Genomic DNA, 57,380 nt, shown 5'->3' with positions numbered 1-57,380 from the left:
CCGCGCGGTATACGATGACTACCTGGCGCAGAAAAAAGCCGGCGGGGCGCTGTCGTACCGCTATGAATTCCACGAGTTTCACGATAAGCAGTAGGCAGGCGGCAAAGGCTACCTGAAAACAGGAAAACAGGAAAACAGTTTTCAGGTAGCCTTTTATTTGGCCGGATATTCAAGAAGATGATGTTTCCGCCGGCACCAGCTTATCCCGATTCCGATACGCCGGATCGACCGCGGCGGTGAACAGCACGTCGGTAGAAGAATTGATCAGCGTGCCGCACGGGTCTTGCACCACGCTGATAATCAGCCCGATGGTTACCATCTGCATCGCCACATCGTTATCGATATTAAACAGGCTGCACGCCATCGGCACCAGCGGCAGGGCGCCGCCCGGAATCCCGGAAGCCCCGCACGCGCCGATTACGGCAATCAGCACCAGCAAAAAAGCTGTGATGAAATCCACGTGGATGCCCAACGTGTGCACCGCCGCCAGTGTGAGGATGGTGATGGTGATGGATGCGCCCTCCATATTCATGGTGGCGCCCAAAGGGATGGTAACGGCATAGGTTTCCTCGTTCAAACCCAGCTTTTTGCACAAATTGAGGTTGACCGGAATATTGGCCACCGAGCTGCGGATCACAAAGGCAATCAGCCCGCTCTCCTTCAGGCAAATCCACACCAGCGGATAAGGATTCTTGCGGGTGGCGGCAAACACAATCAGCGGGTTCAGCACCAGCACCATAAACGCCATCGCGCCCACGATCGCTAGCAGCACATGCAGATACGCCGCCAGATTGTCCAAGCCCGTGCTGATGAAAGTATGCAGCGTTAAACCGAAAATGCCCACCGGCGCCAGGCGGATAATCCAATACATCACCTTGTTTACCGCATCGGAAATGTTTTTCAGGAAATTCCGGGTCGGCTCGTCAGACAAGCGCAAAGCCAAGCCCAGCACCACCGCCCAAGCCAAAATGCCGATGTAGTTGGCTTCCGCCAGCGCCTGCGCCGGATTGCTTACCACCTTGAGCAGCAGGTTTTGCAGCACCTCGCCGAAGTCGTTCGGAATCGGCTTATCCGCCGCATTCACCCCGCTCAGCGGCACATAAGACGGAAACATAAAGCTCACCGCCACCGCCAGCAGCGCCGCCGCAGCCATCCCCACCACATACAGCACAATCACCGGCCGGATATTGGAATTCATCCCTTTGCGGTGCTGCGCAATCGCCGACACCACCAGCGTAAACACCAGCAGCGGCGCAATCGCCTTGAGCGCACCCACAAACAGCGAGCCTAGAAAATTGCCTGCCGCCGCCACCGGGCCGCCACCGCCGGTAAAGCGCACCAGCAAGCCCAGTGCAATCGCGCCGGCAAAGGCAAAGGTAATCTGCGAAGCCAAGCCCCATTTTGGCAGCAGGCGGTTGAATCTATTCGGCATCTTTCTCTCCTTCAATATCGGTTTGGTGGTTTGCCCACATTCCCGGCTTATGATAGAAGAAGAAAAAAGCCTCCAGAAATACTTTTTATTAATGTCGATATAATCAAAAATTCTATTCGGCGCGCGGCCTGCCCACAATATTGTGCTCAAACGCCTTCAGCCGCTTGTAAATCGACATCAGCTCCACAATCGTCGGCCACGAGCGCACCAAAAACTGAAACGCCTCCAACACCTGCCCGAATGCCCGCACAATCTGCTGCATCACCCCCAGCGCCACCGTGCCCGCCACCAGCGCCGGCCCCATCGCCAGATAAGGCAGCACCACCGAAAACTGCAAATAAGAATAACGCGCCACATCAAAATAAAGATAATGCCAATACAGGCGGAAATAATTGCGCCGCACATTCTGAAACAGCGCAGCCAGCATAAATTCATCCGCCCGCGCCGCATCGTCTTCACCCAACACCAATTCCTTGCGGTAGGCCGCCTCCACCTTCTGATTATCAAACTCCAGCCCCGGCAGCTTGCAGCCCACCGCCACCAGCGCCACCGTGCCCAGCAGCGACGCCAAAATCGCCACATACACCAGTGAATGGTCCACATGCCCCACCAACGGCAACTCCGTAATCGGCTCGCTCAGCTTCCACAAAATCGGCAAAAACGCCACCAGCGTCAGCACCGCCCGCAGCCCGCTCTCGCCCAGCGACTCCATAATTGTGGCAAAACGCATCGTATCCTCCTGAATACGCTGCGAAGCCCCCTCGATATCCCGTAACAGCGGCCAATGGCGCATATAATGCTCCGTCATCGCCGTGCGCCAGCGGAACACATAATGCTTGTTGATGAAACTGCCCACCACCACCACCAAAATATACACGCCCGCAATCCGCGCAAAAGTAAACACCTGCCGGTTAAACTCCTCCAAGCTCACCGAGCCCGGCTTTTCCAACATCTTCTGCACCGAATCGTAAAACGTGCCAAACCAATCGTTAATCTGCACATTCAGCTGCACCCGATACCAAGTGGCCGCCAAAATCAGCAGCGTGCCCGCCACCGACCAACGCAGCCAGCGGCGGCTGATAAAGAAACTGCGGAACATCGCCCGCCTCCCTGTAAACCTGTAAACCTGTAAACAAGAAAAGCCGCGATTATATCGCCGTTTGCATGCCCATGAAGCAGATTTGGCAGCTCCGCAACCCGGCTTCAGCCGCGCCCCAATAATAGTGGATTCAATTTAAACTGCTACGGCGTTGGCTCGCCTTGCCGTACTATCTGTACTGTCTGCGGCTCGCCGCCTTGTCCCGATTTAAATTGAATCCACTATATCCTCCTATGCAGCCATCCCGATTTTCAGGTAGCCTTCCGCCCGCCACCCCAACTCCCGGAAACTTCCCACCATGCCCCAAACCATCCGCACCCGCCAAGATTTCCTCGCCTTCCTCGCCGAGTTTGCCGCACCCGAACACAGCCAATCCCTCCCCAACGCCGCCCTGCCCGACTTCCTCCAAGCCAATGCACGGATAACAGACATGGAAGCCTACTACCGCAACACCAATCAAACCCAGCCCTTCAGCGAAACCAGCCTCAGCTGGCAAGCCCTCGCCGACATCCTGCAAGCCGCCGCCGTATATGAATAAACCCTGACCCAAGCCAAGCCTGCCGCCCCAAAATTTGGTATGATTCACCCGTCGGCCAAGGCTACCTGAAAACCGGTTTGCAAAGCCAACCTTCATTTTTCAGGTAACCTCAAGCCGCCGGTTTTGAGAACAGTAAATATTGGAGAAAATCATGTTCAGAGAAATGAAACACAAAAACCAGCAACTATCGCAAGAAGAAGCCGTTGCCATATTGCAGCGCGGCAAATCAGGCGTACTCGCCCTGCACGGCGACAACGGCTACCCCTACGCCGTGCCCATCAGCTACGTGTACCACAACGGCAAAATCATCCTGCACGGCGCGCCCGAAGGCCACAAACACGAGCTCCTCGCCCGCGATAACCACGTCTCCTTCTGCGTGGTCGACCTCAACGACATCATCTCCCCCGAATTCACCACCTATTTCCGCAGCGCCATCGTGTTCGGCACCGTGCGCACCGTTACCGACCCCGCCGAAAAACAAGAAGCCCTCGAAGCCGTGGGCCACAAATACTCCCCCGGCCAGCCCGGCCTGCTCAGCTATATCGGCAAACATTTCGACTATGTGAAAGTGATAAACCTCGAAATCGACCACCTCACCGCCAAAGAATCCATCGAGCTGGTAAACGCCAAACAAGCGCAGCAATAACCGCAACCCACCGAGCCGGGCCGCCCAGCCGCCCCGCTCGGCCAAACCATGCCGAAACCATCCCCAGCAATTAAGGAAAATCATGCCACAATCCCCCTTTCCCCAGCTTGCCGACGGCCTACTCGTCTCCCCGCAGATCAGCCGCCAAGACATCCTAGCCGCCGCAGCCGCCGGCATCCAAACCATCATCTGCAACCGCCCCGACGGCGAAGAGCCCGGCCAGCCCAGCTTCGAGCAAATCCGCCATTGGGCGGCCGAAGCCGGCATCCGCCATGTAATCCACCAGCCCATGCTCATGCCGCAAATCGACACCGCCGCCGCACGAACCTTCGCCGAGCACCTAGCCAGCCATCCCGCCCCCGCGCTCGCCTACTGCCGCAGCGGCACCCGCAGCAGCCTGCTCTGGGCAATGGGCCAAGCCGCACGCGGCGCCACCCCGCAGCAGCTCGTGCAAACCGCCGCAGCCGCCGGCATAGACCTCACCGCCGCCCTGCCGCGCCTGCTCGAAGCCCAACCCTAAACACCGCTTGGCGCAATACCAATTTTTCAGGTAGCCTCATCCGCCGCCCAAAGGCTACCTGAAAAACGGAACAAGTTTCCGCCAAGCCACCCCGCCCACACCAAAGAAAGGAGCCGACATGCCCTACTGGTATTGGTTTATCGCCGCAGCCGCCCTGCTGATTGCCGAAATGTTCAGCGGCACGTTTTACCTGCTGGTTGTGGCCATCGCGCTGGCCGGCGCCGGCGTGGCCGCCTGGCTGTTTGGCGCGGGCGGCGGCGCGGCGCTGCTGGTGGCCGTGATTTTGTCTGCCGCCGGCATCGCCGCCGTGTACCGCTGGCGGCGCAACCACCGCACGGCTGCCGCAGAAGATGTAGACTTAGACATCGGCAACACCGTGCTGCTGCACCAGCCGCAATCCGGCAAGCTCTGGCTCGTGCAATACCGCGGCACCTATTGGCAGGCCGAAGCCGATTTCGCCGCCCAGGCCGGCCAAGCCGCCCGCATTGCCGGAAAATCCGGCAACATCCTGATTTTGCAACCCTTGGAGGAAAACTGATGGACTTTCTCACCCTGCCCCTTATCCTGTTTGCCGTAGTTGTCGTGTTCGGCTTCAAAGCCATCACCATCGTGCCGCAGCAGGAAGCCTATGTGGTCGAACGACTCGGCCGCTTCCACGCCGTGCTCAAGCCCGGCCTCAACTTCCTCATCCCTTTCCTCGACCGCGTGGCCTACAAACACCTGCTCAAAGAAATCCCGCTGGACGTGCCCAGCCAAGTGTGCATCACGCGCGACAACACCCAGCTCACCGTAGACGGCATCATCTATTTTCAGGTAACCGACGCCAAGCTCGCCTCCTACGGCTCCAGCAACTACATCACCGCCATCACCCAGCTGGCGCAAACCACCCTGCGCTCCGTGATCGGCCGCATGGAGCTGGATAAAACCTTCGAAGAGCGCGACGACATCAACCGCACCGTAGTCGCCTCGCTGGATGAAGCCGCCGTATCCTGGGGCGTGAAAGTGTTGCGCTACGAAATCAAAGACCTCGTGCCGCCGCAGGAAATCCTGCGCGCCATGCAGGCGCAAATCACCGCCGAGCGCGAAAAACGCGCCCGCATCGCCCAATCCGAAGGCTTGAAAATCGAGCAGATCAACCTGGCATCGGGCGAGCGCGAAGCCGAAATCAAAAAATCCGAAGGCGAAGCCCAAGCCGCCGTTAACGCCTCGCAGGGCGAAAAAGTGGCCCACATCAACCGTGCCCAAGGTGAAGCCGAAGCGCTGAAACTGGTGGCGCAAGCCAGCGCCGACGCCATCCGCATGGTGGCCGAAGCCATCCAGCAGCCCGGCGGCAGCGAGGCCGTAAACCTGAAAGTGGCCGAGCAATATGTGGACGCCTTCGCCAAACTGGCCAAAGAAAGCAACACCCTGATTATGCCCGCCAACGTGGCCGACATCGGCAGCCTCGTTTCTGCCGGCATGAGCATTGTGAAAAGCCAGCAGGGCAAAGGGGCAGCTTCCTAAACCACTATTTTGCAAACAAGATAAAGGCTACCTGAAAATTTTCTCCATGCTGCGTTTTCAGGTAGCCTTAATTTATGCCGCCGCTATTTTAGCTTCGCAGAAACTCGCGTCGCTCGTTTTCAGGTAGCCTCATCTGTTTAAACCCGAAATCTTTGCAAACCATGGCCCAACCATCCGTAGGGGCGGATTTTATATCCGCCCCTGGCCGTAACCAAAACAAACGGCGGATATGAAATCCGCCGCTACGAGAAAATTCGATAAGCAGTTTGGGATAGCCATGGCGTAACCCAAACTAATCTTGCTCAGGCTACCTGAAAACCTTCGGCACTCCCCCAATCAGCGTTTCCGCCAAGCCCAAATTTTTCAGGTAGCCTCTCTCCATTAAAACTGTTTCTCCAATTCCAAAAACACCTGCTTGCTCTCCCGCCCTGCCCACACATGGCTGCTGCGGATGCGCTGCCAGGAAAAATTCAGCTTCGGCGTCAGCCCCAAGATGCGCCAGTTGCGGTGCCACACGGCGGCGGAATATTGCGTTTCGCGGTCGCGCCGCCGCTCGGGGATAAAGCCGCGCACCGGGTCGATATTGATGGTGCTGCCGCGGAAACGCCGCTCGCCCAGCGCCACATTCAGCCGCGAGGACAAGCCGCCCAGCGCGTCCCAATCGTGAATCCAGCCCGCGTTAATGCCGTAGCGGCGGTAGGCCGCGTCGTTCGGGCGCGTGCCAGGCCGGCCGTTGCGCTCGGGCAAATCTCCTTTGTCGGGCAGCATTTGGTTGAAATTCAGGCCGGCATACAGCGTGTTGCGCTGCGTGGCACGCCAAGCCAGCGATACGCTCTCGCCCAGATACCAGCCGTTGTAAACCTCCGCTTTTTCCTGCATACGGTAGCGCTGGCGGTAGGCATCCAGCGCGGTATGGAGCTGCCAGCGCGGCGTGAGCAGGCGGCTGTATTCCGTGCGCACGCCGCCAGCGTGCGCCCACATATGCATTTTCAGCGTGTGGTTGTTTTGCCGTTTGCGGCCTTCCCAATTATCCGTTCCGCTGAGCTGGAACTGGTAAAACGGCAACACCAGCAGCCGCTGCCGTGCATCTTGCCACAGCCAGCCCGCGCCCAAACGCCCATAAGCGTTGTCATAAGCCGATTTGTTGCTCCAATAATAATTGCTGCCGCTCACATCCAGCTGCACGCGCAGATTGTGATGCCCGCCCAGCGCCTGGTTTTTCGCCAAGCCCAAGCTATAAGCCACGCCCGCCGCGTTTTTCGGCTGCTCGCGGCTGCAACCGAAAGGGCTGCAATGCGGCGGCGGCGCATTGTTCACATTATCATCAAACGCCGGCGAAAGCCCGCCGCCCCACTGCCATTGCTGCTGCTTGCTGATATAGCTCAGATATTGCTGCACATTATTCTGCACCGCCTGCGGCACTTCCGGCTCGCGCTGCACCGCTTCAAACAGCCGCGCCGATTCGCGCCATTGCTTATCTTCCGTGAGCATCGCCGCCAAATCCAGGCGGATGCGCACATCCTGCGGCTGCTCCGCCGCCAGCTCGCGGTAGGTTTGCACCGCCTGCGCGTAGTTTCCCTGATATTTCGCCAGCATGCCCTGCGCGCGCCGCAGCAACACCGTGTCCGGATTGGGCGTTTGCGCATACAGCGCAGTCAGATCCGCCAGCAGTTCCGGCTGCGGGCGGCTGTTCAACACCTGCACCAGCATATTCGCCAAAAGCTGCGGCTGTTGCAGCAAATCCTGCTGCGTAACCACCCTCGGCTGCCGCTGCGCCGCCTCCGCCGCAGGCGGCTTTTCCCCGCCCTGCTCCAGCTGCCGCAGCCATTGCTGCTGCCCGGATTGTAAAAAACGGCTTTGATCTTGTTCAGGTGTGTCAGCACGGCTATGTTGCGCCGCGCATACCGCCGCCAAAGCCGCCATTGCAATGATTTTTCTCTGCATATCTCAACTAATTATTTGAAAACGTATTATTTGGCATTCCCGCAGCCCCTGCCGGGCGGCAAAGCCTTCCCCGCACAAAGTGATTCCCTTATTTGCGGAAATGATATATATTACCATTACTTTTCAACAAAAACAGGTTTAACTTAACCATGAAACGCTTGATTTTATCTTTGTCTGCGGCCGCCGTGTTGGCCGGATGTGCCGGCAACGGCGGCGTTGCCATCCCCGACGGTACCGCCCCTGTTCCACCCTTGACGCCAATAGATCAAAACAAAATCTCGGGAGCTTCCCCTAGCGCAGATATACCAACTACATTCCAAACAGGTAACGGCGAGTTGCGGCGTGTGCGATTTGCTGGTTCATACTCAGATCAATTCATTTATCAAGCACCAGATGGTAAAAGTTATGCATTTGACCGTTTTACCAATCCCCCAGATTTTTCTGCCCCTTCTATCCCTGACAAAACACAGCCAACCAAAATTACTCCCCAAGCAACTGCGAATGGTAGTAAATTATTAGTTTGTTGTGAAAATACCAATTCTAGCCTTCCTGCTGGTTATGTGCTTAGTATGCGTTACGGCGTATGGATTGGTTCTGATGGACAAATAGATATGTTCGCAGGGGGCATACCAGCACCAGTAGAAGATATGCAAAAACGTAGTGGTTCAACTGTTCCTACAGGTAAGGCAACTTATGAAGTATGGGCTTTCCGAGTTAAAGAGGGAAACGTTGTAACTTCTTCTTATAATACTAGCCGAGATAATGGTGTCCGTTCATTGCTCACAGTAAATTTCAATACTGGGAAAGTTGGTGGCACTATCAAAGGTAATACGGATTTTGGTGCAGATATAAATTTTGATGACGTTCGTGTCAATGGTAATACTTTTAGCGGTAATGCTACTTCCAATGGCATCAATGGCCAAGTGGATGGTGGCTTTTATGGTAAAAGTGATTGGTATGATCCTGCTGGTACTGAAATTGGTGGGAAAATTACCTTTGGCAATAGACCTGATCTTAATAGCGTGTTTGGAGGAACTACTAGGGATGACCGACGTGACCAAGACACCACTTCAACTGATCTAAATCCCATTAATCCATAACCTAAAGTAGTCAAATCTAGTCATTTGGTATGAAGCAAACATGAAAACACATATTCATCATAAACCGAGCATTTTGTTCTTGGCATTATGCGGCATTTTCTCCGCCCCCGCTTGGGCAGCAAGCGAAACCGGCAGCGCCGGCGGCGATACCGTGTCCGGCCAGCTGGAAACCATCCAAATCCGCGGCCGGCGGCATGCCCCGCGCCAGCTCGGGCGCGAGCGCGTCCGCCGCGAACAGTTGGATAAGGAAATGGTGCAGGACATCCGCGATATGGTGCGCTACGACCCCGGCATCAGCGTGGCCGAAGGCGGCCGCGCCGGCTCCAACGGCTTCAGCATCCGCGGCGTGGATAAAGACCGCGTGGCGATTGTGGTGGACGGCCTCGACCAAGGCGAAAGCCGCTCCTCTTCTGCTTTCCAAGATTTATTTGGTGCATACGGCAACTTCAACGCCAACCGCAACGCCGCGGAAATGGAGCACATGAGCGAAGTGACCATCAGCAAAGGCGCCGATTCGATTACCGCCGGCAGCGGCGCCTTGGGCGGCGCGGTGATTTACCGCACCAAATCGCCGCGCGATTATGTGGACGAGGAAAAACCCTACTATGTCGGCATGAAAACCGGCTATTTGAGCCGCTCCGAACAATGGCTGGCCAGCATTACCGCCGCTGGTCGTTTGGGTGGGTTCGATGCCCTAGTGGTGGGTACGGTACGTAATGGACATGAAACTAAAAATCATCGTCCAGGTAAGGATTTAAATCTGAGATTTAATGATGATCATAGCTATGGGAACACTTCCTATAGCGGTGTAACTCGTGGTGTACCCGATCCACAAAATACTGAAGATCATGCTGAACTTTTTCGTCTTGGCTACCACTTCAATAGCAATAATTATTTAAGTGGGATTTACGAAGCTACTCGCCAAGACAGAGAAACCGATGAATTATCAAACCTCTTTGACACTTGGGGGACTCCTAAAACCAGTTATCGATATCGCCATGATGTTGCCTACCGTAGGAGAGTAGGTTTAGAGTATGAAAATTTGCTGGAATGGGGGCCGTGGAATAAACTGACTATCAATCTAGACCGCCAAAAAATCAGCATGACTACTATGTCATGGGATATTCCAAATGCTGACTATATTCGCCGATATGGGTTTATTGCCCAAAACTATTTTATTCGCCGTAGTCTGAATTATGAGACAAACCAATTTAAAATTGCCGCAGACAAGCATTTTGATTTAAGTTCAAATACTACTTGGGATATCGCATATGGTATAGGTGGTTCACGTAAGCGCAATACAAACAGTAACACACAATATTGGAGTTTCGTTTTTTATCCAGATCGATTAGCTTCCAATAATGATCATAAAGAATTCCTAGTCAGCACCCAATCCACTAGCTACAACGTGTATTGGAACAATACTCTGCGCTTCAGCGAACGCTTCAAGCTGAATTTGGGCGTGCGCTACGACCGCACCAAAATGCACACGCTCGACACCGACAGCTTCAACCCCGACGTGAGAGGCCAGCTCGAAGCCAAAGGTCTTTGGAACCAGCAGGCACGTTTCAGCTCGCCCAGCTATGTGGCCGCGCTGGATTGGAACATTTCCCCGGCTGTTACCCTGCAAGGCAAATACAGCACCGGCTTCCGTGCCCCCACTACTGATGAAATGTGGTTCTATTTCCCAAATACTCAATTCTATGTTGACCCGAATCCAACCTTGAAAGCTGAACGAGCTAAGAATTTTGAATTGGGCATCGACTTACATGGCAACTGGGGTAATGTTCGTTTATCAGGTTACCGCACACGTTACCGTGATTTTATTGATTTTGTTAACAGGGGCTACAAAGAAGTTCAACTTTGGAATTACCGAACAAAATCATTATCTTCACCTGAGTACGCCAATGTTTATCAAAACGTAAACCGCTCCCGCGCCGACATCAAAGGCTTGGAGCTGAAAGCCCGCTGGAATCTCGACAGCATCGGGCTGCCCGCAGGCAGCTACACCACCCTGGCCGCCAACTATACCAAAGGCGAGGCCGACGGCCACATCCCGATTAATGCCATCCATCCTTTCAACGGTGTTATCGGTATTGGTTACCAGCATCCAGATAATCGTTGGGGGCTTGATATGAACGTCAGCTACTTTGCCCGCAAAAATCCTAGCGATACTGTTGCCTCCTATGAAAATACCAATCGACCTTTTCCATTTGCTAGGCATAGTCGTAATGTCTGGTTAGTAGATTTAACTGGTAATTATCAATTCAGAAAACATCTAACCATTCGTGGTGGTATTTTTAATTTATTTAATAAACATTATTATTCTTGGGAAACTCTGCGCAGTATTCGCGAATTCGGTACTGTTAATCGTGTCAATAATTGTCCGGATTCAAATGGCAATCCCCAACACGACGGCTGTTCCCATGCTGGCATCGAACGCTTCAGCGCCCCCGGCCGCAACTTCAGCCTCATTATCGAAGCCAAGTTCTAGCCCGGGTTTGATTGCAAGCACATTTTCAGGTAGCCTGCCGCCCCACCGCAGGCTACCTGAAAGCATAAACTTCAACAAAGTTAAAACGATGTTTCGGCGAAGCCACGGCTGAGCTTCTGCGAAGCTAACATTTCCGCCAAACCGAAGCCTCTCATTTTTCAGGCAGCCTACCCGCCAGGCCGCCAACAACAGCAGCACAAACGTTCACACAAAAGGAACCCGATCATGTCCCAAACCCCGTTCAACCAATACCTCAAAGAAAACAGCCGCGCCACCCACGACAGCGTGGACGAGCTCGTGATGTCCGTCAAACCCTTCGACACCGCCGAAAACTACACCCGCTTCCTCCAGCTGCAAGCCGTGTTCCACAAAATCGTGGACGACATTTATAAAAACCCGCAGCTCAACGAGAAAATCCCCGGCCTCGCCCAGCTCGCCCGCTACGACGACGTATTGCTCGACCTGCAAGACCTCGGCGCCGCCGAAAAAGCCGTATCCCTGCCCATCCCGCAGCCGCAGGGTGCCGAAGCCATCGGCTGGCTCTACTGCGCCGAAGGCTCCAACGTGGGCGCCGCCTTCCTGTTTAAAGACGCGCAAAACAAGCTCGGCTACACCGCCGAACACGGCGCCCGCCACCTCGGCCCCCACGCCGACGGCCGCGGCAAACACTGGCGCAACTTCGCCGCCCGCCTCAACGAACTCGGCCTCACCCCCGCCGAACAAGAGCAAGCCCTGCAAGGCTCCCTTACCGCCTTCGCCTTCTACAAACAACTGCTGCGCGAAATCTTCGAGCTGCCCACCGCCGCATAAGTTTGCCCGCCCGCCAAGCCCGGCATAATCAAAGGCTACCTGAAAATATCGCTGCGCAAAAACCGCATGGCATTTTCAGGTAGCCTTTATTCGTGCCCGGCCTGCCAATTCTGCAAGGTTTGAACAATGCCCCGCCACACCGTAGGGGCGAATATAAAATCCGCTCCTGCGAAGGATATGGCGAATCAAATTGGCTTTCGATACGAGGCAGCGAGCCGCAGACAGTACAAGAGTACGGCAAGGCGAGCTAACGCCGTAGCGAAAGTTAAGTTGGTTCGCTATAGCAAACCATTGGGCATGCACCACCCAAGCAGCCCACAAAATTTTTCAGGTAGCCTCCGCACGCAACAGAGGCTACCTGAAATTTATGCCATTCCTACAAACTGCTTCTAAGCCTTAGGCCTCCGGCGCTTTGGCCACAGACACGGTGGCGGGGCGCAGCACGCGGTCGTGCAGGGTATAGCCTTTCTGCATCACGCTGACGATGGTGTTGGGCTCCTGCTCGCTTTCCACGGTTTGGAAGGCTTGGTGGCGGTGCGGATCGAGCTTTTCGCCGGGCTGGGGCAGGATTTCTTTGATTTGTGCCTGCTCGAAGGCGCGTTTTAGCTCGGTGAGGGTCATTTCCACGCCCATTTTGAGGGCGTCGAAGTTGCCGCTTTGGTCTTGCAGCGCCATTTCGAGGTAGTCTTTCACTTTGAGCAGCTCTTCGGCAAATTTCTTGGCAGCGAATTTGTGGGCAGACTGGATTTCTTCCTGATGGCGGCGTTGCAGGTTTTGCAGCTCGGCTTGGTGGTATTTGTTGATGTCGGCCAGCTCGGCTTCGAGCTCGGCGATGCGCTGTTTGAGCTGCTCGGGGGTGTCTTCGGGCTGAACTTGGGCATCGACCTGCTCGGGGGTTTCCACAGCGGCTTCGTGTTGCGGCTGTTCGGTTTCGGGGTGTTGGTGGTGATTGTGGTGGGACATGGTTTTCCTCGGCAATAGATATACGGTTGCCCTGCCAAATGGGGCGCGAATGGCGGTTTTCAAGCCGGCGAGCTTATTTTACGGCATTCGGCGGGGTGTTGTCAGAACGGGCGCGGACTTTGCCGTGGGGCTGCCCTGGTAAATCTGTTTAATCGCTCTGTTAAATTAAGGTCATGGCGGGGGTGGGCATATTTCCTTATAATCCGCAAATATTTTAAGCCGTATCGGTTTTCAGGTAGCCTCATGTTTAAGCAGTTTATCCGATTCCTTATTTTGCCTGCCCTGCTCGGCACCAGCCTGGCGGCGCAGGCCATTGATGCCGACAGCCTGCTGCCGGCGGAGCAGGCTTTCCGCCCCACCGTGATTGCGGAAGAGCAAAGCATTTCCATGCAGTTCGCCATCGCCGATGGCTATTACCTCTACCAAGAGAAAATCAGCGCCACCACCGAGCCTGAAGGCCTGCTGGGCGCGGCCGAATTTTCCCCGGGCAAGGAAAAGGAAGACGAGTTTTTCGGCAAGCAAACCGTGTTCTACCGCCAAGCCGTGGTGAAGTTGCCCTATCAAACCGCGCCCGCCGCGCCCTACCGCCTCACGCTGAGCTACCAAGGCTGCGCCGATGCGGGCGTGTGCTATCCGCCGGTAACGCAAACGATTGAAATCAAAGGCCCGGGCATCTACGGCGGCAACGCTTCCGCCCCGGCCGGTAGCGGCAGCCGCTTTACCGCGCCGCAGGATGCCGCGCCCGCCGCCAGCCCGATTCCGCAGCCGCGCAAAAGCCCGTTTTCCCTTTCGCGCGACACTTTGGGGGCAAACCTGCTGGCTTTTTTTAGCTTCGGCATTGGCTTGAGTTTCACCGCCTGCATGTATCCGCTGCTGCCCATCGTGTCGGGCATCATTGTGGGCGACCGGGCCAATGCCGGAAAACGGCGCGGATTGGCTTTATCGGCCATTTATGTGCAGGGCTTGGCGCTCACTTATGCCGCAGTGGGCGTGCTGGCCGGGCTCACAGGCTCGCTGCTCACCGTGTGGCTGCAACAGCCTTGGGTGGTGCTGGCTGCCGCCGGGCTGATTGTGGTGCTGGCGCTGGGTATGTTTGACGTGTTCGCCATCCAGCTGCCCTCATTCATTCAAAGCTATTTCCAGCAGCAGAGCAGCAAACTTTCCGGCGGCAAAATGGCTTCCGTGTTTGTGATGGGCATGCTGTCGGCGCTGATTGTCGGCCCCTGCGTGGCGCCGCCCTTGGCCGTGGCGCTGGGCTATATCGGCCAAACCGGCGATGCCGCGTTGGGCGGCTTGGCCTTATACAGCATGGCGCTGGGTACCGGCCTGCCGCTGATGCTGGTGGGCACGTTCGGCGGGCACATCCTGCCCAAGGCCGGCGCTTGGATGAACAGCATCAAGCATGCCTTCGGCATCATCCTTTTGGCCGTGGCCGTGTATCTGGCCGCGCCCTTCCTGCCCTATGGCTTCACCGTGGCGCTGTATGCCCTGCTGCTGGTGATTCCCGGCGGCCTCCTGCTGGGCAAACACCTGCGCTCCCGCCAGCTCAAGCCGCTGGCCATGGGCTTGGGCAGCGTGTTGCTGGCCGGCGGCGTGTTCTTTGCCGTGCAGAGTGTGCGCATGCAGCCCACTGCCCTGCATCAGGCGCTCAACCTCCTGCTGCCACAGGAAAAAGCGCACCAAGTATTCACTGCCCCGCAGCAGCTCAACCAAGCCATGCGCCAAGCCCTGGCCGATGGCAAACCCGTGCTGCTCGATTTCTATGCTGACTGGTGCGCCAGCTGCAAAGAAATGGAACACAAAACCTTCAACCAGCCCGAAGTGCAGGCCGCCATCCCCGGCAACCGCATCTTCCAAATCGACCTCACCGCCAACACCCCCGAGCAGCGCGCCCTGCTGAAAGAATACGGCCTGCCTGGCCCGCCCGGCATCTTCGTGATCCACCCCGACGGCCGCCGCAGCAGCCCGCTCATCGGCTACACCGCCCCGCAAGACTTTATCGAGTGGTATCGGCAGCAGGTGTCGTAAACCCGTTTTCCTGCACAAAAGGCTACCTGAAAAAAAATCAGCTCGATATTTTTACAGGTAGCCTTTACCCACCCCAGCCGCTAAAATCCAGCCTGTTTATTTACACAGCCATAATTAAAGAAACCACCATGCAATTCCAGCTCCACCCCGCCGCTCTGCCCGATAACGCCCCCGCCCGCCTCTACCTCAGCACCGGTACCCCGTCGACCCCCGCCGCCGCCCTCTACGCCGGCCTGACTGACAGCGAACCCTTTGCCGCCGCCCGCATTCCCGCCAACGGCAGCTTCACCGACATCGCCGTGCTCCGACTCGGCAACACCGAGCGCGACACCCTCGCCAAAGCCTTCCGCCACGCCACCGCCTGGGCGCAGAAACAGCCCTCCCTCGCCCTCGACTTGAGCGCCTTCCCCGCCGCCGAGCTGCCCGCCGCCCTCACCGCGCTCACCACCGCGCTGGGCGAAGCCGCCTACCGTTTCGACCGCTTCAAAAAAACCGCCAAACCCGCCGCCCTGCAACAAGCCGACTTCTACGCCCCCGCCGCCGACGAAGCCGCCCGCACCGCCCTCGAGCAAGCCCAAGCCCTGCTGCACGGCATCAACCTGTGCAAAGACCTCGGCAACACCGCCGGCAACATCTGCACCCCCGCCTACCTCGCCGACACCGCCCGCGCCGAAGCCCAGGCCGCCGGCGCCGCCGCCAAAATCCTCGGCGCCGACTACATCCGCGAGCACATGGGCTCCTTCTGGTCCGTGGCTAAAGGCAGCGCCCAAGAGCCCCGCCTCATCGAGCTTTCCTACTTCGGCGCGCCAGATAAAAACGCCGCCCCCGTCGTCCTCGTCGGCAAAGGCGTCACCTTCGACAGCGGCGGCATCTCCCTCAAGCCCGGCGCCGAAATGGACGAAATGAAGTTCGACATGTGCGGCGGCGCCAGCGTAATCGGCACCTTCATTGCCGCCGCCCGCGCCAAACTCCCGCTCAACCTCATCGCCATCGTGCCCGCCTGCGAAAACATGCCCGACGCCGCCGCCAACAAACCCGGCGACATCGTTACCGCCATGGACGGCACCACCATCGAAATCCTCAACACCGACGCCGAAGGCCGCCTCATCCTGTGCGACGCCCTCACCTACGCCGCCCAATTCAAGCCCGCCGCCCTCATCGACGTGGCCACCCTCACCGGCGCCTGCGTGATCGCCCTGGGGCACGTGGCCAGCGGCCTCGTAGCCAACAACCAAGCCCTCGCCGACAGCCTGCTCGCCGCCGCCCGACAAAGCGGCGACAAAACCTGGCAGCTCCCCCTGTTTGAAGAATACGGCGAACAGCTCCAATCCAACTTCGCCGACCTGCAAAACATCGGCGGCCGCCCCGCCGGCACCCTCACCGCCGCCGCCTTCCTCGCCCACTTCGCCAAAGAGCAAACCTGGGCCCACCTCGACATCGCCGGCACCGCCTGGAAATCCGGCAAAGAAAAAGGCGCCACCGGCCGCCCCGTGCCCCTCCTGTGGCAATACCTCTGCAACCTTGCCCGCGCATAAGGCAGCGCAGCGGCCACAAAGTTTTCAGGTAGCCTCTTGCCAAAAGCAGGCTACCTGAGAACATACCAACCAAACACCACCCCATTCATTCACACCCGCCCTGTTTTATTCCCCGATTTTCAGGTAGCCTACCCCCATTCCGGCTACCTGAAAAACAGCCTCAGCAAAATTAAACTTTTCCAAACAAGGAATCCCCCATGAAAAAACACCTCCTCCCCGCACTCGCCATCCTCGAGCGCAACCAATCCCAGGGTAGCCGGAGCAACGAGGTCATCATCGAGCACCGCACCGGCCGCGACCCCGTGTATGTGTGCAGCATCTCCCCCTTCCGCAAAACCTACGAAGCCACCAGCCACAACGAAGGTCTCGCCCGCGCCCAAGTGCGCCGCGCCTGCAACGCCGAACAAAACGCCATCTTCTGCGCCGACACCAACATCCGCTGCCAGCGCTACGACTAAACCCACCCCCGCACCCAAGGCTACCTGAAAAACAAAACACCCTTTATCCCAACCCGCTTTTCAGGTAGCCTCCAATTTTTCAGGTAGCCCATCCACCGCCCGCCCAACCGCCATGAAACTCAAAACCTTCCTCAAACAAGCCGCCTCCGTCCTCCGCCGCCTCGACCCAATCCTCCCCCGAGCAGCAAGAGCCCGATTGGCAAGCCCTCGCCTACCGCTGGCAGAAACACGGCAACGGCGGCCTGCTCACCGCCCTCCCGCGCCCCACACCTTCCCCCTCTCCCGCCTCGCCGCCATCAGCCCGCAAACCCAACGCCTCGTGCGCAACACCGAACAATTCCTCGCCGGCCGCCCCGCCAACAACGCCCTCCTCACCGGCGCCCGAGGCACCGGCAAATCCTCCCTTATCAAAGCCCTGCTGCACGAATATGCCGAGCGCGGCCTGCGCCTCATCGAAGTCGACAAACACGACCTCGCCGGCCTGCCCGCCCTGCTCCAGCTGCTCGCCCCCCGCAGCGAAAAATACATCGTCTTCTGCGACGACCTCTCCTTCGAAGATGGCGAAGACAGCTACAAAGCCCTCAAAACCGCCCTCGATGGCGGCCTCTCCCGCCGTGCCGAAAACGTCCTCGTGTATGCCACCTCCAACCGCCGCCACCTCATGCCCGAACACATGGCCGACAACCTCGGCCGCACCGGCACACACGGCGAAGTCCACCCACAAGAAGCCGTAGAAGAAAAAGTTTCCCTCTCCGACCGCTTCGGCCTCTGGCTCAGCTTCTACCCCTTCAGCCAAGAAGACTACCTCGCCGCCGCCGAAAGCTGGCTCGCCGACGCAGGCCTCCCCCTCGACGACACCGCCCGCCGCGCCGCCCTCAACTGGGCGCAAATGCGCGGCAGCCGCTCCGGCCGCACCGCCTACCAATTCGCCAGCGACTGGGCCGGCCGCCTCCCGCACGAAAGAATCGTCGATTAGCACCACCGGCCAAGCAAAGGCTACCTGAAAGCGTGAGCTTCAACGAAGTGGATCGATGTCTTGCGAAGCAAGGCTGAGTTTCAGCAAAGCTAAAGCGCAAGCTTCAACGCGGTGGACCGCCGTCTTGGCAAAACCAGGGCCGAGTTTCTGCACAGCAAAAATTCCAGCTTCGCAGAAACCCGCTTTGCCCGTTTTAACTGCGTTGAAGCTTGCGCTTTCAGGTAGCCCCTCCCCACCGCTACACATTGCCAGGAAACCCGACACATTATTGATATATCAGACGCTTTCCCAACCCATCCCGCCATGACCGCCCGCCCGCTTACCACCCCGCCGCTCGCCCCGCAAACACGGCGCACCCTACTCCGGCTCGGCATTGCCGACACCGCCGCCCTGCGCCGCACCGGCCCCGCCGCAGCCTTCCTGCTGCTCAAAGCCGCCGGGCTCACCATCACCGAATCCACCCTGTGGCAACTCGTCTTGCTGGCCAAAGGGCGTACCGACCATTTAAACGATGCCGAAAAAGCCCAATGGCGCAGCCGCCTGCGCGCCCACCGCCCCGTGGCCGTGTTCCCGCCGCAAGAGGAAATGGCGTATTGGATGCGGCAGTCGTTGCACCAGGCCGAACAGGCCGCAGCCGCCGGCGAAGTGCCCGTGGGCGCCGTGGTGGTGCGCCAGGGCGAAATCATCGGCAGCGGCGCCAACGCCTGCATCGGCGGGCACAGCGTGTGCCACCACGCCGAAATCCTCGCCCTCACCGAAGCCGGCCGAAAGCTCGGCAACTACCGCCTCGACGGCTGCGACCTCTACGTTACCCTCGAGCCGTGCGGCATGTGCGCCGGCGCCATCATGCAATCGCGCATCGCCCGGCTGGTTTACGCCGCCGCCGAGCCCAAAAGCGGCGCCGCCGGCAGCGTGCTCGACCTGTTTGCTCACAAAGCGCTCAACCCGCACACCGCCGTGCTGGGCGGCATCCTGGCCGACGAAAGCACGCGGCTGTTGCAGCAGTTTTTCAGCGAACGGCGCTCGGACAGGCAGGCTACCTGAAAAACCAAAACGCAGCCGGGCAAGCATCCTGCCCGGCATTTTTCAGGTAGCCCCTTGCCCGACATAAGCGCAACAGCTTACCCAACAGCACAAGCTGCAACGCAGTAAAACCCTTTCACCACACGCCGCCCCGCGATATAGTGGATTAAATTTAAAACGGGACAAGGCGGCGAGCCGCAGACAGTACAGATAGTACGGCAAGGCGAGCCAACGCTGTAGCGTTTTAAATTTAATTCACTATACAATCCGCGCCCGTCTGTTTCCATCACAAAGGAAAACCATGAAACACCAAACCAACAAAGGCAAAATCCGCGACAACGCGCTCAAGGCGCTGGTGCGCTCCAACCTGTTCCGGCACAAGGTGGAACGCAAGAAAAAAGGCAAAGGTAGCTATCACAGGCAAACGGCCAAAAAATGGCGGGACGGTTTTGAAAACCGTCCCGTTTTATTTGGGCTGGCTGAAGGCTATTTTCCCTAGGCTGTTTTGTTCCATTTTTACGATAGTTTGCCTGATAATTTTCGTTACTGCTTGCCTTAAATCCGATTTTTCCTTATACTGAAAACGCAACTCATTAGCTCGTTCGCAGCTTTATTTAAGTTCCGTTCTGGAACGATAATTCCCATACCCCATTATTTAATTTTTAACCGATTGCAAAACCCACCAGCGTTGTAGGTTTTACTCGGATACTGGTGCTGGCTTTGCTCATAATGATTGGAGCTTGTAATGCACACCATAGTATTGGTTTATTACCGCTGCTTCAGCAAAAAATGCTACCGTGTTCGACCACATGTATCTCAACTAAGCCTGCCTGCCAAATTGCTGAGCAGTTTAAATCCAAATCAGCTGAAGATTTACCTTTGTGGCTATGTAGGCTGCTGTCTCGATGATTTTCTTAGCTATCAAATTGTACCTATGGCTACTTATCCATTAGTTTGGGGGAAAAATTATGATAACTAAATTACGTATTACTATCCGCTTGCTGCCTGAAAAGCCTACTGAATATCGTGTTTGCACTGTAAGCAACCGCAATATACTGGCTAAATTGAGTAAGGCAGAAGTATCGCTTTATGTGGCAGGTTGCCTTCGTTTGATGCCTGAACAAGTAATCAAATGGGAGAAAGCTCCTGAGGAATTTTATCAAGCAGGCAAACTGCTAGAATTAATGTTTGCAGACGGTTTTGTACGCTATGACTCAGGAAATGATCCAATTCTTTTAAAACAATTTAAAAATGATAGTTATGATGGCAGTATTTATGATAGTAGTATTAGCTTTAAATTAGAAGATCTGCAAAAATATGATAGCCGCAGCAAACCAGAAATTAAAGGATTATCTATAGGAGCCCCTAGGACAAGTATCCCTATCGAAGAGCGAGTTTATTTCTGCCCAGTGCTGATTAGCTTGGATACAAAACAAGAATTTCAACCTAAACTAAAAATAGAATATGATATAGATTCATTTGATTTTTCTTAAACAGAATATAGCCTTATTGAAGAGAATAAAATATGCAAAATTTAAAAAAAATTGCCATTGAAGCCCATTCAGCCAGCTTTAAAAATAAATCTGCCCTTGAAAAAGAACAATTGTGTGGTTGTTTCTATTGCCAGCGTATTTATTCATCCAGCGAGTTGAAAGATGAAGATTTTATTCCTGAGGATGACGGTGTTTGTACTGCTTGGTGCCCGTATTGCGGTATTGATAGTGTAATCGGGGAATCACAGGGATACGAGATTACACCCGAGTTACTCGCTGAAATGAGAAGGATATGGTTTGATTCGTAATTGGGCTGAACAGCCGCCTTAATAATCTCCATTCCGTGTTCAAACGGCTACCTGAAAATCAAGCCGGCTGTTTTTCAGGTAGCCTCTTGCTTGCACTACGCATTGCCGCCGGACAATGCCGCATAACCGATGGCAAACACCAGCAACACCAGCATCAGCCAAGTCAGGGGCGAGGCATTCAGCCCGCCATAGCGCAGCCCGATTGCCTTGCAGGCCCGATAACGCAGGAAATACGGCAGAAAGGCGTAGGCAAGCATCGCTCCCGCTGCCAGCCAAAATAGGATTTGCCCTGCCGGCGACGGCACAGCATCCAGCACGTCCGTCATCCAAACAAATAGGGCAAGCAGCGCGGGTATGCCGAGGACGTATGCCCATATCCGCCTTGCCTGCCGCCAATCAACCGGCAGCTTGATGATTTGGTAGTTCGTGCCGGAAAGCAGGGTGGAATCCGCCGACAAAATCCGCGCGCTATACAGCGGAATCAGCAGTATCCACAACGCCACAATCCAAGCGGTGGTGATGTAGCTGCCGTCCGGTTCATAATCGCATTCGCCAACAAATGTGGTGCCGAAGCCGTTGAGTGTGAACATGTTTTTTCTTTCTTTGTCTTGTTGTGAAACCATCTGAAAAAGGCTACCTGAAAACCGATTTTGCGTTTTCAGGTAGCCTCCATCATCTATTGCCGCTTCTCCTGCTGCCACGCCCGATACGAGCGGACGGCGAAAATCAGGCACACAATCCACGTCGCGCCCAGCAGCCCCCACACGCCTGTTACGCCGAATTCGTTAAACAGCCAGTCAATGGCACGGCCTTTGCGGCGGGCATTTTCGGTATCGACCACATCCACCGTGCCGCCGCGCGTGATATACCAGCCCAGCGCGGGTAATACGATGAGTGCAAACAGGTTTTGCAGCAGTTTCTTTAAATGGGCGTTCATGTTCTTTTCTTATTCGATGCCTTTTTTTGCCAGATAGCTTTCGTAGTCGCCCATGTAGTATTCAAAGCCGCCTTTGCCGTCGAGTTCGATAATCTGCGTGGCGAGCGAGGAGACGAATTGGCGGTCGTGCGATACGAAAATCAGCGTGCCTGTGTATTTTTCCAAGGCCATGTTCAGCGATTCGATGCTTTCCATGTCCATGTGGTTGGTGGGTTCGTCCATAATCAGCACGTTGGGGCGCAGCAGCAGCAGTTTGCCGTAGAGCATACGGCCTTTTTCGCCGCCGGAGAGCACTTTGACTTTTTTGACGACATCGTTGCTGCCGAACAGCAGGCGGCCGAGTGTGCCGCGAATCACTTGTTCGTCGTCGCCTTCCTGCCCCCACTGGCGCATCCATTCGGTCAAATCCATGTCGCAGTCGAAGTCGTTTTCGTGGTCTTGCGGGTAATAGCCGATGGTGGCTTTTTCCGCCCATTTGATGCTACCTGAATCGGGTTTGAGTCTACCTGAAAGTTTTTCGTCAAACGCGCCGGCCAAGAGTTTCAGCAGGGTGGATTTGCCCGCGCCGTTGGGGCCGATAATCGCCAGCCGCTGCCCCGCTTCCAAAATATAGGACAGTTTTTCAAACAGGGTTTTGTCGAAGGCTTTGGCCAGATTCTCCACTTCCACGGCCTGGCGGTGCAGCTTGTTTTTCTCGTCGGTTTCAAAGCGGATATACGGGTTTTGGCGGGTGGAGGGCTTCACTTCCACCATTTCGGCCTTGATTTTGTCGGCCTGTTTCAGGCGCGATGTGGCTTGGCGGGCTTTGGATTTGTTGGCAGAGAAACGCGCCACAAACTCTTGCAGTTCCTGCAATTTTTCTTTGGCTTTGGCATTGTCTTTCAGCGCGCGCTCGCGGGATTGGGCGGAGGCGAGCATATAGTCGTCATAATTGCCGGGATACACGGTGATGGTGTTGTAGTCCAAATCCGCCATGTGGGTGCAGACTTCGTTCAAAAAGTGGCGGTCGTGGCTGATGATAATCATGGTGCTGTCGTATTGGTTGAGCACGCCTTCCAGCCAGCGGATGGTGTTGATGTCCAAGTTATTGGTGGGCTCGTCCAAGAGCAGCACGTCGGGTTTGGAAAACAGGGCTTGTGCCAGCAGCACGCGCAGCTTGAAGCCGGGGGCGACTTCGGCCATCACGGCGTTGTGCAGGCTCTCGTCTATGCCCACGCCGCTCAACAGTTCGGCGGCGCGCGCTTCGGCGGTGTAGCCGTCGTATTCGGCGAACTTGGCTTCCAGCTCGGCGGCGTGCATGTAGTCTTCTTCGCTGGCTTCTGGGTTGGCGTAAATCGCGTCGCGCTCGGTCATCGCCGCCCACATTTCGGTGTGCCCCATCATCACCACGTCCAGCACGCGCATATCTTCATAAGCAAACTGGTCTTGGCGCAGCTTGCCCAGCCGCACGCCGTTTTCAATCGCCACTTCGCCGCTGGTCTGCTCCAAATCGCCGCCCAGAATTTTCATAAACGTGGATTTGCCCGATCCGTTCGCGCCGATAAGGCCGTAGCGGTTGCCTTCGCCGAATTTGACGGATACGTTTTCAAACAGCGGTTTTGCGCCGAACTGCATGGTGATGCCGGAAGTGTAAATCATGGGTGTGTGCCTCTGCGGAAAATGGAATAGAAAAAGCGGGCGATTTTAACACAATCAATATTTTCTGTACTAAAAACAGCCATCCGGTGCATCTTGCGGCTGAAGACATTTTTTCTTCATGCCAGGCAGTAAGCCGCAAACAGTATGGGCAATACGGCAAGGCGAGATAACGCAGCAGGAAGAAAGAATTGCTTTGGCCAAGCTTGCAAAATTTTCAGGTAGCCTTTACCCTAGCGCACCTACCGATTTTTCATTTTTTAGCAAACAACATGAAACCCTTCCGCACACTCATTCTCGCCGCCGCGCTCGGCTGCGCCGCCTTCGCCGCCCAAGCCGAAACCCGCGTGCTGCTCGAAACCAGCCAAGGCAACATCGAGCTCGCCCTGAACGAAGAGCAAGCCCCCAAAACCGTGGAAAACTTTCTGGCCTATGCCCGCAGCGGCTTTTATAACGGCACCATTTTCCACCGCGTGATTCCCGGTTTCATGATCCAAGGCGGCGGCCTCACCGCCCAAATGGCCGAAAAAGCCCCCATTCGCCCCGCGCTCGTAAACGAAGCCGCCAACGGGCTGAAAAATAACCGCTACACCATTGCCATGGCGCGCACCGCCCAGCCCCATTCCGCCACCAGCCAATTTTTCATCAACGTGAAAAACAACGAATTCCTCAACCACACCGCCGCCACCCCCACCGGCAGCAACGGTATGTATCAAGATGTGCCGCGCACGCCCGTCGTCATCCGCCAAGTGCGCATCCTTTCCCAGTAGTTTTCCCAACCACATCAGGAGTATCGCAGCATGAAACAAGTCCTCGCCCTCGCCATCCTCGCCGCCGCCTTCGGCAGCGCCCAGGCCGACACCTACAAAATCGACAGCCACCACGCCAACGCCCGCTTCGCCATTGACCACTTCAACACCAGCACCAACACCGGCGGCTTCTACAACCTCAACGGCACCGTAGAATACAACCCCCAAGCCAAACGCGGCAGCGTGAGTATCGACATCCCCGTGGCCAACCTGCGCAGCGGCAACGAAGACTTCGACAAACACCTCGCCTCTGCCGACCTCTTCAATGCCACCCAATATCCCAACATGCGCTTCGAATCCACCCGCTTCAACTTCCGCGGCAGCAAGCTCGCTAGCGTAGACGGCCGCCTCACCCTGCTCGGCCAAACCCACCCCGTGCGCCTCAACGCCGACCGCTTCAACTGCTACCACAGCCAGCGCGCCAACGCCCAAGTATGCGGCGGCGACTTCAGCGCCACCATCGACCGCAGCAAATGGGGCATGAACTTCCTGCAAGGCATCGTCAGCAACCAAGTGAAGCTGAACATCCAAATCGAAGCCTTCAAACAATAATCCGGCACAACAAAGGCTACCTGAAAATTTCAGGTAGCCTCTTCCCATTTCCCCCACCCATACAGGACCAACCAACATGATCAAACTCCACACCAACTTCGGCACCATCGGCATCGAGCTCGACCACGAAAAAGCCCCCCTAACCGCCGCCAACTTCGAACAATACGTGAAAGACGGCTTCTACGACGGCCTCATTTTCCACCGCGTGATCAAAGGTTTCATGATTCAAGGCGGCGGCATGGACGAAAACATGCATGAAAAACCCGGCCGCGCGCCCATCAAAAACGAAGCCCAAAACGGCCTGAAAAACAACAAATACACCCTTGCCATGGCGCGCACCCAAGCCCCGCATAGCGCCTCCTCCCAATTCTTTATCAACACCAAAGACAACTCCTTCCTCAACCACACCGAGCCCAGCCTGCACGGCTGGGGCTACGCCGTATTCGGCAAAGTCGTGGAAGGCCAAGATGTGGTGGACGCCATCGAAGGCGTCACCACCAAACGCCACGGCTACCACGACGACGTGCCCGTAGAGCCCGTGGTCATCACCAAAGCCGAAATCGTTTAAGCCAAGCATCCGGGTCGGCCGCACACCAGCCGACCCGGAGCAAGCAGGCAACCTTCCAAACAGAAAGCACAGCATGATTTTCATCTTCGGCAGCAAAGGCTATTTCGACGACCTTGGCGAAAGCGGCGAGAGCTGCATCTGCGGCAATTGCAACAACCGCGTCAACCTTCACATCACCAACGCCTACACCAAATTCACCCTCTTCTTCATCCCCCTGTTCCGCATGGAATCCAAATACTACCTCGCCTGCCCCATCTGCTCCCACGGCTGGAAGCTCAAACGCCAGGAAGCCAAACGACTGCTGCAAGCCCGCTAAACGCTATGTCTATCGATCTCGGCATCTACCACCGCCGCCTGCACAAACTCGCCTACTACACCCGCCACAGCCCCCTCGGCTTGCTGCCGCACCGCCTGCTCGCCAAAGCCATCGGACCCGCGCTGGCCGAATTTGCCCACCTGCCTGCTGAAACCCAACAGCACATCCACGAGCGAGTTGATTATTACAACAAGCAAAATCAGCCATTTACTATTTCAGGCAGCCTCACCCCCATAGGGCAGGCCGGAGCGTTCAAACGCGGCGATCATATCTCTTCCTACTACTACGACCTTGCCGCCCTGCTGCGCTATTTCCCCGCCAGCGCCCGATTCGCCTACGAATTCGGCGACGTTACCCACATCCCCGCCCAACCCGCCTTCGTCAAAAGCCGCCCCATCCGGAAAGATAACCAACACTCCGTCCTGCTCAAGCTCGACAGCGTGCGCCACTTCTACATCTACCCCGACCGCACCCCTTTCGCCGCCAAACAAGACCGGCTCGTCTGGCGCGGCGCCGCCCACCAAGAACAGCGCCTACGCTTCCTGCGCCAATACCACAGCCACCCCCTGTGCGACGTCGGCTGCGTACTCAAACAATCCGCCCACGAGCCATACCACTGCAGCTTCCTCAGCGTCGGCCAGCAGCTGCAATACAAATACATCCTCAGCATCGAAGGCAACGACGTCGCCACCAACCTCAAATGGATATTGGCATCCCGCTCCCTCTGCTTCATGACCAGCCCCGTATATGAAACCTGGCTCATGGAAGGCCATCTCCAACCCGAAATCCACTATGTCCACCTCCAGCCCGACTACAGCGACTTCGACGAAAAACTCAACTTCTACCGCCAACACCCCCAAGCCGCCGAACGCATCATCCGCAATGCCAACGCCTATATGCAGCCCTTCTTTCAGCCCAAGCAAGAGCTCATCACCAGCCTGCTCGTGATGCAGAAATACTTCAGCCAACTGCAAGACTGAGGCTTTTGCGCCATCGCCCTTCAACACAGCCCAACACGTTTCACTTGAGCTGGGCAATACCTGCCTCCCCGCCCAAAACCCGCCTCCCTATCACCCAAACAAAAGTTTTCAGGTAGCCTCCCCACGCGCAGCGGAGTATACTGCGCCGCATTTTGTTTATCGGGCAAACCATTATGCAAATCATCCATACTATCGAAGCACTCCGCGCCTGGCGCAAAGAAGCCGGCAGCGTGGCGCTGGTGCCGACCATGGGCAACCTGCACGAAGGCCATCTGGCCTTGGTGCGCGAAGCGGCCAAACGCGCGCAGCAGGTTGTGGTCAGCATTTTCGTAAACCGCCTACAATTCGGCCAAGGTGAGGATTTCGACCGCTATCCGCGCACGCTGGAGCAGGATGCCGCCAAGCTGGCCAACGAAGGCGTGGCCGTGATATTCGCGCCCGACGAGCGCGAGCTCTATCCGCACGTGGCCCAACAATACAACGTCGAGCCGCCCAACCTGCAAAACGAATTGTGCGGCGCCTTCCGCCCCGGGCATTTCCGCGGCGTGGCCACCGTGGTGGCCAAGCTGTTCAACATCGTGCAGCCCGATTTTGCCTGCTTCGGCAAAAAAGACTACCAGCAGCTCGCCATCATCCAAGGCATGGTGGCTGACTTAAACTTCAACTTGCAAATCGTGCCGGTAGACATCGGCCGCGCCGCCGACGGCCTCGCACTCTCCAGCCGCAACCAATATCTGAACACAGCCGAACGCGCACAAGCGCCGCAGCTCTACCGCGAATTACAAACTATTGCCCGCGCCGTCGAAGCCGGCAGCCGCGATTACGCCGGCTTGGAAAAACAAGCCGTTGCCAATCTGTCGCAGGCTGGCTGGCAGGTGGACTACGTGGAAATCCGCCACGCTGGCAGCCTTCAGGTAGCCCATGTGGGAGATAGCGAACTGGTGGTGCTGGCCGCCGCCCGTTTGGGCAGCACGCGCCTAATCGACAACATCGAAATCCGGCTGTAAACACCCTGTCTGCCGCCCGCCTCTTGCGGGCGGTTTAATTTCGGCCGCAAACACGTTAAAATGCCAGCCTTTGCGCGAAACTTGGGAGCCGCTGCTTATGTTTTTAGTTTTTCTGCTGATTCTGCTGTTGGCCGGCATTGCCGCACTCTTGTGGTGGCGCGCACGGGAAGAGCGCGAATGGCTGCTGGAGCTGACCTATCTAAACCGCCATCAGGGCAACGAGGAACAGCTTGAAACAACAGAAGAAACCCGCCGCAACAGCCCGCCCGCCCCAATGTGCTGCCGCAGCGTGCGCAAACCCAAGTGAAGCTGCACTACCAAAAAGTGCAAGACGAACTGCGCCAGAAAATCGAACAGCTCACCGTGGGCAGCCGTAAAAAAGCCCGCCGCCGCAACGTGAGCGAAAATCAAGAAGAACTGCCGATTTTCAGCCCGGAAGAAGCCAATCTGGCTGCCGAAGCGGAAGACGAAACCGCCATTACCACGCCGGAGCAAACCGTTCAAAACCAAAACGAAACCGCCGAACCTGCCGCCGAAGCCCACGCCCTGCCGGCCGACCAGCCGCCGACCGCCGAAGAAAACGAAAATGAAGCGGCCGAACCCTTCCATCTCTCCGAGCCGGCACCCGATTTACCGGTGATCACCGAAGCCGAGGCCACCCGCCACAGGCTACCTGAAAATTCCGAGCAGCCCGACGAAGAACCGGCCGTGATTTCCCTTTCCGAAGCCACGCGCATGCTGCACAAGCAGGAAAGCGCCGAAGCCAAACCGCTGGAAACCGTGGTGCTGAACTGGCCGATCAAATCTCCGGCGCAACCCGAAACCCCGCGCGAAGAAATCACCCCGGCCGACCCTGCGCTGCAATATGTGCGCGAAAAAATCCAAGCCCACCTGCCGGCCGAGCCGCAGCCACCGGCAGACGAACCGGCCGAACCGCTGCACACCATCAGCCACGACGACATCCGCAACAACCTGTTGCGCCAGCGCCTGCGCGCGCGCCAGCAGCCCCGCCCGAGTGCCGAACCGGCAGCCGTGCCGCAGCAGCAGTTGGATTTGGCCGTGATCGGGGAAGACGAAATCTTGGCCAACCTGGCCAAAACCGACGCCCCGGCCAACCGCCAGCGCAGCCGCTTCAAGCGCCAAACCGTGCGCGAAAGCGTGATTCCTGCCGCGGCGCGCGTGAGCCACAGCCAGGGCGCAAAAATGCCGGTGGTACCGACGCAAAGCAGCATGGCGCCGATTTCCACCCGCTTTACCCCGTTCGAGCCGGCTACCGTGCCGGATGGGCAGCCCGCTCCGCCAGCCGAGGAGGAGTCGGCGCTGTCTGCCGAACAACCAAGCTTCTTCGCCCAACCCGCTCCCGACAACGCTAATCCGCCCTGGCTGATTGGCGAAAACCAGCCCGAGCCTGCCCTTGCCGCTCCCGAGCCGATAGGCAGCCCCGCCGAGCCCGCTGTCGAAAGCGGCTACCATTTCCGCCCCGACTATTCGCTGGCCGAGCAAGCGCCCGCTGCCGACAACAGCATCGAATTCGACGACGGCAACGAATGGCAGCAGGCCTTAGAGCAAGGCGCGGCCGATGCCGCGTGGCAGAATCAGGCAGCCGCGCCAAGCATTCCGCCGTTGCCCGATTTGCCGCCGGAAGCCACGCCCGTTTCCGCCGTGCCCGCCGTATCGTTTACCGATTACGGCGAATACCATGTGCCGATGAACGAGCTGCTGCTGCCCTCGCAACACGACAGCAACGCCATCCTGAGCGAGGAGCAGCTGCTGGACAACAGCATCAAAATCGAAGAAAAATTGGCCGAATTCCGCGTGAAAGTGAACGTGGTGGACGCCTATGCCGGGCCGGTGATTACCCGCTACGAAATCGAGCCGGATGTGGGCGTGCGCGGCAACTCTGTGATTAACTTAGAAAAAGATTTGGCCCGCTCGCTCGGCGTGGCTGCCATCCGCGTGGTGGAAACCATCCCGGGCAAAACCTGCATGGGCTTGGAGCTGCCCAACCCCAAGCGGCAGATGATCCGCCTGAGCGAGGTGTTCAATTCGCCGGTGTTTACCGAGAGCAAATCCAAGCTCACGCTGGCACTGGGGCAAGACATCACCGGCCAGCCGGTGGTAACCGATTTGGCCAAGGCGCCGCACCTCTTGGTGGCCGGCACCACTGGCTCGGGCAAATCCGTGGGCGTGAACGCAATGATTTTATCGCTGCTGTTCAAGGCCACGCCCGATGAAGTGCGCCTAATTATGATTGACCCGAAAATGCTGGAACTATCTGTTTACGAAGGCATTCCGCATTTGCTCGCGCCCGTGATAACCGATATGAAGCTGGCCGCCAACGCGCTCACCTGGTGCGTGAACGAAATGGAAAAACGCTACCGCCTGATGAGCCACGTGGGCGTGCGCAACCTGGCCGGCTACAACCAGAAAATCAAAGAAGCCGCCGAACGCGGCGAACGCCTGACCAACCCCTTCAGCCTCACCCCCGACAACCCCGAGCTCCTCACCAGGTTGCCGCACATCGTGGTGGTGGTGGACGAATTTGCCGACCTGATGATGACTTCCGGCAAGAAAATCGAAGAGCTAATTGCCCGCCTGGCGCAGAAAGCCCGCGCCGCCGGCATCCACCTGATCCTCGCCACCCAGCGCCCCAGCGTGGACGTGATCACCGGCCTGATCAAAGCCAATATCCCCACCCGCATCGCTTTTCAGGTAGCCTCCAAAGTGGACAGCCGCACTATCCTCGACCAAATGGGCGCGGAAAACCTGCTCGGCCAAGGCGATATGCTGTTCCTGCCGCCCGGCACCGGCTATCCGCAGCGCGTGCACAGCGCCTTCGTGGCCGACAGCGAAGTACAGCGCGTGGCCGAATACCTCAAAGGCTTCGGCGCGCCCGACTATGTGGACGACATCCTCACCTCCGGCGTGGGCAGCGACGATTTGTTCAGCAACGCCAACAGCGGCATCGGCAGCAGCGCCAAAGACCCGCTGTTCGACGAAGCCGTGGCCATCGTGCTACGCACGCAGAAAGCCACCATCTCCTCCATCCAGCGCCACCTGCGCATCGGCTACAACAAAGCCGCCACGCTGGTGGATCAGATGGAGGCCGAAGGTATCGTCTCTCCTGCCGACACCAACGGCAAACGCACCATCCTGGCGCGGGCTGATCAGCTCGACGATTAAGCGTTTGCCCGCAGACACAGGCTACCTGAAAACGGTTTATCCGGCTTTCAGGTAGCCTGTTTGGTTTGGGTGAAGAACAGGGTATTGAAGTAACGTTGCACCTTGGCAAAATGCCGCACCCAGCCACAGCGTTTGAAATGCTGCACACCAACTTACAGACAGTTTTCAGGTAGCCTCTTCCGCATGAAGCAGGCTACCTGAAAACACAGTTGATTTAATTGGGCGCAGGGAAAACATCGACGCGCCCAAAAATAATACAGCGGCGACCACTCTGATGCGCTCTGTCTGCCCCATCACTGCCTTCATTTAAGCCGCAGACGGACGAAACACAGCAATGCTGAAACAAGTTTGAATTGCCCAACCAAACCCTTTGAATTAACTTGAATATGCCCTTTCTCCCAATAAAAGGCTACCTGAAAATTTCAGGTAGCCTCATGACCGAACAGATCAACACTTAGCGGGTCGGATCGATATTGCTGCGGAGATCATACTGGTGGTGCTCGTATTCATACGGGCCTTGCGGCGTGTTGGGCGCATGACGATGTTCGGTACCCATGTCGTCCAAATCATGACCTGGCTCGGTGGCCAAATTACCAATAGATACGTTGGCGGTAGATTCCAGAATGATGGCGGAAGAAACATGTTCGCCCACTGAGTAAACCATAGCCAACCCGATTTCTTCGGACGGGATGTTCACGTATTTGATGGTCGGGCGGTTGGTCACATCGGTGCGCACTTGGCGGCTCTGACGATACAGGCTCAACACCGTGCCTTTGTCCAAACCATCAGCCAAGCCTTTGTTCAGGGTAATGGTGCTGAACTGGCCGGCTTCGCTGATACCGTCCAATACGTCGACGATAACGGCTTTCACCTGGTTATCCGGCGCATGCGGCATCATGTTGAAGGCGTTTTCCTCGCCGTTGTAATACATCAGGTAGTCGCCTTCGCGGATTTCAGCCACCTGCTCGCGAATCTGCAAGGCTTGTGCGGTTTCGGTGGGCACTTTCACCAGCGGATGCAGGCGGGTGTAATACTGGTTATCCGGCAGTTCTCGGCTGTCGCGCTCAGAGCGGTTGGCCAAGGCGCTGCTGGTTACCGGCAGGGTGGCCAGTTTGCCGCTGAACACAACCTGCTGGCCGATGAATTTGCCGGTTTCCGGATCGCGGATGTCTTTAATCGGGCGGTAAACCAGATATTCGCCGGGCTGGGTAATGCCGTAGGCATACACGCGGTCGCCCAAGGAGTACATGGTTTTGCCTTCGGGGCCGGCGATGATACGCGGTGCGTCTTGGGTAGTGCGTCGGGCAATTACCTGCGGATGTTTCATAAACATGCGGTAATAGTTGATGTTGATGGTGGAGATGCCGTAGCCAGCAGAAGTTTCACGTACGCGCGGCTGTAATTTTATGGTGGGGATGCTGCCACCTTCAACGCGCAGGCGCGGCTGGCCGTTGACATAATGCAACACCAAGACCTGCCCCGGGTAAATCAGGTGCGGGTTGCGGATGGTGCGGCGGTTGGCGCCCCACAGCCGCGGCCATTGCCACGGACGGTAGAGGTATTTGCCAGAAATACCCCACAGCGTGTCGCCGCTGCGCACGGTGTAGCGTGCGGGAGCGTTGGGGCGCACGCGCAGATTGGGCGCGGCCTCGGCGGACAGTGCGGAAACAGTCAAGCCAATGGCGCAAAGCAAGGTTATAATATGTTTTCTCATGAGAGAGCTTCCCTTTAGGATTAACGAACCTGATAACGCTTTATTTACGTTGTTGTTGATGAAATTAACGGAATCATAGAACATTTTAGGTATCTTGCGCCAGTATTCAGGCGAAAAAACCGTTACAACCGTAACAAGAACGTAACTATCTTACACACTGAAGAGAGAGATCAAATGGCTTTACTGAACATTCTGCGCTATCCCGACCCCCGTTTGAACCTGGTGGCTAAGCCGGTGGAGAAGGTAGACGAACGCATCAAACAACTGGTGGCCGACATGGCCGAAACCATGTATGAGGCCAAAGGCATCGGCCTGGCCGCCACCCAGGTGGACGTACACGAGCGCGTGGTGGTGATGGATTTGTCTGAGAGCCGCGACCAGCTGCAAGTGCTCATCAATCCGGTGATTCTCGAGCGCAACGGCGAAACCGTGTATGAAGAAGGCTGCCTGTCGGTGCCCGGCGTGTACGACAAAGTCACCCGCGCCGAAACCATCGTAGCCGAAGCGCTGGATCTTGACGGCCAGCCCTACACCATCCATGCAGACGGCCTGCAGGCCATCTGCATCCAGCACGAAATCGACCACCTCGACGGCAAAGTTTTCGTGCAATACCTGTCGCGCCTGAAGCAGGAACGCATCAAAACCAAAATGAAAAAACTCGACAAACACACGCTGTAAACACAGCAAGAGGCTACCTGAAAATCATGATTCGAAAAGTAATTTTTGCCGGCACACCCGATTTCGCCGCCACCGCCCTGCGCGCCATCGCCGAAGCCGGGTTCGACATTCCGCTGGTGCTCACCCAGCCCGACCGCCCCAAAGGCCGCGGCATGAAACTGCAAGCCTCGCCGGTGAAAACAGCCGCGCTCGAACTCGGTTTTCAGGTAGCCCAACCCGAAAGCCTGAAAGTTGAAGCCACGCAGGAAATGCTGCGTTCGCTCGAAGCCGACGTGATGGTCGTGGCCGCCTATGGCCTGCTGCTGCCGCAAGCCGTGCTGGATATTCCGCGCCACGGCTGCCTCAACATCCACGCCTCCCTGCTGCCCCGTTGGCGCGGCGCTGCCCCCATCCAACGCTCCATCGAAGCCGGCGACAGCGAAACCGGCATCTGCATCATGCAGATGGACGCCGGGCTCGACACCGGCGCCGTAGTCAGCCGCCACCCCTGCCCCATCCTCCCCGCCGACAACGCGCAAACCCTGCACGACAAACTGGCCGCCATCGGCGCCCGCGCTATTGTTGCCGATTTGCAACACTTTTCACAACGCACTGCCCAGCCCCAATCCGAACACGGCATCACCTATGCCCACAAATTAAGCAAAGCCGATGCCGAAATCGATTGGAGCCAGCCCGCTGAAGCCATCGAACGCCGCATCCGTGCCTTCAACCCTGTGCCCGGCGCCTGGTGCAACTACCGCGGCAAACCGATGAAAATCTGGTCGGCGCAAATCTGCGCAGCCGGCGGCCAATCCGGCAGCATATTGCAAGCCGATAAAAACGGCATTCAGGTAGCCTGCGGCAGCAGTTCCCTACTCATCCAAACCCTGCAACCCGCCGGCAGCGCCCGTATGGAAGCCGCCGCCTTCCTGGCCGGCCACCCCGTTGCCGCCGGCAGCCGCTTCGGAGCGGAAAACGCATGAGCCTAGCCAACGTCCAAACCCTCGCCGCCCACAGCGTGGCCGCCGTCGAAGCCGGCCGCAACCTCTCCGACGTGCTGGCCGAAATCTGGCACGCCCACCCGCAACTCACCCCGCAAGAACGCGGCGCCCTGCAAGACATCGCCTACGGCTGCCAGCGTTTTTCAGGTAGCCTACGCGCCCTGCTCGGCCTCATGCTCAACAAACCCCTGCCCCGCGCCGACATCCGTAGCCTGATACTGGTGGCGCTCTACCAGCTCGCCTACAGCCGCAACGCCGCCCACGCCGTGGTCAACGAAGCCGTGCGCGCCGCCGGCAAAATCGGCAAAGGCCAATACAAAGCCCTCACCAACGCCCTGCTGCGCCGCTTCCTGCGCGAGCGCGACAGCCTCATGCAGCAAGCCCGGCAAAGCCCCGAAGGCCGCCACAACCTGCCCGGCTGGTGGCTCGCCCGCCTGCAGCAAGACTACCCCGGCCACTGGCAGCAAATCACCGAAGCCTTCAACAGCCGCCCACCCATGACCCTGCGCATAAACCGCCGCTACACCACCGCGGAAGGCTACCTGAAAATCCTGGCCGCGCAAGACATGCAAGGCGAAATCCTCGGCAGCCATGCCGTCATGCTTGCCGTGCCCGTGCCCGTATCCGCCCTGCCCCTGTTTGCCGAAGGCGCCATATCCGTGCAAGATTGGGGCGCGCAACAGGCCGCCGCCTGGCTCAACGTGCAGCCCGGCGAACGCGTGCTCGATGCCTGCGCCGCACCCGGCGGCAAAAGCGGCCACCTGCTCGAATGGGCAGACTGCCAGCTCACCGCCCTCGACATCGCCCCCGAACGCCTGCAACAAGTGCGCGACAACCTCAAGCGGCTCGGCTTGCACGCCGAAACCCACGCCGCCGACGCACGGCAATGGGCTTCGTGTTATGATGGTTCGCCGTTCAACGCCGTTTTGGCCGACGTGCCCTGCACCGCCTCCGGCGTGGTGCGCCGCCACCCCGACATCAAATGGCTGCGCCGGGAGCAGGATGCCGCCAACACCGCCGCCCAGCAGGCCGGCCTGCTCGACGCCCTGTGGCAAACGCTCAAGCCCGGCGGCCGCATGCTGTTTTCCACCTGCTCGCTGTTTCACGAAGAAACCGGCAGCCAGCTGCAAGCCTTTTTGCAACGCCACGCCGACTCCTCCTGCCGGCGCAGCGAAACCCTATTACCCAATCCGCATCAAGATGGCTTCTATTACGCGCTTATCGACAAAACTGCTTAGCCTGCTGGCCTGCTGCCTGCTGGCTCTCGCAACCGTGGGCGCACAGGCAGACGGCATCAGCGCCACCCGCTCCACCGCCACACTCACGGCAGATGGCCGCCTGTCGGTGAACAGCCGCTTTCAAACCGAGCTGCCCGAGCAGCTTCAGGTAGCCCTCAAGCAAGGCGTGCCGCTCAACTTCCAACTGAGCTACCGCCTGCAATCGCCCACGCTGGCCGCCTACCGCTGGCGGCTCGGCCAGCTGGTCGGTTCCCCGCAAACCATCAACTATAAGCTGGCCTACCACCCGCTCACCGACCGCTACCGCGTGAGCGTGGGCACCTTTTCCACCGAATACGGTACCCTGCCCACCGCCCTGAGGGCCGTTGGCGCAGTAGCCAACTGGCAGGTGCTCGATAAAGGTGCGCTCTCCGGCACCGCGCCTGCCGAGGTGGCCGCCGATGTGCGCCTGAGCCTGAGCATCAGCGATTTGCCCCGCCCGTTCCAAATCAACGGTGAAACTTCCAAGAGCTGGCAGATTGATTCCGGCTGGCGCAAGTTGCTCATCAGCCAGTAGAAGGGGAAACGATGCGCCGTCTGCTGATTTTCATTGCGGTTCTGGGCATACTGGCTCTGTATGTGTTGGCGCTCGCCACCGGCCACGCCAGCAAGCTGGCGCAGTATTTCTGGTGGATTCTCACCTTCAGCGCCGCCCTTTTGGGCATTCTGCTCACCATCCTGATTTCCCAGCTGTGGAAACTGTGGCACAGCCGGCGCCAACGGGTGTTCGGCTCGCAAATTGCCACCCGCCTGGCGCTGATGTTTATGCTGGTGGCGATTTTGCCCGGCCTGTTCTTATTCGGTGTGTCAGCGCAGTTTATTTCGCACAGCATCAATTCCTGGTTTGGCAACGAAACCGAAGAAGCGCTGGAGCGCAGCCTGAGCCTGAGCAAATCGGCGCTGGATTTGGCGCTGGATACTTCCGTGCGCAAGGCCGCCGGAATTCAGGTAGCCTTAATCGGCGAAATGTCGCTGCAACAAGACGCGCGCCAAGCATTGGGCCAGCTGGCCGAAAACAGCGGTTTCGCCCAGCTGGCGCTGTTCGACACGCAAAACATGTCCCCTGCCGCCGAATACCGCCAGTCCGGCGCCGACACCCTGCCCCAGCCCGAACTCACCCAAGACATCCTCAAAGAAGTGCAAAGCACCGGCACCGCCCGCAGTCTGGCCAGCGTGAGCAACACGCTCTATGCCCAAGGCTGGCTCGCCCTGCCCGAGCTGCACGGCCAACACTACATCCTCTTCTTCCGCCAGCCCGTGCAAAAACAGGTGGCCGACGACGCCACCCTGATTGAAGCCGCCCGCGCCCGCTATGCCGAAATCAGCTATGCCAAACAAGGCCTGCAAACCTTCTTCCTCTTCACCCTGCTGATGGCCACCCTGCTGGCCATCCTGCTCGCGCTCGTGATCGCCCTCTATTTCGCCCAACGCTTCACCGCGCCGATCCTCTCCCTAGCCGCCGGCGCCCGCTCCGTGGCGCAGGGCGACTATTCCCAGCAGCTCGCCGTATACCGCAACGACGAGCTCGGCCGCCTCACCACCCTGTTCAACCACATGACCGCCGAGCTCAACACCTCATACAGTCGACAAGAAGCTGCCCGCCATTATCTTGAATGCGTACTCTCCAGCCTCACCAGCGGCGTGCTCACCCTCGACGAAAAAGGCTACCTGAAAACCTACAACAGCAGCGCCGAACACATCCTCATGCTCAACCTGGAGCCCTGCCGCGAGCGCAACCTCCACGAATGGCAGCATCTGGGCGTCGCCCCCGCGCTGGCCGCACAAGCCCTGCTCGCCATCCTCGACACCGCCAAGAGCAGCAAACCCGTGCAGCTCACCTACGCCGCCCCCGACGAATCGCGCATCCTACTGGGCAAAGCCACCCCCCTGCCCGAAGACAACGGCGCCGGCACCGTGCTCGTGTTCGACGACGTCACCGCACTGGTGCAGGCGCAGAAAGAAGCCGCCTGGGGCGAAGTGGCACAACGCCTGGCGCACGAAATCCGCAACCCGCTCACCCCCATCCAGCTCTCCGCCGAACGACTGGCCTGGAAACTCGGCGGCAAGCTCGGCAGCAAAGACGCCGCCATGCTCGCGCGCGCCACCGACACCATCATCAACCAAGTGGCCGCCATGAAAGACATGGTCGAAGCCTTCCGCAACTACGCCAAAGCCCCCAAACTCAAGCTGGAAAAAATCGATTTGCACCGCCTAATCGAAGAAATTCTGGTGCTGTATGAAGGCTCAAATTGTACATTTAGCGCCGATTTCAGTAATATAGAAGCCGTAATCGAAGCAGATGCTGGCGCTATGCGGCAGGTTTTGCACAACATCCTGAAAAACGCCGCCGAAGCCGCCGCTGCCGACGAGCAGCCGAAAGTTGGCGTCGCCACCGAAGTAGAAGACGGAAAAATCGTCCTAACCATCTGCAATAACGGAAAAAGTTTTAGCGAAGACATGCTCCGCCAAGCCTTCGAACCCTATATCACCGACAAACCCGGCGGCACCGGCCTCGGTTTGCCCGTGGTGAAAAAAATCATAGACGAACACAACGGCCGCATATCGCTGGCCAACCGCCCCGAAGGCGGCGCCTGTGTGAAAATTACTTTACCCCTACTGATGGAAAACGATGCGCAGCAGTGATATTTTGATTGTCGATGACGAAGTGGGCATCCGCGATTTGCTGTCGGAAATCCTGCAAGACGAAGGCTATTCGGTTACCTTGGCCGAAAACGCCGAAGAAGCCCGCCAACTGCGAAACCAGACCCGCCCCACCATGGTGCTGCTGGATATCTGGATGCCCGATTGCGACGGCATTACACTTCTGAAGGAGTGGGCCAAATCCGGCCAGCTCAACATGCCCGTGGTGATGATGAGCGGCCACGCCAGCATTGACACCGCCGTGGAAGCCACCAAAATCGGCGCGCTGGATTTCTTGGAAAAGCCCATCGCCCTGCAAAAGCTCTTGGCCGCCGTAGAACGCGCCTTCAAGCACAGCGCCATGCAGGCCGCCTCCACCATGTCGCTGGACAAACTCGGCACCAGCGAGGCCGTCAAACAGCTCAACCAGCAGCTCGAACGCGCCGCCCGCACCCAAGCCCCCGTGCTCTTGGCCGGCGAGCCCGGCTCCCCCTTCGAAATGGTGGCGCACTACTTCCAAACCGGCAACGCCCCCTGGGTGGAGCCCAGCAAAATCGAGCAGATCAGCAGCAGCCCCATCGAGTTGCTGCAAAAAGCCAGCAACGGCGTGCTCTACTTAGGCGACATCGCCCAATACGGCAAAAGCATCCAGCAAGGTATCCTCTTCCTGCTCGGCAAGGCCGACCGCTACAACGTGCGCATCATCTGCGCCTGCAGCCAGCCCGTGCAAGACCTGCTCACCAGCCCGGATTACGACAGCCGCCTGCTCAACAGCCTCTCCACCATCATGGTCAGCATCCCCCCGCTGCGCAGCCAGCCGGAAGACATCGTCTTTCTGGTGGAACAGCTGATTCAGGAATTTTCCGAGAGCCGCAAAACCGCCGTCAAATTCAATACCGCCGCACTCAACGCCCTGCGCCAATACGACTGGCCCGGCAATTTCGAGCAGCTGCGCAGCGTGGTGAAAAGCATCATGCTCACCGCCGAGAGCAAAGAAATCGGCCTGGAAAACGTGCAGGCCGTGCTCAGCCAGTTTGCCCCCAGCCAACCCTCCGAGCTCGTGGGCGGCTTCAACTTCGACCTGCCCCTGCGCGAGCTGCGCGAAGACCTGGAGCGGCGCTATTTCGAATACCATATTGCCCAAGAAGGCCACAACATGAGCAAAGTGGCGCAGAAAGTCGGGCTCGAGCGCACCCACCTCTACCGCAAGCTCAAACAGCTCGGCATCCAGTTTTCACGTCGCGGCAGCAGCGACAGCAAATAGCCCAAACCCACACAGGCTACCTGAAAACTTTTTCAGGTAGCCTGTCGTATTGTTTACATCCCCTGCCGCACCACACAGGCTACCTGAAAAATTTCGAGCCGCCGCTCTTGATGCCACCGCATAACAAAATTTAGCAAAAACCCAAGCACAACAAAATAGTTAGCCCCGCAAGAGGCCGCCTGAAACCACCCCATATATCGAAAAATCAGCAGCAATAGCTGCACAAACCGCGCATCTTAGCGTATCATTGCGGCGGTTTATACGGCTAAATCATGTTAAGAAACGCCTCCCGCCGCGCCCCGCCGCCGGAGCATGTTTCGCCGCCGCGCCCACACAGCCGGCTGCCGCAAACAAGGAAACAAACCCATGAAACAGATTTTTCTCGATTTCGAACAGCCCATTGCCGAACTGGTGCAAAAAATCGACGAACTGCGCTTCGTGCAAAACGACTCCGTTCTCGACATTTCCGAAGAAATCGAACGCCTGCAAAAGAAAAGCAACGAGCTCACCAAAAGCATCTTCGCCAAGCTCACCCCCGCGCAAATCATGCAGGTTTCCCGCCATCCCCAGCGCCCCTACACACTCGACTACATCGAAGCCCTGTGCACCGATTTCGAAGAGCTGCACGGCGACCGCCACTATGCCGACGACCACGCCATCGTGGGCGGCCTGGCCAAATTCGAAGGCCAGAGCGTAGTAGTGGTCGGCCACCAAAAAGGCCGCGACACCAAAGCCAAAATCCGCCGCAACTTCGGCATGCCCCGCCCCGAAGGCTACCGCAAAGCCCTGCGCCTGATGCAAACGGCGGAAAAATTCGGCCTGCCCGTGCTCACCTTCATCGACACCCCCGGCGCCTACCCCGGCATCGGCGCCGAAGAGCGCGGCCAATCCGAAGCCATCGGCCGCAACCTCTACGAGCTCACCCGCCTGCGTGTGCCCGTAATCTGCACCGTAATCGGCGAAGGCGGCTCCGGCGGCGCGCTGGCCATTGCCGTGGGCGATGCCGTAAACATGCTGCAATATTCCACCTATTCCGTGATTTCCCCCGAAGGCTGCGCCTCCATCCTGTGGAAAACCGCCGAAAAAGCCCCCGATGCCGCACAAGCCCTCGGCATCACCGCCAAGCGCCTGAAAACCTTGGAGCTGATCGACCAAGTCATCCCCGAGCCCCTGGGCGGCGCCCACCGCGACTACGAAGCAGTGATGAACAACGTGCGCAAAACCATCCGCCAGCAGCTGGACGATTTAGAACACCAGCCCATCGACCAACTGCTCGCCAAGCGTTTCGACCGCATCATGGCCTATGGCAAATACACCGAAAAATAACCCCTTGCGGCAACTCGTTGCCCAGCAATGGCCGGCCGAGAAAGCCGGCCGTTTTGCCGTGGAAGCCGGCTTTTCCGGCGGGGTGGATTCCGTGGTGCTGCTGCATATTTTGTGCAGCCTGCGCAACGAATTGCCGCTGGAATTAAGCGCAGTGCACGTGCACCACGGCCTCGATGCCGCCGCCGATGAATGGGCGGCATTTTGCCGCGAACTGTGCGGACAGTGGCAAGTGCCGCTGCGGGTGGAACGCGTGCGGGTGGAATTTGGCGGGCTCGGGCTGGAAGCCGCCGCCCGCGCCGAACGCTACCGCTGCTTCGCCCGCAGCCGCGCCGACGCCGTCGCCCTGGCGCATCACGCCGACGACCAGGCCGAAACCCTGCTGCTGGCCGCCCTGCGCGGCGGCGGCCTGCGCGCGCTCGCCGCCATGCCCGCCCTGCGCGCGCTGAACGAACGTGTCAGCCTGTGGCGCCCGCTGCTGGCCGTTTCCCGCGCCGAATTGGTGGAATATGCCCGCGCGCACCGCCTGCCCTGGGTGGAAGACGACAGCAATGCCGACACCACCCTGCTGCGCAACTGGTTGCGCCGGCATGGCCTGCCGCCCTGGCAGGAGCGTATGCCCAAGCTCCAAAGCCAGCTGCTCTCCAGCGTGAGCCAGCTGCAACGCGATTTGGCGCTGCTCGACGACTACACCGAAAGCGAACACCGCAGCCTATACGATGCCGCCGGCCGTTTTCAGGTAGCCTCTTGGCGGCAGCTCAGCCCCTTGCGGCAGGCGCACCAACTGCATGTTTTCGCCCGCCGCCACCATCTCGGCAGCCCCTTCGCCGCCGGCGTGCGGCAGTTTGCCGACACGCTGGCCAACCCCGCCGTCTTGCAGGCCGAATGGCCGCTGCCGCGCGGCCGCGCCGTCCTCTATGCCGGCCGCCTGTTTGCCGTGCCCAATGCGCAGGCAAACGGCCAACCCTTTGCCCAACCCGCCTGGCAGCCCGCCCCGCACGGGCTACCTGAAAACCTGATCCGCCCCGCGAGCGGTATCTGGCGCACCCCCGAGCCGGGCGACACCCTGCCGCTGCCGCACGGCCGCAAGAAAATCAGCCGCCTGCTGCAAGAGAAAAAAGTGCCGCCCTTTATGCGCGCGCTGTGGCCGCTGTGGGCAAACGAACAGCACGGCTGCCTCGCCGCCGCCAACCTGCAAACGCATTGCAAACTCTCCGTGCCAAACGGCTGGCAGGCGCGGGCGGAAGAGCTGGAGCCCTTTATTTTGGCGGGTTCCGCACACGGGAGTGAAGGGGAAGAGGCTACCTGAAAAAGTTCGGATTTCGGCGGAACGGAGGCTGGATTTTTTCAGGTAGCCTGTATGGGATGCGGGTGATGGGGTATAGTTCTGTTGGCTGTTTCAGCTGATTTCAATTGGCTGTGTGTTGAAACCAGCAGCTCGTCGATGTCGCGGTAGTCCTTATATCAGCCGCCTTCGGGCGGCTGTGTGTTGAAATTACCGTAAGTTGGTGGCACAGTACGGCTCGATTGTCAGCCACCTTCGGATGACTGCATTTAAAACCAACCATACAACTCCCAAACAGGCTACCTGAAAAACATCTTGCCTTCGCCCGGCCGCGTTCCTACCAAGCCAAGCCCCACATTTTCAGGTAGCCTCCCCCCTCACAAACCCGCCGCAGCCTTTCCCGCTGCGCTATAATACCCGCCCGTCCACCACCCACAGGCCGCCCGCCATGCTCCCCTTCCCCCCGATTGCCCGCCCGCTCAAATTCTACGCCGTGGTGCCCGATGCCAATTGGGTGGCGCGCATGGTGGCCGCCGGCGCCGACACCGTGCAGTTGCGCAGCAAAACCCTCAGCGGCGAAGCCCTGCGACAAGAAGTGCGCCGCGCCGTGGCCGCCGCCCGCGGCTCAAACAGCCAGCTCTTCATCAACGACCACTGGCGGCTCGCACTGGAAGAAGGCGCCTACGGCGTGCACCTCGGCCAGGAAGACATGGATAGCGCCGACTTCCCCTCCCTCGCCGCCGCCGGCATCCGCCTCGGCCTAAGCACCCACGACGAAGCCGAAATGGCACGCGCCCTGGCCGTGCGCCCCAGCTACGTGGCCTGCGGCGCCGTGTTCGCCACTGCCACCAAAGCCATGCCCACCGAGCCGCAGGGGCTGGAAAAACTGCGCCGCTACGTGCAACTGGCCGGCAGCACGCCCACCGTGGCCATCGGCGGCATCACGCTGGAAAACGCCCCAGCCGTGCTCGCCACCGGCGTGTCTTCGCTGGCCGTGGTCAGCGCCGTTACCCAAGCGCCCGACCCCGCCGCCGCCGTGCGCGCCTTCCAAAAACTGTGGCCGGAATAAACCCGCTGCCGCATGAGGCTACCTGAAACCTCTGCCGCCGCCGGATAGATAGAAATATCGTCTGCTTGATGCAAACTCAGCGCTTTGCCGTCCTCTCCCAAGAAGGATTAAGCTTCAAGCAAACCCAATTTTTCAGGTAGCCTTTAACGATATACAAATTCCAAAACAAACAATTCCCCACAAACGTGCAATGCTGCGCTACCCCTGCTGGCGCAGCCGAACGGAGCACGGCTTTTCGGGAAACAAAGGCTTGCATGTTCGAAGCGGCGCAGCCGCAAGTTGCGAGCCCGCCCAAAAAACCGTGCAGAGTGAGGGAAGTTTGCGCAGCAAACCTGTGCCCGCAGTCGTCTTTCTTTTGCCTACTTTTCTTTGACGAAGCAAAGAAAAGTAGGTGCCCGCGCCGACATAAGGCGCAAGGGTGGATAAAACGCGAATAGCAAAAGGCTACCTGAAACTTGAAATTCACCTGAAACCCATCTCGCAAACCACATTACCGAACAACACCCCGAAAGCCCAACCCATGTCCAACCGCCGCCTCATCTACGGCTTCCACGCCGTCAATGCCCGCCTGTGGCAAAACCCCAAAAGCCTCACCGAACTCTACGCCCTCGCCGGCCGCCACGACGAACGCATGCGCCAAGCGCTGGAAAAAGCCGCCAAAGCCAATATCCCCGTACACTTCGTGGAAGCCGCCCGCCTCGACAACCTCTGCCGCCACGCCCGCCACCAAGGCATCGCCGGCTTCATCGACGCCTCGCACAACCACGTCCACCTCGACGACGTGCTCGACAACCTCAGCGAGCCGCCCCTGCTGCTCATCCTCGACGGCATCACCGACCCCCACAACCTCGGCGCCTGCCTGCGCGTGGCCGACGCCATGGGCGTGCACGCCGTGATTGCCCCGAAAAACCGCAGCGTCGGCCTCAACGCCACCGTGAGCAAAGTGGCCTGCGGCGCCGCCGAAACCGTGCCCTACATCGCCGTAACCAACCTCGCCCGCACCCTGCGCGAGCTCAAAGAGCGCGACATCTGGATCGTGGGTACCGACATGGGCGGCGAGGCCGACCTGTTCCACTACGATATCCCCGCCGCCGTGGCCTGGGTGATGGGCAACGAAGGCGAAGGCATGCGCCGCCTCACCCGCGAACACTGCGACGCGCTGGTATCCATCCCCATGCTCGGCACGGTGGAAAGCCTCAACGTGTCGGTGAGCACCGGCATGGTCTTGGCCGAAACCCGCCGCCAGCGCGCGCTCAAGGCAGGCTAAACGCAGCCGCAAATTTTCAGGTAGCCTCATTCGCACGTATGCAGGCTACCTGAAAAATATCGGTCTGCAACAAAGCCAAAAATATCAAACCCACACAGCCAACCGTCCGCCTTCCCGCCATACCGTTTCGGTATTCCCCTGCAAACAAAACGGTATTTCCCCGCTATCTCCCGCGCGCCTATACTGCAACAGCATTCCGAACTTTCCCCAACGCAACAGAGAGGTGTAGAAAATGCCGAACCCGCAAAAATCCCCCGTGCACGACCTGCGCTCCGCACTCGAGCTTTTAAAAACCCTGCCCGGCGAATTGGTGTCCACCGATGTGGAAGTCGATCCGATTGCCGAGCTCTCGGGTGTGTACCGCTACGTGGGCGCCGGCGGCACCTGCCAGCGCCCCACCCGCAAAAACGGCCCCGCCATGGTGTTTAACAAGGTGAAAGGCTATCCCGGCATTCAGGTGGCCATCGGCTTGGTGGGCTCGCGCAAACGTGTCGGCCAATTCCTTAACTGCCCGCCCGAACGGCTGGGCTTCCTGCTCAAAGATTCCGTGCAAAACCCGATTCCGCCAGTGCTGCTTGGCGCCGAGCAGAAACCGAAATGCCAGGAAGTGGTGCACTTGGCCAGCGACCCCAGTTTCGACCTGCGCACCCTGCTGCCCGCCCCCACCAACACCGTGGAAGACGCCGGCCCCTATTTCACCATGGGTCTGTGCTATGCTTCCGACCCCGACACCGGCAAATCCGACATCACCATCCACCGCCTGTGCGTGCAGGGCAAAGACGAGCTTTCCATGTGGCTCACCCCCGGCCGCCACATCGACGCCTTCCGCCAGAAAGCCGAAGCCGCTGGCAAGCCGCTGCCGATTTCCATCAGCATCGGCGTGGATCCCGCCATCGAAATGGCCGCCTGCTTCGAGCCGCCCACCACCCCGCTGGGCTTCGACGAATTGAGCATTGCCGGCGCCCTGCGCGGTCACGGCGTGGAAATGGCCAAGTGCCTCACCATCAACGAGCGCGCCATCGCCCATGCCGAAGTGGTGATTGAAGGCGAGCTGCTGCCCGATGTGCGCGTGCGCGAAGACCAAAACAGCAACACCGGCAAAGCCATGCCCGAATTCCCCGGCTACACCGGCGACGCCAAGCCCGCCCTACCCGTGATCAAAGTGAAAGCGGTTACCCACCGCAAAAACCCGATTCTGCGCACCACCATGGGCCCGGGCGAAGAGCATGTGAACATGGCCGGCATCCCCACCGAAGCCAGCATCCTCGATATGGTGGAACGCGCCATGCCCGGCCGCCTGCAAAACGTGTTTGCGCATTCTTCCGGCGGCGGCAAACTCTTGGCCGTGATGCAGTTTAAGAAAACCACCCCCGCCGACGAAGGCCGCCAGCGCCAGGCCGCCCTACTCGCCTTCTCCGCCTTCCCCGAGCTGAAACACGTGATTCTGGTGGACGAAGACGTGGACATTTTCGACACCGACGACGTCTTGTGGGCCATGCAAACGCGCTACCAGGGCGACAACGACACCATCTTCATCCCCGGCGTGCGCTGCCACCCGCTCGACCCCTCGCAGTCGCCCGCGTTCAGCAACCGCCTGATTCAGGAAGGCACATCGTGCAAAACCATTTTCGACTGCACCGTGCCGCTGCACCTGAAAGAACACTTCCAGCGCTGCAAATTTATGGAAGTGGACGTAAAACGCTTCCTGCCGGACTTTTAAATGGCACCGGCTGATTTTCAGGTAGCCTCAAGCCCCTGCGGCCAAACCGCGTTGAAGCTACCTGAAAAACCAAAAACAGCGGCGCACCCAGCGCCACCACCCATCCACCCAAGGAGCAATCATGGGCAAACAACGCATCATCCTCGGCATCAGCGGTGCCAGCGGCTTCCAATACGGCCACAAAGCCTTGCAGCTCTTGCAGGCCGTGCCCGATCTGGAAGTGCACCTCGTTATCTCCAAAGGCGCGGAAATGACCCGCTCGCTGGAAACGCCCTACAGCCGCGAAGAAGTGCTGGCCATGGCCGATGTAGTCCACCCGATTCAGGATTTGGGCGCATCTATTTCCAGCGGCTCGTTCCAAACCCTCGGCATGCTGGTGGCGCCCTGCTCCATGCGTTCCCTGGCCGCCATCGCCCACGGCCTGAGCGACAACCTGCTCACCCGCGCCGCCGACGTGGTGCTCAAAGAACGCAGGAAGCTGGTGCTGATGGCGCGCGAAACGCCGCTCAACCTCGCCCATATCGACAACATGCGCCGCGTTACCGAAATGGGCGGCATCATCTTCCCGCCCGTGCCCGCGCTCTACCACCGCCCGCAAACGCTGGACGACATCCTCACCCACAGCGTCGGCCGCGCGCTGGATTTGTTCGGCATTTCCGTGCGGCACCTGCCGCGCTGGAGCGGCGGAGCAGAATAACTCATTTAATTTAGGAGAATATCATGCTTATTGGCCCTTTTGTAAATGGTAGCGCCGTCGTGATCGGCGGACTCCTTGGTGCTTTTGCCGGCAACAAGCTGCCTGAACGCGTACGCGTCGGCCTCAACCCTTTGTTTGGTTTATGTTCCATTGGTTTGGGTATCATGGCTATCCCGGGCGTAAAATACTATGCTGCAGTAGTGTTGGCTTCGGTTATCGGCTTAACTATCGGCGAGTTGTGTTACATCGAAAAAAACATCAACAAGCTGGCTGCCTCTACCCGTACTCTGATTGACAAATTCCTGCCTTCCAATGGCACTTTGTCGCATGAAGAATTTTTGGATAAATTTGTTGCCATCTTGGTATTATTTTGCGCCAGCGGTACTGGCGTATTCGGCTCTATGCACGAAGGCATGACTGGCGATCCCTCCATCCTCTACATCAAAGCCATTTTGGACTTCTTTACCGCCGGCATCTTCGCCATCACGCTAGGCTACGCCGTATCCGCCATCGCCGTTCCGCAACTGGCCATTCAGCTCACACTGGCTACGTTGGCTGGGCTGATTGTGCCGCTCACCACCCCCGAAATGCGTGCCGACTTTGCCGCTGCTGGCGGGCTGATTATGGTGGCTACCGGTCTCCGGATTACCGGTATCAAATCCTTCCCTGTAGCCAATATGCTGCCTGCCTTGATACTGGCAATGCCCATTTCATATTTGTGGGCAACCTACGTCGCCGGGCATTAGCCTCCAGGCCACCTGAAAACCTGTGTGGGCTGCACAGAAACTCGCCTTCTTATTGGCAGCCTCGTTTTCACTATCAAACGTCAAACTCCCGGCGAAACCAAACGGCACGGCAGGCTACCTGAAACCTGCCGCGCCGTTTCCTTTCGCCCCATATTTTCCACTTTGCCGAAGTCCTGCCAAACCCTCGTTTTAGCGAAATCCGCTTCACCCATTTTCAGGTAGCCCGCTATACCGTTTCCCGCCCAGCTACTACCATTCGCCACGCAAAGCCGTTTGCACCATTTTTGCAGCACCTATAGTGGATTAAAATCAGAATGGGACAAGGCGGCGAGCCGCAGACAGTACAAGCAGTAGCAAGGCGAGTCAACGCAGTAGCATTCTGATTTTAATCCACTATATTTTCAGGCAGCCTTCCCACCACCCACACTCGCCCACACACCATGCCGCCCCTGCCCACCCACATCCGCACCTTCCTTGCCGGACACCACGTCGTCAGCCTCGCCGCCAGCCACAACGGCGAACTGTGGAGCGCCAGCTGCTTCTACGTATTCGACGAAGCCGCTGCCCGCCTCATCGTGCTCACCAGCAAAACCACCCACCACGGCCGCCTCATGCTGCTCAACCACCGCATTGCCGGCACCATCGCCGGCCAGCCCGCACGCATCCGCGACATCTGCGGCATCCAATTTGCCGCCCGCGCTGAATGCCTCACCGAGCCCGCCGCACGCCGCGCCGCACTCGAGCTCTACGCCCAAGCCCACCCCATGGCCAAAGTCTTCCCCAGCGACATCTGGCAGCTCAGCCTCGACTACATCAAACACACCAGCAACCGCCCCATCTTCGCCCACAAAACCCATTGGCGGCGCAACGAAGAAAACAGCTAACCCATCCCGGCCGGCCAAATATTTTCAGGTAGCCTTCCCGCATTCGATATGAATACTGAAAAGGCTACCTGAAAACCCCGCCCGCCCTCACCGGCAACGCGGCGCCACAAACGGATAACCGTTTGCCATCACCTCCTCCAGCCCGCGGATTTCCGGCGTAGTGGTCAGCTTTACCAGCGCCGGGAAAAACACCTGTAAGCTGGGCAACACTTGTACCAATACGCTGTGGTGCAACTGCGATGGACATACTTCCGATTCCGGTAACAGCGCTGCCACCTCGATGCCCGACTCAATCCAATCCACAATCACGCTCGGCTGTGATACTCCCATTACCACCTTCGGCACAATGCCGCTCTTGTGCATCTGATCCATCAATTGTTCAAACGTGCCCACCCCGCTGCTGCGGCGCAGCAAAATCAGCGGCAGCGCGCCCAGCTGTTTCAGCGTCATCGTTTCGGGCGCGCCTTCTGGCAGCAGGCTGCGGTGCACCACGGCCACCAGCCGCACCGCCGGCAGCGCCAGATAGCGGTAGCGCTCCAGCCGTTTCGGCTGCTGAATCAGCGCGATGTCTATCAGCTGATTGTTCAGCAGCGTTTCCAGGTGGCTGGAATCGGACACCAACACATTGATTTCCGTGTCGGCATACTGCCGGCGGATGGCCATAATCAGCGGGGTGAAATATTTTTGATAGAGATGGGTGAGCCCGATGCGCAACACGTGCTGCTGCTGTTGGGCGAAAACCAGCGTGTCGCGTTCGATATTGCCGATGCCCACCAAGATTTCCAGCGCGCTCATAAAGGAAGAAACCGGTGGGCGTGGGACGGATGCGCCCACCGTCGCGAAACAGCAGCGGCGTGCCGATTTCCTGCTCCAGCTCCTGCACGCGCTTGCTTAAGGGTGGCTGGGAAATATGCAGCGTTTCCGCAGCCTTGGTGAAGCTGCCGCATTCCACCACGGTGCAGAAATATTTCAGTCGTTTGATGTCCATCGCGTTTCTCCTATTGGGTGCTTAACGCGGCGCTGGCGGTTTCGGGCCGCGCCGCAATCCTCTGTTTTCTTTCAGGTAGACTCCCGCCGCAGGGGCTACCTGAAAATGGCAAGCTGTTTGGCAGGCTGTTATTTTTCACTTCGTTGCCATGCATGTTTTCGTTTTGCAGAAACCCGGTTTCTACGGAAACCTGTTTTCAGGTAGCCTGAAGCCCTTTCTAAGCAGCGGCCGGCGGCAAGGGGCTACCTGAAAAATGCCAGCGCCGATAAATCCGGGCTGCAAAGATTGTAGCAAACCCGCCGCACGCCCTGCCCGATGCCGTCGGAATTTTCCGCCGCCGCGCCGCCTTTTTCGCCCCGGCAGCCGCTTCCGCCCACAACAGGCTTGTGTTTTTATGCCAAACTGGCAATAATGCCGCCTGCCTCTGTGGCAACCGCTTCCAACCTCATCACAGCCAATCCGCCGCCGCAGGCGGGTTGGCTTCAAAAGTTAAAGAGAGTATCCAAGAATGGCTTTATTGGTACAGAAATACGGCGGAACATCGGTGGGCAGTTCCGAGCGCATCAAAAACGTCGCCAAACGCATCGCCCGCACCCGCGCCGAAGGGCACGACGTGGTGGTGGTAGTGTCCGCCATGAGCGGCGAAACCAACCGCCTCGTGGCGCTGGCGCACGAAATCCAAGAATTCCCCGACCCGCGCGAAATGGACGTTGTCCTCGCCACTGGCGAGCAGGTAACCATCGGCCTTTTGGCCATGGCGCTGCAAGACATCGGCGTGCCCGCCAAGAGCTACACTGGCTGGCAGGTGTTGGTGCAAACCGACAACGCCCACACCAAAGCCCGCATCGAATATATCGACGACAGCAAAATGCGCGCCGACCTGGAGCAGGGCAAAGTGGTGATTGTGGCCGGCTTCCAAGGCGTGGATGCCGAAGGCAACATCACCACCCTCGGCCGCGGCGGCTCCGATACCTCCGCCGTGGCGCTGGCCGCCGCGCTCAAAGCCGACGAATGCCAAATCTACACCGATGTGGACGGCGTTTACACCACCGACCCGCGCGTGGTGCCCGAAGCACGGCGCATGCATACCGTGTCGTTTGAAGAAATGCTCGAGCTCGCCAGCCTGGGCAGCAAAGTGCTGCAAATCCGCTCGGTGGAATTTGCCGGCAAATATAAAGTCCGCCTGCGCGTGTTGAGCAGCCTCACCGAAGACGGCGAAGGCACCCTGATTACTTATGAGGAAGACCCCAATATGGAACAAGCCATCGTATCCGGCATCGCATTCGACCGCAACCAAGCCCGCATCAACGTGCGCGGCGTGCCCGACAAGCCCGGCATCGCCTATCAGATTCTCGGTGCCGTATCCGCCGCCAACATCGAAGTGGACATGATCATCCAAAACGCCGGCGAAGAAGGCACCACCGATTTCTCCTTCACCGTATCGCGCGGCGACTACCGCCACACGCTCGAGCTCTTGAAAGCCGTGGAAGACAACATCGGCGCGGCCGGCATCGACGGCGATGACACCGTATGCAAAGTATCCATCGTCGGCATCGGCATGCGCTCACACAGCGACGTGGCCGCCACCATGTTCCGCACACTGGCCGAAGAAAACATCAACATCCAGCTGATTTCCACCTCCGAAATCAAAGTGTCCGTGCTCATCGACGAAAAATACCTCGAGCTCGCCACCCGCGTGTTGCACAAAGCCTTCGGCCTCGACCGCGAATAAACCGCCCATGCCCGCGCCACCCGGCTCGGGCATTTTATTTTTCAGGTAGCCTTTACACACCATAAAGGCTACCTGAAAACACAATAGCCGCACCTCCTTTGCCATGCTTCTAAAATTTTCAGGTAGCCTCAAACTCCCGCAAAGGCTACCTGAAAATTTTCCGGCAACCGTAAAATCCTGCCTAAAAAAACCCTGTTTTTGTAAACCAACCCCCGCCGCGCCTCCGCCCGAGCCGCTCATCCTCCAAACAGGCCAGCCACACCCATCATCATTACCCCGCCCAAGCCATCATCTTCCCAAATCCCAGAAAACACCAAACAAATCAATCCAAAACCACACCCAAGCCAAATACCTTCTCTTGCTCCTACCAAGCCGCCGCCCGCCACGGCAACCCCGCGCCAGCAAGCCAAGCCGCAGCCCGTTCTCAGCCCGCCCGCCTGCCCAATCCAAGCCCACCAAAGCGCCGCAGCATTGCCTAAACATCCCAATACGGTAAAATACAGCCTTCCCAACCACTCGGCAGGAAAGTGCCATGAATATCGAAAAGAACAGCGTAGTAACCCTGCATTACGAAATGTTTGACGCCAACAACCAGCTCATCGACCAAACCGAAGAGCCCATCGCCTACCTGCACGGCGGCTACGACGGCATTTTCCCGCTGGTGGAAGAAGCGCTACACGGCAAAGCCGTGGGCGACGAAATCGACATCACCCTCCAGCCCGACGACGCCTTCGGCGAGCAAGACCCCGAGCTCGTGCGCCTCGAGCCGCTCGATGTTTTCCCCGTGGAAGTGGAAGTGGGCATGATGTTTGAAGCCGACGACCCCGTTACCGGCGACGCCATCGTTTACCGCGTTACCGACATCGCCGACGGCAAAGCCGTGGTAGACGGCAACCACCCCTTAGCCGGCATGAAACTGCGCTTCAAAGCCAAAGTGAGCGACATCCGCGCCGCCACACCCGAAGAAATCGCCCATGGCCATGCCCACGGCGAACACGGCCACCACCACTAAGCGCCGCCCATCCCTCCATCCGCCCGCCCGGCAAACCGCCGCCGCGGGCGGATTTGTTTTGCCGCATCCGCCCTTTCCCAGCCTCCCGTAAAACAAACGATACATTTCCACCTCAAAGGCTACCTGAAAACCCCCGCAGGCTACCTGAAAAATGCCAACTCGCGTATCATATGGCGGATTAAACCAAACCCTTTCCACTCCACACTATAGTGAATTAAATTTAAACCGGTACGGCGTTGGCTCGCCCTTCCGTACTGCTTGTACTGTCTGCGGCTCGCCGCCTTGTCCCGATTTAAATTGAATCCACTATATATTCCAAATTCCAATAATTCAGAGGAGCCGTTTCATGAGCCTGCCCGCCCCGGTTTTACGCCTGCAAGATTGCGCCCGCCAACAGAATTTTACGGAAGACTTCCCCCCCTTCCTCGCCGGCTACTACCGGCAGGCCGACTTCGCCGACCTCGCCCGCTATAGCGACGACGCCCTCGTGGCCGCCGCCGACTCCCACCGCAAGCTCGCGCAAGAGCCCCGCGCCGCCGGCAAAGCCGTGGTGCGCGTATCGCCCACCGGCGACGCCGTGCAGCACACCCTGGTGGAAATCGTGGCCGACGACACCCCTTTTCTGCTCGACTCCCTGCTGATGCTGCTCAACCGCGAGCAGCGCCCCCCGCTGGCCGTGCTGCACAGCGTGTGGCACGTCAAACGCAGCGACAACGGCCAAGCCGCCGCCATCCAGGCCGAAGCGCACGAAGGCAGCGCCAAAGAAACCCTGGCCGCCTTCTATCTGGAGGGCGCCGAAGCCGCGCAAGATCAAGAGCTGGCCGAGAAAATCCGCCTGCTGCTGGCCGAGCTGGGCATGCTGGCCGCCAGCGAGCACAAACTGCGCGGCCAGCTCCTGCTGGTCAACCAAATGATTTTAAACGAAGGCCGCAGCCACGACGCCGAAATCGTCTCCTTCCTCAGCTGGCTGGCCGACCGTAACTTCCTGCTGATGGGCTTCTGCGAATACGATTTGGTGAGCCAGTCCGGCAGCCCGCGCCTCCAGCCCAAAGCCGACACCGCGCAAGGCATCCTCACCCAAAACAACAGCCGCTTCCTCGCCGACAACTTCGCCGCCCTTTCCGACGCCGACAAAAAACAGTGGCTGCACAGCGACCGCCTGCTGCTCGACCGCTCCTCCCACCGCAGCCGCATCCACCGCCCCGCCTACTACAACCTCATCGGCATCCAAAAGCTCAACGCCAGCGGCCAAGTGATCGGCCAATGGTGCTTCATCGGCCTCTACACCGCCCCCGCCTACACCGGCAGCATTTGGGACATCCCCGTGCTGCGCCGCAAAGCCGAACACGCCCTCAAACACTTCGCCTTCGAAGACGGCAGCCACAACGAACGCCAGCTGCGCCACCTGCTGCAAACCTACCCGCGCGACGAGCTGTTTGAAACCGGCGAGGGCGAGCTTGTTGAAACCCTGGGCGGCCTGCTCGCCCTCAGCCGCCGCCCGCGCACCCGCCTGTTTGCCCGCGCCGACCTGTTCAAACGCTATGTGTCCGTGCTGTGCTATCTGCCCAAAGAGCAGTTCGACAGCCGCCTGTGCCAGCGCATAGCAGGCTACCTGAAAACCGCGCTCGCCGCCGAGAGCTGCGAATTCGCCGTGCAGCTGGCCGACGACAGCGCGCTGGCCTGCGTGCCATTCCTGTGCCACACCAACGCCGCACGCCTGCCCGCCTTCCATTCCGCCAAGCTGGAGCAACACGTTGCCCGACTGGTGGAAAACGCCGAGGCCGACAACGCTGCCGCAGCCGCGCCGCAACCCGAGCCCGCCGCCGAAGCGCCTGCCGAGCCGCAACAAGCTGCCCCCGCAGCCGCCCCCGCGCCCAAGGCCGACAAACCCGTCGCCCACGCCGAAGCAGACGGCGCCTTCTCCGCCGCCTACCGCGAAGCCTTCGGCCCCGAGCAGGCCATTGCCGATTTGAAACACGCCGCCCAGCTCTCCGACGAGCAGCCCGTGGTGGCCACCTTCGGCGCGCAAGATAACCCCGTGGCGCCCTATGCCTTCCGCCTCTACACCCCGCTCAGCCCCAGCCTGTCGCAAACCCTGCCGCTGATTGAAAACATGGGCTTGAGCGTGCACACCGCCGTGCCCTACACGCTCTACACCGAAGACGCCGCCGTCGGCCTCACCCACTTCTCCGCCGCCGCCAGCGTGCCGGTGCAGCAAGCTGCCGAAGGCGGGCCGGCCGCCGCTGCCGAGCTGCCCGAGCTGTTTGCCGAACTCTGGGCCGGCCGCGTGGAAAACGACCGCTTCAACGCCTTGGTGCTCGCCGCCGGCATTTCCTGGCGCAACAGCGTGCTGCTGCGCGCCATTGCCAAATACCTGAAACAGGCCACCCTGCCTTTCAGCCAGGAGCGCATCGAGCAAACCCTCATCCGCCACGGCGCCATCGCCGCCAAATTGGCTGATTTGTTTGCCGCCCGCCTGCACCCCGAAGAAGCCGACGACAACCGCGCCCTGATGATCAACAGCGAACTCACCGGCCTCTTGGCCGACGTGCCCTCGCTCGACGACGAACGCATCATCAACGCCTTCCGCGCCGTCATCCTCGCCGTGTGCCGCACCAACTTCTGGCAAACCGATGAAGCAGGCTACCTGAAACCCGAAATCAGCTTGAAAATCAAATCCAAAGACATCCCCTTCCTGCCCAAACCGCACCCCATGTATGAAATTTGGGTGTACAGCCCGCGCGTGGAAGGCATCCACCTGCGCGGCAGCAAAGTGGCGCGCGGCGGCCTGCGCTGGTCCGACCGTTTCGACGACTTCCGCACCGAAGTGCTCGGCCTGGTGAAAGCGCAAATGGTGAAAAACGCCGTCATCGTGCCCAGCGGCTCCAAAGGCGGCTTCGTGTGCAAACAGCTGCCCGATGCCGCAGCCGACCGCGAAGGCTACCTGAAAGAAGGCGTGGCCTGCTACCGCATCTTCATCAACGCCCTGCTCGACCTCACCGACAACCGCACAGCCGAAGGCATCGAGCCCCCGCCGCAGCTGCACCGCCGAGACGGCGACGACCCCTACCTGGTAGTGGCCGCCGACAAAGGTACCGCCTCCTTCTCCGACACCGCCAACGCCCTGGCCGCCGAACACGGCTTCTGGCTCGACGACGCCTTCGCCTCCGGCGGCAGCGCCGGCTACGACCACAAAGGCATGGGCATCACCGCCCGCGGCGCCTGGGAATCCGTGAAACGCCACTTCCGCCATCTGGGCAAAGACATCCAAAATGAAGACTTCACCGTGGTGGGCATCGGCGACATGGGCGGCGACGTGTTCGGCAACGGCATGCTCCTGAGCGAACACATCCGCCTCCAAGCCGCCTTCAACCACCGCCACATCTTCATCGACCCCAACCCGAACGCCGCCAAGAGCTTCGACGAGCGCAAACGCCTGTTCCAAAGCGGCGGCAGTTGGGAAAAATACAGCCGCTCGCAGATTTCCCAAGGCGGCGGCGTGTATGAGCGCAGCGCCAAATCCATCGCCATCACGCCCGAAGTGAAAGCCTGGCTCGGCATCGAAGCCGAAAGCCTCACCCCCAACGAGCTCATCCGCGAGCTGCTCAAAGCCGACGTGGAACTGCTCTACAACGGCGGCATCGGCACCTACATCAAAGCCGAAGCCGAAAGCCACGCCGACGCCCGCGACAAAGCCAACGATGAAGTGCGCGTGAACGGCAGCGAGCTGCGCGCCAAAGTGTTGGGCGAAGGCGGCAACCTCGGCGCCACCCAGCTCGGCCGCATCGAATACTGGCAAAACGGCGGCCGCTGCTGCACCGACGCCATCGACAACTCCGCCGGCGTAGATTGCTCCGACCACGAAGTAAACATCAAAATCCTGCTCGGCGAAGCCGTGCGCGCCGGCCGCCTGCCGCAAGAAGAGCGCGACGAGCTGCTCAAACAGATGACCGCCGAAGTGGCACAACTCGTGCTGCAAGACAACTATTTACAAACCCAAGCCCTTTCCGTGGCCCAGCTCAATCCTTCAGGCTACCTGAAAACCGCCGCCAACCTCATCGGCTATCTCGAAGAGCACGCCGCTTTAGACCGCGCCGTGGAATTCCTGCCCGATGCAGCCGAAATCCAGCGCCGCGCCGCCGCAGGCCAAGGCTTGAGCAACCCCGAAGTGGCCGTATTGCTCTCCTACAGCAAAATGCACTGCCAAGACGCCATCCTCGGCAGCGACATCCCCGACGACCCCAACTTCCTGCCCGCCCTGATCCGCTATTTCCCCGCCCCGCTGCAACAGCAGTACGGCACCGAAATGCAGCATCACTACCTGAAACGCGAAATCATCGCCAGCCAGCTGGCCAACCGCATCATCAACCGCATGGGGCCGCACTTCATCCAGCGTTGCAGCGAAGAAAACCAAGCCTCCGTGGCCAACGTGGTGCGCGCCTACTGGCTGGCCGACATCCTGCTCGACGGCGAAGCCCGCTTCCAAGCCATCCAAGCCTTCGACAACCGCCTACCCGCCGAAGCGCAAATGCGTCTGATTGCCGACGTAGCCGAGCTCATCAGCCACGTGGCCGGTCAGCTGCTGCGCAACCGCCGCCCCTTCGGCAACCTCGGCAGCCTCATCACGCAATATCGTGCGCAAACCGTTGAATTTATGCAGCAGCTGCCCGCCCGCATCCAAGCCGAAGAGCACCCCAGCATCGCCGAGCGCGAAGCCCGCTTAAGCGGCTACGGCGTGCTCAGCGCGCAGGAAACCGCCGAGCTCGCACGCCTGCCCTTTGCCGCCAACGTGCTGGCCGTGGTGGATTTGGCCGCCGATTTAGGCAAGCCCGTGGAAACCGTGGCCAAAGCCTATTTCATGCTGTCCGAACGGCTGAACATGAGCTGGATTTACCGCGCCATCGCCAAACTGCCGCGCGGCAACCAATGGCAAGGCCAAGCCTGCCTGGCAATCTACGAAGACGCCACCCAAATCCACCTCGATCTCACCCGCGACTTCCTGCAGGCCGGCAGCAACGGCCACGCCGCCGCCAAAATCGCCGCTGCCCGCAGCCAGATTGCCGACATGCAGCAATACGAGCCCGCCGATTTGTCGATGCTCGCCGCGCTGGTGCGCAATCTCTCGAAAATCGCCAATCCGGCCGAGGATGCAAAACGCGCATGAGTCAGCCCTCCCTCCCCGGCAGCCGCCCGCTGCTCGCCATCGACACCTCCACCCAGTGGCTGTCGCTGGCGCTGCGGCACGGC

The 57,380-nt window shown here is 58.8% G+C and carries 51 protein-coding genes and 3 pseudogenes (1 of these 54 running past the window's edge); 42 read left to right on the top strand and 12 right to left on the bottom strand.

Features of this window, described 5'->3' with window-relative positions:
• On the top strand, positions 1-94 hold the 3' portion of the coding sequence (locus LG371_RS10625; protein ID WP_225748453.1) for a sodium:alanine symporter family protein. It extends 1,346 nt beyond the left edge of the window; the window shows 94 of its 1,440 coding nt (coding positions 1,347-1,440); its start codon lies beyond the left edge, outside the window; the stop codon is at positions 92-94.
• A gap of 75 nt (positions 95-169) precedes the next feature.
• On the opposite strand, the gene sstT is transcribed toward LG371_RS10625, so the two are convergent.
• Both sstT and LG371_RS10615 read right to left on the bottom strand, forming a co-directional pair.
• Positions 170-1,432, bottom strand: coding sequence for a serine/threonine transporter SstT (sstT, locus tag LG371_RS10620; RefSeq protein WP_082890715.1), 1,263 nt, complete (start codon positions 1,430-1,432; stop codon positions 170-172).
• A 112-nt stretch (positions 1,433-1,544) separates the two neighbouring features.
• Positions 1,545-2,531, bottom strand: coding sequence for a putative transporter (locus LG371_RS10615; protein ID WP_067591357.1), 987 nt, complete (start codon positions 2,529-2,531; stop codon positions 1,545-1,547).
• Between the two features lie 298 nt (positions 2,532-2,829).
• Here LG371_RS10615 and LG371_RS10610 point away from each other — a divergent pair, with 298 nt between their 5' ends.
• From LG371_RS10610 to LG371_RS10590, 5 genes are all read left to right on the top strand, one after another.
• Positions 2,830-3,069: a hypothetical protein gene (locus LG371_RS10610; protein ID WP_067591354.1), complete on the top strand. Its 240-nt coding sequence runs from the start codon at positions 2,830-2,832 to the stop codon at positions 3,067-3,069.
• A 151-nt stretch (positions 3,070-3,220) separates the two neighbouring features.
• Positions 3,221-3,715: a pyridoxamine 5'-phosphate oxidase family protein gene (locus tag LG371_RS10605; protein WP_225748452.1), complete on the top strand. Its 495-nt coding sequence runs from the start codon at positions 3,221-3,223 to the stop codon at positions 3,713-3,715.
• 82 nt (positions 3,716-3,797) lie between these two features.
• Positions 3,798-4,235 carry a TIGR01244 family sulfur transferase gene (locus tag LG371_RS10600; protein WP_067591347.1) on the top strand — a complete coding sequence of 146 codons (438 nt, stop codon included), beginning with the start codon at positions 3,798-3,800 and terminating at the stop codon, positions 4,233-4,235.
• 118 nt (positions 4,236-4,353) lie between these two features.
• Positions 4,354-4,773, top strand: coding sequence for an NfeD family protein (locus LG371_RS10595; RefSeq protein ID WP_225748451.1), 420 nt, complete (start codon positions 4,354-4,356; stop codon positions 4,771-4,773).
• Positions 4,773-5,738, top strand: a complete 966-nt coding sequence (locus LG371_RS10590; protein WP_225748450.1) for an SPFH domain-containing protein — start codon at positions 4,773-4,775, stop codon at positions 5,736-5,738. Before LG371_RS10595 ends, LG371_RS10590 begins: the two co-directional genes overlap by 1 nt.
• Before the next feature lie 381 nt (positions 5,739-6,119).
• Here LG371_RS10590 and LG371_RS10585 read toward each other — a convergent pair whose 3' ends face one another.
• The gene (locus tag LG371_RS10585; RefSeq protein WP_225748449.1) at positions 6,120-7,682 is read right to left on the bottom strand and encodes a surface lipoprotein assembly modifier; all 1,563 of its coding nucleotides are present in this window, start codon (positions 7,680-7,682) and stop codon (positions 6,120-6,122) included.
• Between the two features lie 149 nt (positions 7,683-7,831).
• Here LG371_RS10585 and LG371_RS10580 point away from each other — a divergent pair, with 149 nt between their 5' ends.
• The 3 genes from LG371_RS10580 to LG371_RS10570 all read left to right on the top strand — a co-directional run bounded on the left by LG371_RS10580 (position 7,832) and on the right by LG371_RS10570 (position 12,086).
• Positions 7,832-8,782 (top strand): transferrin-binding protein-like solute binding protein, encoded by a 951-nt coding sequence (locus LG371_RS10580; protein ID WP_082890713.1) that lies wholly within the window; start codon positions 7,832-7,834, stop codon positions 8,780-8,782.
• A 40-nt stretch (positions 8,783-8,822) separates the two neighbouring features.
• A complete protein-coding gene (locus LG371_RS10575) occupies positions 8,823-11,276 on the top strand; it encodes a TonB-dependent hemoglobin/transferrin/lactoferrin family receptor (RefSeq protein WP_067591332.1) in 2,454 nt (817 codons plus the stop codon).
• A 225-nt stretch (positions 11,277-11,501) separates the two neighbouring features.
• Positions 11,502-12,086 (top strand): biliverdin-producing heme oxygenase, encoded by a 585-nt coding sequence (locus LG371_RS10570; RefSeq protein WP_067591329.1) that lies wholly within the window; start codon positions 11,502-11,504, stop codon positions 12,084-12,086.
• A gap of 396 nt (positions 12,087-12,482) precedes the next feature.
• Here the strand turns inward: LG371_RS10570 and grpE are convergent, their stop codons facing one another.
• Positions 12,483-13,049: a nucleotide exchange factor GrpE gene (gene grpE / locus LG371_RS10565; protein ID WP_225748448.1), complete on the bottom strand. Its 567-nt coding sequence runs from the start codon at positions 13,047-13,049 to the stop codon at positions 12,483-12,485.
• Positions 13,050-13,292: 243 nt separating this feature from the next.
• Here grpE and dsbD point away from each other — a divergent pair, with 243 nt between their 5' ends.
• The 8 genes and pseudogenes from dsbD to LG371_RS10525 all read left to right on the top strand — a co-directional run bounded on the left by dsbD (position 13,293) and on the right by LG371_RS10525 (position 20,870).
• Positions 13,293-15,077 (top strand): protein-disulfide reductase DsbD, encoded by a 1,785-nt coding sequence (dsbD, locus tag LG371_RS10560; RefSeq protein WP_067591324.1) that lies wholly within the window; start codon positions 13,293-13,295, stop codon positions 15,075-15,077.
• A 128-nt stretch (positions 15,078-15,205) separates the two neighbouring features.
• Positions 15,206-16,612: a leucyl aminopeptidase gene (locus LG371_RS10555; RefSeq protein WP_225748447.1), complete on the top strand. Its 1,407-nt coding sequence runs from the start codon at positions 15,206-15,208 to the stop codon at positions 16,610-16,612.
• A gap of 197 nt (positions 16,613-16,809) precedes the next feature.
• The gene (locus LG371_RS10550; protein ID WP_225748446.1) at positions 16,810-17,070 is read left to right on the top strand and encodes a hypothetical protein; all 261 of its coding nucleotides are present in this window, start codon (positions 16,810-16,812) and stop codon (positions 17,068-17,070) included.
• Positions 17,071-17,182: 112 nt separating this feature from the next.
• Positions 17,183-18,046: pseudogene (locus LG371_RS10545) on the top strand (ATP-binding protein).
• A 303-nt stretch (positions 18,047-18,349) separates the two neighbouring features.
• On the top strand, positions 18,350-19,090 hold the full coding sequence (gene tadA, locus LG371_RS10540; protein ID WP_067591312.1) for a tRNA adenosine(34) deaminase TadA: 741 nt from the start codon (positions 18,350-18,352) through the stop codon (positions 19,088-19,090).
• Positions 19,091-19,370: 280 nt separating this feature from the next.
• On the top strand, positions 19,371-19,568 hold the full coding sequence (gene arfA / locus LG371_RS10535; RefSeq protein ID WP_067591309.1) for an alternative ribosome-rescue factor A: 198 nt from the start codon (positions 19,371-19,373) through the stop codon (positions 19,566-19,568).
• Positions 19,569-20,037: 469 nt separating this feature from the next.
• Positions 20,038-20,562, top strand: coding sequence for a hypothetical protein (locus LG371_RS10530; protein ID WP_156503481.1), 525 nt, complete (start codon positions 20,038-20,040; stop codon positions 20,560-20,562).
• Between the two features lie 32 nt (positions 20,563-20,594).
• On the top strand, positions 20,595-20,870 hold the full coding sequence (locus tag LG371_RS10525; RefSeq protein ID WP_082890711.1) for a hypothetical protein: 276 nt from the start codon (positions 20,595-20,597) through the stop codon (positions 20,868-20,870).
• Between the two features lie 95 nt (positions 20,871-20,965).
• Here the strand turns inward: LG371_RS10525 and LG371_RS10520 are convergent, their stop codons facing one another.
• From LG371_RS10520 to LG371_RS10510, 3 genes are all read right to left on the bottom strand, one after another.
• A complete protein-coding gene (locus tag LG371_RS10520; RefSeq protein WP_225748445.1) occupies positions 20,966-21,460 on the bottom strand; it encodes a hypothetical protein in 495 nt (164 codons plus the stop codon).
• A gap of 86 nt (positions 21,461-21,546) precedes the next feature.
• Positions 21,547-21,807 carry a hypothetical protein gene (locus LG371_RS10515; RefSeq protein ID WP_067591306.1) on the bottom strand — a complete coding sequence of 87 codons (261 nt, stop codon included), beginning with the start codon at positions 21,805-21,807 and terminating at the stop codon, positions 21,547-21,549.
• 9 nt (positions 21,808-21,816) lie between these two features.
• Positions 21,817-23,445, bottom strand: coding sequence for an ABC-F family ATPase (locus LG371_RS10510; RefSeq protein WP_225748444.1), 1,629 nt, complete (start codon positions 23,443-23,445; stop codon positions 21,817-21,819).
• Between the two features lie 269 nt (positions 23,446-23,714).
• On the opposite strand from LG371_RS10510, the gene LG371_RS10505 reads away from it, so the two are divergent.
• The 8 genes and pseudogenes from LG371_RS10505 to LG371_RS12450 all read left to right on the top strand — a co-directional run.
• Complete coding sequence (locus tag LG371_RS10505; protein ID WP_225748443.1) at positions 23,715-24,212, top strand: peptidylprolyl isomerase; 498 nt, start codon at positions 23,715-23,717, stop codon at positions 24,210-24,212.
• Between the two features lie 30 nt (positions 24,213-24,242).
• Positions 24,243-24,803, top strand: coding sequence for a YceI family protein (locus tag LG371_RS10500; protein WP_067591297.1), 561 nt, complete (start codon positions 24,243-24,245; stop codon positions 24,801-24,803).
• A 76-nt stretch (positions 24,804-24,879) separates the two neighbouring features.
• Positions 24,880-25,371: a peptidylprolyl isomerase gene (locus LG371_RS10495; RefSeq protein WP_067591294.1), complete on the top strand. Its 492-nt coding sequence runs from the start codon at positions 24,880-24,882 to the stop codon at positions 25,369-25,371.
• A gap of 73 nt (positions 25,372-25,444) precedes the next feature.
• Positions 25,445-25,687, top strand: a complete 243-nt coding sequence (locus LG371_RS10490) for a zinc-ribbon domain-containing protein (protein WP_082890710.1) — start codon at positions 25,445-25,447, stop codon at positions 25,685-25,687.
• Between the two features lie 5 nt (positions 25,688-25,692).
• A complete protein-coding gene (locus tag LG371_RS10485) occupies positions 25,693-26,667 on the top strand; it encodes a glycosyl transferase family 90 (protein ID WP_225748442.1) in 975 nt (324 codons plus the stop codon).
• A gap of 173 nt (positions 26,668-26,840) precedes the next feature.
• Entirely contained in the window at positions 26,841-27,674 is an 834-nt protein-coding gene (panC, locus tag LG371_RS10480) for a pantoate--beta-alanine ligase (RefSeq protein ID WP_067591588.1), read from the top strand.
• A 97-nt stretch (positions 27,675-27,771) separates the two neighbouring features.
• Positions 27,772-27,981, top strand: coding sequence for a hypothetical protein (locus LG371_RS10475; protein ID WP_225748441.1), 210 nt, complete (start codon positions 27,772-27,774; stop codon positions 27,979-27,981).
• 989 nt (positions 27,982-28,970) lie between these two features.
• Positions 28,971-30,857: pseudogene (locus LG371_RS12450) on the top strand (DNA translocase FtsK); the annotation flags it as partial.
• 165 nt (positions 30,858-31,022) lie between these two features.
• Here the strand turns inward: LG371_RS12450 and LG371_RS12280 are convergent.
• Positions 31,023-31,151, bottom strand: coding sequence for a hypothetical protein (locus LG371_RS12280; protein WP_255593129.1), 129 nt, complete (start codon positions 31,149-31,151; stop codon positions 31,023-31,025).
• Positions 31,152-31,311: 160 nt separating this feature from the next.
• Positions 31,312-32,571: a LysM peptidoglycan-binding domain-containing protein gene (locus LG371_RS10465; RefSeq protein WP_067591286.1), complete on the bottom strand. Its 1,260-nt coding sequence runs from the start codon at positions 32,569-32,571 to the stop codon at positions 31,312-31,314.
• A 174-nt stretch (positions 32,572-32,745) separates the two neighbouring features.
• Between LG371_RS10465 and def the strand changes: the two genes are divergently transcribed.
• From def to LG371_RS10395, 14 genes are all read left to right on the top strand, one after another.
• Complete coding sequence (gene def / locus LG371_RS10460; protein ID WP_067591283.1) at positions 32,746-33,249, top strand: peptide deformylase; 504 nt, start codon at positions 32,746-32,748, stop codon at positions 33,247-33,249.
• Positions 33,250-33,275: 26 nt separating this feature from the next.
• A complete protein-coding gene (gene fmt, locus LG371_RS10455) occupies positions 33,276-34,211 on the top strand; it encodes a methionyl-tRNA formyltransferase (RefSeq protein WP_067591280.1) in 936 nt (311 codons plus the stop codon).
• Positions 34,208-35,467 carry a 16S rRNA (cytosine(967)-C(5))-methyltransferase RsmB gene (rsmB, locus tag LG371_RS10450; RefSeq protein WP_225748440.1) on the top strand — a complete coding sequence of 420 codons (1,260 nt, stop codon included), beginning with the start codon at positions 34,208-34,210 and terminating at the stop codon, positions 35,465-35,467. The genes fmt and rsmB overlap by 4 nt, the downstream gene beginning before the upstream one ends.
• Positions 35,430-36,023: a DUF4390 domain-containing protein gene (locus tag LG371_RS10445; protein ID WP_225748439.1), complete on the top strand. Its 594-nt coding sequence runs from the start codon at positions 35,430-35,432 to the stop codon at positions 36,021-36,023. The genes rsmB and LG371_RS10445 overlap by 38 nt, the downstream gene beginning before the upstream one ends.
• An 11-nt stretch (positions 36,024-36,034) precedes the next feature.
• Positions 36,035-38,149: a PAS domain-containing sensor histidine kinase gene (locus LG371_RS10440; protein WP_067591271.1), complete on the top strand. Its 2,115-nt coding sequence runs from the start codon at positions 36,035-36,037 to the stop codon at positions 38,147-38,149.
• On the top strand, positions 38,136-39,410 hold the full coding sequence (locus LG371_RS10435; RefSeq protein WP_067591269.1) for a sigma-54 dependent transcriptional regulator: 1,275 nt from the start codon (positions 38,136-38,138) through the stop codon (positions 39,408-39,410). The genes LG371_RS10440 and LG371_RS10435 overlap by 14 nt, the downstream gene beginning before the upstream one ends.
• 366 nt (positions 39,411-39,776) lie before the next feature.
• Entirely contained in the window at positions 39,777-40,736 is a 960-nt protein-coding gene (locus LG371_RS10430; RefSeq protein WP_067591585.1) for an acetyl-CoA carboxylase carboxyltransferase subunit alpha, read from the top strand.
• A gap of 4 nt (positions 40,737-40,740) precedes the next feature.
• A complete protein-coding gene (gene tilS / locus LG371_RS10425; RefSeq protein WP_225748438.1) occupies positions 40,741-42,042 on the top strand; it encodes a tRNA lysidine(34) synthetase TilS in 1,302 nt (433 codons plus the stop codon).
• A 424-nt stretch (positions 42,043-42,466) separates the two neighbouring features.
• Positions 42,467-43,087 carry a thiamine phosphate synthase gene (gene thiE, locus LG371_RS10420; RefSeq protein ID WP_067591262.1) on the top strand — a complete coding sequence of 207 codons (621 nt, stop codon included), beginning with the start codon at positions 42,467-42,469 and terminating at the stop codon, positions 43,085-43,087.
• Positions 43,088-43,607: 520 nt separating this feature from the next.
• The gene (rlmB, locus tag LG371_RS10415) at positions 43,608-44,354 is read left to right on the top strand and encodes a 23S rRNA (guanosine(2251)-2'-O)-methyltransferase RlmB (protein ID WP_067591582.1); all 747 of its coding nucleotides are present in this window, start codon (positions 43,608-43,610) and stop codon (positions 44,352-44,354) included.
• A 232-nt stretch (positions 44,355-44,586) separates the two neighbouring features.
• Positions 44,587-46,074, top strand: coding sequence for a UbiD family decarboxylase (locus LG371_RS10410; protein ID WP_225748437.1), 1,488 nt, complete (start codon positions 44,587-44,589; stop codon positions 46,072-46,074).
• 121 nt (positions 46,075-46,195) lie between these two features.
• A complete protein-coding gene (locus LG371_RS10405; RefSeq protein WP_067591256.1) occupies positions 46,196-46,771 on the top strand; it encodes a UbiX family flavin prenyltransferase in 576 nt (191 codons plus the stop codon).
• 23 nt (positions 46,772-46,794) lie between these two features.
• Positions 46,795-47,517, top strand: a complete 723-nt coding sequence (locus LG371_RS10400; RefSeq protein WP_067591253.1) for a DUF554 domain-containing protein — start codon at positions 46,795-46,797, stop codon at positions 47,515-47,517.
• A 440-nt stretch (positions 47,518-47,957) separates the two neighbouring features.
• Positions 47,958-48,401, top strand: a complete 444-nt coding sequence (locus LG371_RS10395) for a pyridoxamine 5'-phosphate oxidase family protein (RefSeq protein ID WP_225748436.1) — start codon at positions 47,958-47,960, stop codon at positions 48,399-48,401.
• 87 nt (positions 48,402-48,488) lie between these two features.
• Here the strand turns inward: LG371_RS10395 and LG371_RS10390 are convergent, their stop codons facing one another.
• From LG371_RS10390 to LG371_RS10380, 3 genes and pseudogenes are all read right to left on the bottom strand, one after another.
• Positions 48,489-49,196, bottom strand: coding sequence for a LysR family transcriptional regulator substrate-binding protein (locus LG371_RS10390; protein WP_225748435.1), 708 nt, complete (start codon positions 49,194-49,196; stop codon positions 48,489-48,491).
• A gap of 22 nt (positions 49,197-49,218) precedes the next feature.
• A pseudogene (locus tag LG371_RS10385) lies at positions 49,219-49,389 on the bottom strand (LysR family transcriptional regulator); the annotation flags it as partial.
• 10 nt (positions 49,390-49,399) lie between these two features.
• Positions 49,400-49,543, bottom strand: coding sequence for a hypothetical protein (locus LG371_RS10380; protein WP_156503480.1), 144 nt, complete (start codon positions 49,541-49,543; stop codon positions 49,400-49,402).
• A gap of 354 nt (positions 49,544-49,897) precedes the next feature.
• On the opposite strand from LG371_RS10380, the gene LG371_RS10375 reads away from it, so the two are divergent.
• The 3 genes from LG371_RS10375 (at position 49,898) to LG371_RS10365 (ending at position 57,297) form a co-directional block, all read left to right on the top strand.
• Positions 49,898-51,121 (top strand): aspartate kinase, encoded by a 1,224-nt coding sequence (locus tag LG371_RS10375; protein WP_225748434.1) that lies wholly within the window; start codon positions 49,898-49,900, stop codon positions 51,119-51,121.
• 532 nt (positions 51,122-51,653) lie between these two features.
• Positions 51,654-52,133: a peptidylprolyl isomerase gene (locus LG371_RS10370; protein WP_067591241.1), complete on the top strand. Its 480-nt coding sequence runs from the start codon at positions 51,654-51,656 to the stop codon at positions 52,131-52,133.
• A gap of 346 nt (positions 52,134-52,479) precedes the next feature.
• Positions 52,480-57,297, top strand: coding sequence for an NAD-glutamate dehydrogenase (locus LG371_RS10365; RefSeq protein ID WP_225748433.1), 4,818 nt, complete (start codon positions 52,480-52,482; stop codon positions 57,295-57,297).
• Positions 57,298-57,380 lie beyond the last annotated feature (83 nt).

The sequence above is a fragment of the Eikenella sp. Marseille-P7795 genome, assembly GCF_916618725.1.
GTDB lineage: Bacteria > Pseudomonadota > Gammaproteobacteria > Burkholderiales > Neisseriaceae > Eikenella > Eikenella longinqua.
The sequence above is the reverse complement of the archived record's forward strand: the minus strand, read 5'-3'. Positions and strand labels throughout refer to the sequence as shown.

What these genes read in the sequence shown, in the direction of transcription:
- sstT (WP_082890715.1), bottom strand. Translation starts at nt 1,432, where the DNA reads ATGCCGAATAGATTCAACCGCCTGCTGCCAAAATGGGGCTTGGCTTCG.
- LG371_RS10615 (WP_067591357.1), bottom strand. Translation starts at nt 2,531, where the DNA reads ATGTTCCGCAGTTTCTTTATCAGCCGCCGCTGGCTGCGTTGGTCGGTG.
- LG371_RS10610 (WP_067591354.1), top strand. Translation starts at nt 2,830, where the DNA reads ATGCCCCAAACCATCCGCACCCGCCAAGATTTCCTCGCCTTCCTCGCC.
- LG371_RS10605 (WP_225748452.1), top strand. Translation starts at nt 3,221, where the DNA reads ATGTTCAGAGAAATGAAACACAAAAACCAGCAACTATCGCAAGAAGAA.
- LG371_RS10600 (WP_067591347.1), top strand. Translation starts at nt 3,798, where the DNA reads ATGCCACAATCCCCCTTTCCCCAGCTTGCCGACGGCCTACTCGTCTCC.
- LG371_RS10595 (WP_225748451.1), top strand. Translation starts at nt 4,354, where the DNA reads ATGCCCTACTGGTATTGGTTTATCGCCGCAGCCGCCCTGCTGATTGCC.
- LG371_RS10590 (WP_225748450.1), top strand. Translation starts at nt 4,773, where the DNA reads ATGGACTTTCTCACCCTGCCCCTTATCCTGTTTGCCGTAGTTGTCGTG.
- LG371_RS10585 (WP_225748449.1), bottom strand. Translation starts at nt 7,682, where the DNA reads ATGCAGAGAAAAATCATTGCAATGGCGGCTTTGGCGGCGGTATGCGCG.
- LG371_RS10580 (WP_082890713.1), top strand. Translation starts at nt 7,832, where the DNA reads ATGAAACGCTTGATTTTATCTTTGTCTGCGGCCGCCGTGTTGGCCGGA.
- LG371_RS10575 (WP_067591332.1), top strand. Translation starts at nt 8,823, where the DNA reads ATGAAAACACATATTCATCATAAACCGAGCATTTTGTTCTTGGCATTA.
- LG371_RS10570 (WP_067591329.1), top strand. Translation starts at nt 11,502, where the DNA reads ATGTCCCAAACCCCGTTCAACCAATACCTCAAAGAAAACAGCCGCGCC.
- grpE (WP_225748448.1), bottom strand. Translation starts at nt 13,049, where the DNA reads ATGTCCCACCACAATCACCACCAACACCCCGAAACCGAACAGCCGCAA.
- dsbD (WP_067591324.1), top strand. Translation starts at nt 13,293, where the DNA reads ATGTTTAAGCAGTTTATCCGATTCCTTATTTTGCCTGCCCTGCTCGGC.
- LG371_RS10555 (WP_225748447.1), top strand. Translation starts at nt 15,206, where the DNA reads ATGCAATTCCAGCTCCACCCCGCCGCTCTGCCCGATAACGCCCCCGCC.
- LG371_RS10550 (WP_225748446.1), top strand. Translation starts at nt 16,810, where the DNA reads ATGAAAAAACACCTCCTCCCCGCACTCGCCATCCTCGAGCGCAACCAA.
- tadA (WP_067591312.1), top strand. Translation starts at nt 18,350, where the DNA reads ATGACCGCCCGCCCGCTTACCACCCCGCCGCTCGCCCCGCAAACACGG.
- arfA (WP_067591309.1), top strand. Translation starts at nt 19,371, where the DNA reads ATGAAACACCAAACCAACAAAGGCAAAATCCGCGACAACGCGCTCAAG.
- LG371_RS10530 (WP_156503481.1), top strand. Translation starts at nt 20,038, where the DNA reads ATGATAACTAAATTACGTATTACTATCCGCTTGCTGCCTGAAAAGCCT.
- LG371_RS10525 (WP_082890711.1), top strand. Translation starts at nt 20,595, where the DNA reads ATGCAAAATTTAAAAAAAATTGCCATTGAAGCCCATTCAGCCAGCTTT.
- LG371_RS10520 (WP_225748445.1), bottom strand. Translation starts at nt 21,460, where the DNA reads ATGTTCACACTCAACGGCTTCGGCACCACATTTGTTGGCGAATGCGAT.
- LG371_RS10515 (WP_067591306.1), bottom strand. Translation starts at nt 21,807, where the DNA reads ATGAACGCCCATTTAAAGAAACTGCTGCAAAACCTGTTTGCACTCATC.
- LG371_RS10510 (WP_225748444.1), bottom strand. Translation starts at nt 23,445, where the DNA reads ATGATTTACACTTCCGGCATCACCATGCAGTTCGGCGCAAAACCGCTG.
- LG371_RS10505 (WP_225748443.1), top strand. Translation starts at nt 23,715, where the DNA reads ATGAAACCCTTCCGCACACTCATTCTCGCCGCCGCGCTCGGCTGCGCC.
- LG371_RS10500 (WP_067591297.1), top strand. Translation starts at nt 24,243, where the DNA reads ATGAAACAAGTCCTCGCCCTCGCCATCCTCGCCGCCGCCTTCGGCAGC.
- LG371_RS10495 (WP_067591294.1), top strand. Translation starts at nt 24,880, where the DNA reads ATGATCAAACTCCACACCAACTTCGGCACCATCGGCATCGAGCTCGAC.
- LG371_RS10490 (WP_082890710.1), top strand. Translation starts at nt 25,445, where the DNA reads ATGATTTTCATCTTCGGCAGCAAAGGCTATTTCGACGACCTTGGCGAA.
- LG371_RS10485 (WP_225748442.1), top strand. Translation starts at nt 25,693, where the DNA reads ATGTCTATCGATCTCGGCATCTACCACCGCCGCCTGCACAAACTCGCC.
- panC (WP_067591588.1), top strand. Translation starts at nt 26,841, where the DNA reads ATGCAAATCATCCATACTATCGAAGCACTCCGCGCCTGGCGCAAAGAA.
- LG371_RS10475 (WP_225748441.1), top strand. Translation starts at nt 27,772, where the DNA reads ATGTTTTTAGTTTTTCTGCTGATTCTGCTGTTGGCCGGCATTGCCGCA.
- LG371_RS12280 (WP_255593129.1), bottom strand. Translation starts at nt 31,151, where the DNA reads ATGGGGCAGACAGAGCGCATCAGAGTGGTCGCCGCTGTATTATTTTTG.
- LG371_RS10465 (WP_067591286.1), bottom strand. Translation starts at nt 32,571, where the DNA reads ATGAGAAAACATATTATAACCTTGCTTTGCGCCATTGGCTTGACTGTT.
- def (WP_067591283.1), top strand. Translation starts at nt 32,746, where the DNA reads ATGGCTTTACTGAACATTCTGCGCTATCCCGACCCCCGTTTGAACCTG.
- fmt (WP_067591280.1), top strand. Translation starts at nt 33,276, where the DNA reads ATGATTCGAAAAGTAATTTTTGCCGGCACACCCGATTTCGCCGCCACC.
- rsmB (WP_225748440.1), top strand. Translation starts at nt 34,208, where the DNA reads ATGAGCCTAGCCAACGTCCAAACCCTCGCCGCCCACAGCGTGGCCGCC.
- LG371_RS10445 (WP_225748439.1), top strand. Translation starts at nt 35,430, where the DNA reads ATGGCTTCTATTACGCGCTTATCGACAAAACTGCTTAGCCTGCTGGCC.
- LG371_RS10440 (WP_067591271.1), top strand. Translation starts at nt 36,035, where the DNA reads ATGCGCCGTCTGCTGATTTTCATTGCGGTTCTGGGCATACTGGCTCTG.
- LG371_RS10435 (WP_067591269.1), top strand. Translation starts at nt 38,136, where the DNA reads ATGCGCAGCAGTGATATTTTGATTGTCGATGACGAAGTGGGCATCCGC.
- LG371_RS10430 (WP_067591585.1), top strand. Translation starts at nt 39,777, where the DNA reads ATGAAACAGATTTTTCTCGATTTCGAACAGCCCATTGCCGAACTGGTG.
- thiE (WP_067591262.1), top strand. Translation starts at nt 42,467, where the DNA reads ATGCTCCCCTTCCCCCCGATTGCCCGCCCGCTCAAATTCTACGCCGTG.
- rlmB (WP_067591582.1), top strand. Translation starts at nt 43,608, where the DNA reads ATGTCCAACCGCCGCCTCATCTACGGCTTCCACGCCGTCAATGCCCGC.
- LG371_RS10410 (WP_225748437.1), top strand. Translation starts at nt 44,587, where the DNA reads ATGCCGAACCCGCAAAAATCCCCCGTGCACGACCTGCGCTCCGCACTC.
- LG371_RS10405 (WP_067591256.1), top strand. Translation starts at nt 46,196, where the DNA reads ATGGGCAAACAACGCATCATCCTCGGCATCAGCGGTGCCAGCGGCTTC.
- LG371_RS10400 (WP_067591253.1), top strand. Translation starts at nt 46,795, where the DNA reads ATGCTTATTGGCCCTTTTGTAAATGGTAGCGCCGTCGTGATCGGCGGA.
- LG371_RS10395 (WP_225748436.1), top strand. Translation starts at nt 47,958, where the DNA reads ATGCCGCCCCTGCCCACCCACATCCGCACCTTCCTTGCCGGACACCAC.
- LG371_RS10390 (WP_225748435.1), bottom strand. Translation starts at nt 49,196, where the DNA reads ATGAGCGCGCTGGAAATCTTGGTGGGCATCGGCAATATCGAACGCGAC.
- LG371_RS10380 (WP_156503480.1), bottom strand. Translation starts at nt 49,543, where the DNA reads ATGCATGGCAACGAAGTGAAAAATAACAGCCTGCCAAACAGCTTGCCA.
- LG371_RS10375 (WP_225748434.1), top strand. Translation starts at nt 49,898, where the DNA reads ATGGCTTTATTGGTACAGAAATACGGCGGAACATCGGTGGGCAGTTCC.
- LG371_RS10370 (WP_067591241.1), top strand. Translation starts at nt 51,654, where the DNA reads ATGAATATCGAAAAGAACAGCGTAGTAACCCTGCATTACGAAATGTTT.
- LG371_RS10365 (WP_225748433.1), top strand. Translation starts at nt 52,480, where the DNA reads ATGAGCCTGCCCGCCCCGGTTTTACGCCTGCAAGATTGCGCCCGCCAA.